The sequence below is a fragment of the Kitasatospora sp. GP30 genome, assembly GCF_029892145.1.
In the GTDB taxonomy this organism is placed as follows: Bacteria; Actinomycetota; Actinomycetes; order Streptomycetales; family Streptomycetaceae; genus Kitasatospora; species Kitasatospora acidiphila.
Genome location: NZ_JARZAH010000051.1, coordinates 1 through 52,927 on the forward strand (window position 1 = coordinate 1; position 52,927 = coordinate 52,927).

Here is a 52,927-nt window from a genome sequence, read left to right on the forward strand (position 1 = left end):
TCGACACCCGCCGCCTCGCCGACTGCTTCCCCGCCCTCGACTACTTCGAGAACTCCGGGCTCCCCTTCGTCGTCGCCCTCAACGGCTTCGACGGCTACCAACCGCACACCGCCGACGAAGTCCGAGAAGCACTGCAACTCGGACCCGACACCCCCATCGTCACCCTCGACGCCCGCCGCCGAGACAGCGCCAAGAGCGCCCTGATAACCCTGGTCGAACACGCACTGCTCGCCAGATTGCGGTAACGGAAAGCGGGGACCTCGGGATCGAGGTCCCCGCTGTGTATCGCATAACGGTTCGGTAGGCATTTCGGACGTTTTCTGCACCGAGCGTAGTGGTTCGAGTGCGCTCGGCTCATGAGTCCTGGCTGATTGGTCGGCCCTGTGGACGTATGTCCGAATTGTTCTCCGGCGGGCAGCCCACCGGGCCTGTTTTGTCCCCTCCCCTTGCACGTGCTGAAATTCCAGCTACCCCGAAGTCACCACAGGCAGTTCCACCCAGCAGCGGGCTGCGGCCCGGGGTAAGCCGCTGGATTGATCCATGGCCGCTGAGCGGCCGAGAGGTTGTTGTCGAGTGAGGCGTAAGCAGCCAGTCACCCCGCAGCGGCGCCCCGAGCCCCGCGATGACCGCAGCGCCCAGAGCAACGCCGGTTTCTCCGCCTTCACGGCGAAGTCCGAGCAGCAGGGCCTGCCCGGCGGGCCGAACGGCGCCCGTCCGACCCCCGGCCCGGCGACCGAGACCCTGGAGAACGGCGACGACCGCCAGGGCTCCGGCAGTCGGTACGAGTTCCTGGCCTTCCGCAACTGGCGAGTGCCGACCCGCCTGATCGCCATTCTGCTGATCCCGGTCGTCATCGGCCTGGTCTTCGGTGGCATGCGTGTCAACAGCTCCTTCAGCAGCTATCTACGCGCGGCACATGAGGAGAAGGCCGCCGAGCTCGCCCGCGCCGCCACCGATCTGGCCGACGCGCTGGAGAACGAGCGCGACCTGACCATGATCCCGCTCACCACCGGCTCGGACCCGCAGGGTCAGGTGGCCAAGTACCGCGGCATCACCGACCAGGACCTGCAGAAGTACACCGCCGCCTACAACGCCGTCGTCAAGGACAACGACGCCGAGCTGGCCCGGCGCAACTACTCGGCCCAGGTCGGCCTGGCCAACCTGCAGCACCTGCGGGACAACGCCTACAAGCCCGAGCTGTACGCCAGCGCCACCCAGGCCGCGTACTCGGCGATGATCGACCCGCTGCTCGCCTTCGACAACTCCGTCGGTACCGGTAGTGCCGCCGGTGTGGCCCGCGGCCGCGCGATCTACGCCATCTCGCTCGCCAAGGCCTCCGCCTCCAGCCAGCGCGACCTGATGCTGCAGGTGATGGTCGGTTCGGCCATCGACCGCAACACCCACGAAGAGAACTCCGACCTGATCCAGGACCTGCTGGTCTCGGCGAAGCTCGAGGGTGTCTCGATGACCGAGTTCACCAACGGCTCCAGCCCCGCCGACGCGGGCGCCTACGCCAACCAGCTGGTCGCCCAGGACGCGATCGACAAGAACGCGCCGCTGCGGATGCCCGACGGCGCCACCTTGCCGACCATGAGCGGCCTGATGGGCCTCGCCATGGGCTTCTCGGACGCCGCCCAGATCGGCCACCAGAACGGCGACGCCCAGGCCGCCGCCGAGCTCGCGGCCTCCCAGCAGGCCGGTCTGGTGCCGGCCAACTGGCTGCAGGCCACCGACAGCCACATCAAGCCGCTGCGCGGCACCGAGTCGGCGCTGCTCGACAGCGTGGTGCAGGACGCCACCAACACCAAGGACAACGCCCAGTCCGACGCCATCCTCAACTCGGCGATCGTGATCGGCGCGCTGGCCCTGGCCGGTCTGCTCACCGGCTTCATCGCCCGCTCGATGATCCTCGGCATGCGCGTCCTGAACACCTCCGCGCTGCAGATCGCCAACCACCGCCTGCCCGACCTGGTCGAGAAGCTCTCCAAGACCGACCCGGACCGGGTGGACACCAACGTCGAAGAGATCGCCCTCTGGGGCAAGGACGAAATCGGCGAGGTGGCCCGGGCCTTCGACCAGGTCCACCGGCAGGCGGTCGCACTCGCCGCCGAGCAGGCCCTGCTCCGAGGCAACCTGAACGCGATCTTCTCCAACCTGTCGCGCCGCAGCCAGAGCCTGATCCAGCGCCAGCTGGCACTGATCACCGACCTGGAGAACAACGAGGCCGACCCGGACCAGCTGGAGAACCTCTTCAAGCTGGACCACCTGGCCACCCGCATGCGCCGCAACGGTGAGAACCTGCTGGTTCTGGCCGGTGAGGAGCCGGGCCGCCGCTGGAACACCCCGGTGCCGCTGGTCGACGTGCTCCGCGCCGCCGCCTCCGAGGTGGAGCAGTACGAGCGCATCGAGCTCTCCGGCATCCCGGAGGCCGAGGTCGTCGGCGCCGCCGTGACCGACCTCGTCCACCTGCTCGCCGAGCTGCTGGAGAACGCCACCTCGTTCTCCAGCCCGCAGACCCGGGTCAGCGTCAACGCGGCCCGGCTGCCGGACGGCCGCGTGCTGGTCGAGATCCACGACAAGGGCATCGGCCTCAGCGCCGAGGACTTCGCCGAGATCAACGAGAAGCTGGCCGATCCGCCCACCGTCGACGCCTCGATCTCGCGCCGCATGGGCCTGTTCGTGGTCGGCCGGCTCTCCGACCGCCACAACATCCGGGTCCAGCTGCGTCCCTCCGGCGAGTCGGCCGGCACCACCTCGCTGGTCATGCTTCCGGCCGGCCTCACCCACATGCGGGCGATGCCGGAGCCGGAGGAGGAGTTCACGGTCTCCCGGATCTTCAACGACCAGGGCGCCGACCAGTGGGGGCAGGACGCGTTCCCGGCCCAGCCCACCGCGGCCGAGCTCGGCTTCGACGACAACCTGTCGGCCGGCGACAACTCCGGCGGCTTCAGCCCCGCGCTGGACTCGATGCAGCGCACGCTGCGCCTGGAGCAGCGCCGCAAGAACGTGCTGGAGTCCGGTCCCGGTTTCCAGGAGCCGGCCCAGCAGCCCGGCCGCACCGACGGCCCGGGTGAGTTCGCTCCCGGCGGCTACCCGCAGCAGGGTGGCCACCAGGACCGGTACGGCCAGCAACCGGAGTACGTGGACGCCGAGTTCGTCGAGAGCGAGCCGGAGTACCAGGGCTACCAGCAGCAGCCGCAGCCGCCGCAGCAGCCGTACCAGCAGGAGTGCTACTACGCGGAGCCGGGCTACGGTCAGGCCACCCGCCAGGACCAGTACGGCCAGCAGAACTACTACGGCGAGCAGCAGCAGCCACAGCCGCAGCAGTACGCCGAGTACCAGCAGTACCAGCAGGGTTACCAGGAGCCCGCGCGGTTCGACGGCTTCTCGCCCCGGACCGCCGAGCGGGCCGGCGGCCACCCGTACCCCGAGCAGGCCCCGGCGCTGCCGGCCGCGCCCCAGCCGCCGGCGACCCCGGTCGCTCCGGTTGCCCCGGCTGCCCCGGCTGCCCCGATCGCCAACCGGCAGCAGAACGTGCTCGGTTCCGGCCTGCCGCAGCGCCGCCCCGGCGAGCAGCTGGCCGCCGGTGGCGCCGGGCCGAGCGCCCGGGCGATCGGTGCCCCGAACCGCGGCGAGCAGCCGAACTGGTTCACCGGTGCCAAGGACACCTCCGGCATGGCGGGCGACGACTCGCGCAGCCACGTGGTGTCCGGGCTGGGTGCCTCCGGTCCCACCGGACCGACCACCGCTGCCTGGCAGGGCGCCAACGACGACAGCTGGCAGCGCGCCGAACAGCTGCGCGAGCCGGCCGCCGGTGGGGTGACCGGTGCCGGTCTGCCGCGCCGGGTGCCCAAGCAGAACCTGGTGCCCGGTAACGCCAAGCCCGCGAGCGTCGACGGACCGCAGGTCTCCCGCAGCCCCGAAGAGGTGCGCGGACGCCTGACCAACCTGCGTCGCGGTGTCGAGCAGGCTCGCATCGCGAGTGGTGACCCGAGCACCACTGGAAGCTTCCGGATCGACCCCCAAGACATGTCCCGGCCGGGCCGGACCGGGCTGGGACAGCCGAACAACAGCACCGATCTCTTCGGCGGCTCGAACCACCAGGAGCGTTGAGTTGACTCAGATGAGCCAGGCCGCACAGAACCTGAACTGGCTGATCACCAATTTCGTGGACAACACCCCCGGGGTGTCGCACACGGTGGTGGTCTCCGCTGACGGGCTCCTGCTCGCCATGTCCGAGGGCTTCCCCCGGGACCGCGCCGACCAGCTGGCCGCGGTCGCCTCCGGCCTCACCTCCCTCACCTCCGGCGCCAGCCGGATCTTCGAGGGCGGCGAGGTCAACCAGACCGTGGTCGAGATGGAGCGCGGCTTCCTCTTCCTGATGGCTGTCAGCGACGGGTCCTCGCTCGCCGTACTGGCCGCCCCCGACTCCGACATCGGCCTTGTCGGTTACGAGATGGCCCTGCTCGTCGACCGGGCCGGTGCCGTCCTCACTCCCGCCCTGCGCGCGGAACTCCAGGGCAGCCTCCTGCACTGAGGCGTCCGCCGCGTGCTGATGTTGTGTCAGACACCACCCCGGTGCTGGCATGCCGTCAGCTCCGTAGTACTTGTAGTATCCAGCCGCCCGGTCCGGGTCCGCTTCGGCGGACTCGGCTTCGGGCGTTGTACGGCCCCTCGCACCACCGGCCGCGCCACGCACGTCGCACCGCACCGCAGCATCCTGTGAGGAGAGGAACCGTGACACCGCCCGACGAAAGCCAAGGCCAGTACGGCGTGCCGTATCCGGGGACCGGCCATGACGCGTTCGGGGTACCCGGCGCCGCGCAGGGTCTCGGCTACGGCCAACCGCAGTACGGCGAGGAGTACGGCCAGCTCGGCAGTCAGGACCAGCTGTACCAGCAGCAGGCCCAGGCCCAGGGAATGCCGCAGGCCGTACCCCAGCCGACACCGGGTTACCGGCCCACCCCCGCCCCGGCACCGTCCTACGACGAGTCCGAGGACGAGGACGCCGGTCCGCTGATCCGGCCGTTCGCGATGACCGGGGGTCGCACCCGGCCGCGGTACGAACTGGCCCTGGAGGCGCTGGTCTCCGCCAATGTCGACGAGGATCGCCTGGCCACGCTGCTGCCCGAGCACCAGCGGATCTGCACCCTCTGCGCCACCGAGGTGAAGTCGGTGGCCGAGGTGTCCGCGCTGCTCTCGCTGCCGCTGGGGGTGGCCCGGATCCTCGTCGCCGACCTGGCCGAAGCCGGCCTGGTCGCCATCCACCAGCCCGCCGCCGGGGGCGAATCCGGCAACCAGCCCGACGTCACGCTGCTCGAAAGGGTCCTCAGTGGACTTCGCAAGCTCTAGCCCCGCCACCCGGGCCACCACCTCGGCGAAGATCGTCGTCGCGGGCGGCTTCGGCGTCGGCAAGACCACGCTGGTCGGCGCCGTCTCCGAAATCAACCCCCTGCGCACCGAAGCCGTCATGACCAGCGCCTCCGCCGGCATCGACGACCTCACCCACACCGGCGGCAAGACCACCACCACCGTCGCCATGGACTTCGGCCGCATCACCCTCGACGAAGACCTCATCCTCTACCTCTTCGGCACCCCCGGCCAGGACCGCTTCTGGTTCATGTGGGACGACCTCGTCCGCGGCGCCATCGGCGCCGTCGTCCTCGTCGACACCCGCCGCCTCGCCGACTGCTTCCCCGCCCTCGACTACTTCGAGAACTCCGGGCTCCCCTTCGTCGTCGCCCTCAACGGCTTCGACGGCCACCAGGCCCACACCCCCGACGAAGTCCGAGAAGCACTGCAACTAGGACCCGACACCCCCATCATCACCCTCGACGCCCGCCGCCGAGACAGCGCCAAGAGCGCCCTCATAACCCTGGTCGAACACGCACTGCTGGCTCGTCTGCGGTAGCCACTGGTTTGTGGCAGGGGCCCCGCGGGTGTGCGGGGCCCCTTTTTGACGGCTGGTCGGTTACTGAGTGCCCGTCAGTCCTCCGGGGTGACACCGGCCTTGAGCAGGCTGTAGGTGTAGGCGTCCTGCAGCGCCACCCAGGAGGCGGCGACCACGTTGTCGGCCACCCCGACGGTGGACCAGCTGCCGGTGCCGTCGGTGCTCTCGATCAGCACCCGGGTGCGCGAGCCGGTGCCGTGCTGGCCCTCCAGGATGCGGACCTTGTAGTCGGCCAGCTCCAAGTGGGCCAGTTGCGGGTAGATCCGCTCCAGCGCCGCGCGCAGCGCCTTGTCCAGGGCGTCCACCGGACCGTTGCCCTCACCGGTGGCGATCATCCGCTCGCCCTTGGCCCAGAGCTTCACGGTGGCCTCGTTGGCCCCCGCACCGTCCGGGGTCTGCTCGCTGATGGTCCGCCAGGACTCCAGCGTGAAGAACTCCGACGGGCGGCCGAACACCTCGTCGCGGAGCAGCAGTTCGAAGGATGCGTCGGCGGCCTCGTAGGTGTAGCCCTGCAGCTCCTGCTCCTTGACCCGGGCCACCACCCGGCCGGCCAGCGCGCGGTCGCTGGAGAGGTCGTAGCCGAGCTCCCGCCCCTTGAGCTCGATCGAGGCCCGGCCCGCCATGTCGGAGACCAGCATCCGCATGGTGTTGCCGACCAGCTCGGGGTCGATGTGCTGGTACAGGTCCGGGTCCACCTTGATCGCCGAGGCGTGCAGACCGGCCTTGTGCGCGAACGCCGAGAAGCCGACGTACGGCTGGTGGGTGGACGGCGTCAGGTTGACCACCTCGGCGATGGCGTGCGAGATCCGGGTCATCTCGGCCAGCTTGCCGGGCGGCAGCACCCGGCGGTCGTACTTGATCTCCAGGGCGCCGACCACCGGGAAGAGGTTGGCGTTACCCACCCGCTCGCCGTAGCCGTTGGCGGTGCACTGCACATGGGTGGCGCCGGCGTCCACCGCGGCCAGGGTGTTGGCCACCGCGCAGCCGGTGTCGTCCTGGGCGTGGATGCCGAGCCGGGCGCCGGTGGCGGCCAGCACGTCGGCCACGATCTCCCGCACCGAGCCGGGCAGCATCCCGCCGTTGGTGTCGCAGAGCACCACCACGTCGGCGCCGGCCTGGTGCGCGGCGCGGACCACGTCCAGGGCGTAGTCGCGGTTGGCCCGGTAGCCGTCGAAGAAGTGCTCGCAGTCGATGAAGACCCGGCGGCCCTGCGCCTTCAGGTGGCTGACGCTGTCCCGGACCATCTCCAGGTTCTCGGCCAGCGTGGTGCGCAGCGCCAACTCCACGTGCCGGTCGTGCGACTTGGCGACCAGGGTGACCACCGGGGCGCCGGAGTTCAGCAGCGCGGCCAGCTGCGGATCGTCCGCCGCGCTGCCGCCGGCCCGCCGGGTGGCGCCGAACGCGACCAGCTGGGCGTGCTTGAGGTCGAGCTCCGCCCGGGCGCGGGCGAAGAACTCGGTGTCCCGGGGATTGGCCCCCGGCCAGCCCCCCTCGATGTACCCGACCCCGAAGTCGTCCAGATACCGGGCGATGGTCAGCTTGTCCGCCACCGTGAGGTTGATCCCCTCGCGCTGCGCGCCGTCGCGCAGAGTGGTGTCGAACACGTGGAAGCTGTCGTCGGGGCGTGCACTGCCGTCGGTCATGGCTCTGGGTTCTCCGTTCGGGGAGAGAGTTGCTGCTGCCGGTATTCGAGTCCCCCGGCTCCACTGTCCGCCCTCCCGCGCGCCACCCGGAAACCGTTCCCCGCCTGCTGGGCGGGGGCGGGGTTCCGGGTCCTGCCCGGTCGGCGTGTGGTGGGCCGACCGGGCAAAACAAAAGACCCCTCGCGGGTGCGAGAGGTCTGCGCGCGGGTCTGAGGACACGGTGGTCGCCCCGCGGGTTCACCACGGAACGGTCACTGCGGACCGGCGCGCCTGCTGCTAATAATCAGCGAAAGCGAGGACACGCTTGCAGTCTTGCACAGGTTCACGGAGTGGGTCGGGATGTCTCGCGATCCGGGACGGGTGTCCGACGGAAGAGCGCACCCGTGTCGAGGGAGAAGGAGAAGGGGGCGGGGAGGCCGCACCCGGGCGCCCCGCTCTGGCGAGGCGCCCGGGTGCGGTGCGTCGTCAGGCCTTGACGATCGGGTGCCGCCAGCCGTGGGTGTCCTCGACCGTGCCGGCCTGGATGCCGAGCAGGCGCTCGCGCAGGCGCATGGTGACCGGGCCGGGCTCGCCGGTGCCGACGGTCCAGTCCGCACGGGTGGACTTGACCGAGCCGACCGGGGTAATCGCGGCGGCGGTGCCGCAGGCGAAGACCTCGGTGAGGGTGCCGTCGGCGTTGCCCTGCTTCCACTCGTCGGTGGAGATCTTGCGCTCCTCGGTGGCGTAGCCGAGGTCGGCGGCGACGCTGAGCAGCGAGTCGCGGGTGATGCCGGGCAGCAGCGCGCCGGAGAGCGCCGGGGTGACGACCTTCGCGTTCTCCCCCTCGCCGAAGACGAAGTAGAGGTTCATGCCCCCCATCTCCTCGATCCACTTGTGCTCGGCCGCGTCCAGCCAGACCACCTGGTCGCAGCCCTGGGCCGTGGCCTGCGCGAAGGCGACCAGCGAGGCGGCGTAGTTGCCGGCGCACTTGGCCGCGCCGGTGCCGCCGGGCGCGGCGCGCACGTACTCCTCGGAGAGCCAGACCGAGACCGGCTTGACGCCGCCCGGGAAGTAGGCGCCGGCCGGGGAGGCGATCACGATGAAGATGTACTCGTTGGCCGGACGGACGCCCAGGCCGACCTCGGTGGCGAACATGAACGGACGCAGGTAGAGGCTCTGCTCCGGCTGGTTCGGCACCCAGTCGCGGTCCTGCTGGACCAGCAGCTCGACGGCCTCCACGAACGCCTCGGCCGGCAGCTCCGGCATCGCCAGCCGGCGGGCCGAGGCCTGGAAGCGGGCCGCGTTGGCCTCCGGACGGAAGGTGGCGATCGAGCCGTCGGGCTGGCGGTAGGCCTTGAGGCCCTCGAAGATGGCCTGCCCGTAGTGCAGGGTCATGTTCGCCGGGTCGATCTCCATCGGCGCGTACGGGGTGAGCTGGGCTTCGTGCCAGCCGCGGCCCTCGGTCCAGCGGATGGTGACCATGTGGTCGGTGAAGATCCGGCCGAATCCGGGGTTCGCCAGCCGGGCCTCGCGCTCGGCCGCGGGCAGCGGGTGCGCGGAGGGCTTGAGCTCGAACGTGATGGGCGCCTGGGTGGGCGTGGTCATGGCTTCAGTCCTTCACCGTGGGGTTGGTCAGGGCCGAGCCGCCATGTGTGCGTGAACGCAGAACGGCACGACCCACTGTTGATAGTCGCATCTCAGGGGCCGTGCCGAACAGCTGTCGGGGTTGTGAGTGCCTCTCAGCCGGCCCGTCAGCCGGATACTCGGGCCGCGAGCGCGTCGCCGACCTGCGAGGTGCTGCGGGCGTCCGGGCCGCGCCCGGCCAGGTCGGCGGCGACCGCCGCCTCGACCCGGGCGGCCTCGGCGGCGTAGCCGAGGTGGTCGAGGAGCATGGCGACCGACAGCACGGTGGCGGTCGGGTCGGCCTTGCCCTGGCCCGCGATGTCCGGGGCGGAACCGTGCACGGGCTCGAACATCGACGGGTATGCGCCGGAGGGGTTGATGTTGCCGCTGGCCGCCAGGCCGATGCCACCGGTGACGGCGGCGGCCAGGTCGGTCAGGATGTCGCCGAACAGGTTGTCGGTGACGATCACGTCGAACCGCTCGGGCTGGGTGACGAAGAAGATCGTCGCGGCGTCGACGTGCAGGTAGTCGGTGCTGACCTCGGGGTACTCCGCGGCGACCTGCTGGAAGATCCGGGCCCACAGGTGGCCGGCGTGCACCAGCACGTTGTTCTTGTGCACCAGGGTCAGCTTCTTGCGCGGCCGGGCGGCGGCGCGGCGGAACGCGTCCCGGACCACCCGCTCGATGCCGAACGCGGTGTTGAGGCTGACCTCGGTGGCCACCTCCTGCGCGGTCCCGGTGCGCAGCGAGCCGCCGTTGCCCACGTACGGGCCCTCGGTGCCCTCGCGGACCACCACGAAGTCGATCTCGGGTCGTGTCAAAGACGCGCTATCCGGCTGGTGCCCCGCCAGCGGGGACTTCGCCCCCGGCAGCAGCTTGCCCGGCCGCAGGTTGACGTAGTGGTCGAAGGCGAACCGCAGCTTCAGCAGCAGCCCGCGCTCCAGCACCCCGGACGGCACCGACGGATCCCCGATCGCCCCGAGCAGGATCGCGTCGTGCTCCTTGAGCGACGCGAGCGTCTCGTCCGACAGGGTCTCCCCCGTCGCGTGGTAGCGCCGGGCCCCGAGGTCGTACTCGGCGGTCTCCAGCTTGACGCCGGAGGGAAGGACGGCGGTCAGCACCTTGAGACCTTCGGCCACCACCTCCTGGCCGATGCCGTCACCGGGGATCACTGCGAGACGAAGGGTGCGAGACATGTGGGAGACGCTACTCCGGCGTCCCAGGTGATGACATCTCTGGTCCACTATTCGGACGGATGGCTAGGGCGATGTCGAGCGGGAACGGGTGATCAACCTTGAGTCGGTCGTGGAAGATCCCGGTCGTGGCATAGCTGTTGGTGGCCGGGTCGAGCTCGTAGGTGTACACCACGGGACGACCCTCGTCGCTCTCCACGCGCCAGAAGTAGCGGATGCCGGCGGCAGCGTACTTGCGAGGCTTGATCACGCGGTCGCGTTCCTTGGACTCCGGGGAAACCACCTCGACCGCCAGCAGCACATCACCGGGGCTGAGCCACGTCTCTTCAGCAGCGGCGTCAGGTGGAAGCGGAGCCACCATCAGATCCGGTTCAGGCCGGTTCCGCTTCCCCAGGACCACCGAGAACTCGCGGCTGACGTCCCATCCGGGAGGGATCACCGCCATCAGCGCGTTCTCCAGCAACCGGACAGTCCAGTAGTGAAACCGCGACTGCGGACTCCTGAAAACCAGGTTCCCGTCGATCAGCTCCGTGTGCGGAGGCAGGTCTGGGAGCCGATCAAGATCCTCGGCCGTCCAGCCGCCGACCGGTGGCCGCAGCCACTCCGGGAACGGTTCGACGCTCATCATCACTCCCATGCGAGAGATTCTGGCGGTGCCCCCAAGGCTACCCGGCGGATCCGACCACGAAATCACCCGAACGTGTCCAGGATCGCCGTGGACGCTGGTCGCCAGGTGGGCCCGGTGACGCCGCCGGGCCCGTCCCGCCGGGTGACCTCAGTGGCCGGTGGAGCCGCCGTTGTCGCGGCGGTCCAGGGAGCGCTGCAGGGCGGCCGCGCAGGCGGCGCTGGTGTCGGGGGTGGCGAGGGCGAGGCCGCGCCGGCGGCGGCGGGCTGCCGCGGTGGCGCCGGCCGCGGCCGGGGCGTTGTCGCGGGCGTGCAGGTTGCTGGTGAGGGGCATACCGGGCTCCTGGGTTCACGGACGCCGCAGCGGCGTCGGAGGAGGAAAGAGGAGGGGTGGTACGCCTGGCGGGGATCGCCCGCCGCACTGCGTACGTGCACACACGGCCCGCGGCTCGCCGGACGAACGGTGGGTCCGGGAGCGGGTACACCGGGTGCCATTTCACGGTACGCCCGCGCCCGGCGGCTGTCTCTACATTTAGTTGGATTTCCTAGTATCTGAGACGACGGCACTCCGGACGCCGACCGCGAACGGGCCCGACTCCCCCCGAAGGACAAGGCCCGGACCGCGCAGCGCGGTCCGGGCCCCGGGGGCTGAGAAGGCGTCAGCCGAGATCCACCGAACGGGCGAACTTGGCGCCGATCTCGGCCGCGATCTCGGCGAGTACCTCCTGCGGGATCTGGGAGTCGACGGTGATCGAGGCCAGCACGTCATTGGTGGTGCCGTCACGGGAGACCTGCATGCCGGCGATGTTGATGCCGGCGTCGCCGAGGATCCGGCCCAGGGTGCCGACCACGCCGGGGCGGTCGTCGTACTTGAAGAAGGCCATGTGGTCGGTGAGCGCGATGTCGACCTCGAAGGCGTCCACGCCGACGATCTTCTGCTGCAGCTTGGGGCCGGAGAGGGTGCCGGAGATGGCGATCTCGGAGCCGTTGGCCAGGGTGCCGCGCACGGTGATCACGTTGCGGTGGTCGGCGCTCTCGCTGCTGGTGGTCAGCCGCACCTCGACGCCGCGCTCCTGGGCGAACAGCGGGGCGTTGACGTAGGACACGGTCTCGGCCACCACATCCTCGAACACGCCCTTGAGCGCCGAGAGTTCGAGCACCTTGACGTCGTGCTGGGTGATCTCGCCGCGCACCTCGACATCGAGCCGCACCGCCACCTCGCCGGCCAGCGCGGTGAAGATCCGGCCGAGCCGCTCGGCCAGCGGCAGCCCGGGCCGGACGTCCTCGGCGATCACGCCGCCCTGCACGTTGACCGCGTCCGGAACCAGCTCACCGGCCAGCGCCAGGCGGACCGACCTGGCGACCGAGATGCCGGCCTTCTCCTGCGCCTCGTCGGTGGAGGCGCCCAGGTGCGGGGTGGCCACCACGTTGTCGAAGGTGAAGAGCGGGGAGTCGGTGCACGGCTCCTTGGCGTAGACGTCCAGGCCGGCGCCTGCCACCCGGCCCTCCTTGAGGGCGCTGAGCAGGGCCGCCTCGTCGATGATGCCGCCGCGGGCCGCGTTGACGATCCGCACCGTCGGCTTGACCTTGTGCAGCGCCTCGTCGCCGATCAGGCCGATCGTCTCGGGGGTCTTGGGCAGGTGCACGGTGATGAAGTCGGCGACCTCCAGCAGCTCGTCGAGGGAGAGCAGCTTGACGCCCATCTGGGCGGCGCGGGCGGCCTGGATGTAGGGGTCGTAGGCGACGATCTTCATGCCGAAGGCCGACATCCGCTGGGCCACCAGCACGCCGATCCGGCCCAGCCCCACCACGCCGAGGGTCTTCTCGGCCAGCTCGACGCCGGTGTACTTGTTGCGCTTCCACTCGCCGGCCTTGAGCGCGGCGTTCGCGGGCGCGATGTTGCGGGCCACCGAGATCAGCAGGCCGCAGGCGAGTTCGGCGGCGGTGACGATGTTGGAGGTGGGCGCGTTGACGACCATCACGCCGGCCTTGGTGGCGGCGGAGACGTCCACGTTGTCCAGGCCGACGCCGGCCCGGGCGACGACCTTGAGCTTCTTGGCGGCGGCCAGCGCCTCGGCGTCGATCCGGGTGGCGGAACGGATCAGGATGGCGTCGACGTCCGCGATGGCGGTCAGCAGCTCGGTGCGGTCGGCTCCGTCGCAGTGCCGGATCTCGAAGTCCGGGCCCAGGGCGTCTACGGTCGCCGGCGACAGCTCTTCGGCGATCAGCACCACGGCGTTCTTGGAAGTGACAGTGCTCACGACAGTTCGTCCTTACTGTCCGGTTCTCCCCGCCGCGGGCATCGGCCGGCGCAGACACGTGGGAGGCGTGACCGGCTCGTTGCGGTCCGGCGGACATGGGGGTTTGGTGGCATGCCGCGTGGATAGACGCACGACGCTGTGGGCCTGACGCGCACTCGGAAGTGTATCGACGGACCGGGGGGTTTCCTGCTCCCGTGCGGCGAAATCACCCGCACGGGACCAGACGGCTTGTACAGCGGGGACGGGACCGCCCGGACGGTCCCGTCCCCATGCTGCCGGCTGCCGGCTCAGGCCTCCTTGACCCAGCTCATCAGCTTGCGCAGCTCGCGGCCGGTGGTCTCCAGCAGGTGGTCCGAGTCGGCCTTCTTGTACTCGTTGTACTTGGGCAGGCCGGCCTTGTACTCGGCGATCCAGGTGTTGGCGAAGGTGCCGTCCTGGATCTCGGCGAGGACCTGCTTCATCTCGGCCTTGGTGGCGTCGGTGATGATCCGCGGGCCGGTGACGTAGTCGCCCCACTCGGCGGTCTCGGAGACCGACCAGCGCATCTTCTCCAGGCCGCCCTCGTACATCAGGTCGACGATCAGCTTCAGCTCGTGCATGCACTCGAAGTAGGCGATCTCCGGCTGGTAGCCGGCCTCCACCAGAGTCTCGAAACCGGCCTTGACCAGGGCGGCGGTACCGCCGCAGAGCACGGCCTGCTCGCCGAACAGGTCGGTCTCGGTCTCCTCGGTGAAGGTGGTCTTGATGACGCCGGCCTTGGTGCCGCCGATGCCCTTGGCGTAGGACAGCGCCAGGTCGAAGGCCTTGCCGGTGGCGTCCTGCTCGACCGCGACGATGCACGGCACGCCGCGGCCCTCCTCGTACTGGCGGCGGACCAGGTGGCCCGGGCCCTTCGGGGCGACCATGCAGACGTCGACGTCGGCCGGGGGCTTGATGAAGCCGTAGCGGATGTTCAGGCCGTGGCCGAAGAACAGCGCGTCGCCGGCCTTCAGGTTGGGGGCGATGTCCGCCTGGTAGACGTCGGCCTGGACCGGGTCCGGCACCAGGATCATGATGACGTCGGCCTCGGCGGCCGCCTCGGCCGCAGTGGTCACCCGCAGGCCGGCCTCCTCGGCCGCCGCACGGGACTTGGACTCCGGCTTCAGGCCGACCCGGACGTCCACACCCGAGTCACGCAGCGACAGCGCGTGGGCGTGGCCCTGGCTGCCGTAGCCGATGACCGCGACCTTGCGGCCCTGGATGATGGACAGGTCGGCGTCGTCTTCGTAGAACAGCTCGGCCACGGTGGGCTTTCTCCTTGGGTGTATCGCGTCGGTGTCCAGCCACCGTACGCGTGGGTTAAGGGGTTTGAGGGGAGGCGCTACTACGCGCTGCGGTCCAGGGCGCGCAGCGACCGGTCGGTGATCGAACGGGCACCGCGCCCGATCGCCACCAGGCCGGACTGCACCAGCTCCTTGATGCCGAAGGGCTCCAGCATCCGCAGCATCGCCTCCAACTTGTCGGAGCTGCCGGTCGCTTCGATGGTCACGGCGTCCGGCGACACGTCCACGGTCTTGGCGCGGAAGAGCTGCACGATCTCGACGACCTGGGACCGGGTCTCGTTGTCCGCCCGGACCTTGACCAGGACCAGTTCCCGCTGGATCGCAGCGGACTGGTCGAGCTCGACGATCTTTATCACGTTGACCAGCTTGTTGAGCTGCTTGGTGACCTGCTCCAGGGGCAGGTCCTCGACGTTGACCACGATGGTCATCCGGGAGACGTCCGGATGCTCGGTCGCGCCGACGGCGAGGGAGTCGATGTTGAAGCCCCGACGGGAGAACAGCGCGGCCACCCGGGCCAGCGCGCCGGGCTTGTTCTCGACCAGGACGGAGAGGGTGTGCTTGGACATGGCTTCTGGGGTTCCCTTGGTCCGTTGGGGCGTCAGTCGAGGTCGTCGCCGAAGTCGGGGCGCACCCCGCGGGCGAACTGGATCTCGTCGTTGCTGGTGCCGGCGGCGACCATCGGCCAGACCATGGCGTCCTGGTGGACGATGAAGTCGATCACCACCGGGCGGTCCTTGATCTCCATCGCCTGCTTGATCACCGCGTCCAGCTCCTCGGGGCGCTCGCAGCGCAGGCCGACGCAGCCCATCGCCTCGGAGAGCAGCACGAAGTCGGGGATCCGGGTGCCCTGCGGCGGCGGGGCGACGCCGTCGTGGTCAGGACCGGCGTGCAGCACGGTGTTGGAGTACCGCTGGTTGTAGAAGAGGGTCTGCCACTGGCGGACCATGCCCAGCGAGCCGTTGTTGATGACCGCGACCTTGATCGGGATGTTGTTGAGCGCGCAGGTGACCAGCTCCTGGTTGGTCATCTGGAAGCACCCGTCGCCGTCGATCGCCCAGACCTCGGTGTCCGGTCGGCCCGCCTTGGCGCCCATCGCGGCCGGCACCGCGTAGCCCATGGTCCCGGCGCCGCCCGAGTTGAGCCAGGTGGCCGGCTTCTCGTAGCTGATGAACTGCGAGGCCCACATCTGGTGCTGGCCCACGCCGGCCGCGTAGATCGCGTCCGAGCCGACCAGCTGCCCGATCCGCTCGATCACCTGCTGCGGCGACAACTCCCCTGCCGGGGCCGGGTCGTAGCCCAGCGGGTAGGTCTTCTTCCACTCGTTGAGCTTGGCCCACCAGTCGCCGTAGTCGCCCTGGTGGCCGGCCTCGTGCTCGGCCTGGACGGCGACGATCAGGTCGGCCAGCACCTCGCGGGCGTCGCCGACGATCGGCACGTCGGCCGGGCGGTTCTTGCCGATCTCGGCCGGGTCGATGTCCGCGTGCACCACCTTGGCGCCCGGGGCGAAGGAGTCCAGCCGGCCGGTGACCCGGTCGTCGAAGCGGGCGCCGAGGGTGAACAGCAGGTCGGACTTCTGCAGCGCGGTGACCGCCGGGACGCTGCCGTGCATGCCGGGCATGCCCAGGTGCTGCGGGTGGCTGTCCGGGAACGCGCCCAGCGCCATCAGGGTGGTGACCACCGGCGCGCCGGTCAGCTCGGCCAGGATCCGCAGCTCCGCGGTGGCCTGCGCCTTGAGCACGCCGCCGCCCACGTAGAGGACCGGGCGCTTGGCGTTGACCAGCAGCCGGGCGGCCTCCCGGATCTGCTTGGCGTGCGGCTTGGTGACCGGGCGGTAGCCGGGCAGCGCCATCTCGACCGGCCAGCGGAAGGTGGTGGTGGCCTGCAGCGCGTCCTTGGCGATGTCGACCAGCACCGGGCCGGGGCGGCCGGTGGCGGCGATGTGGAAGGCCTCCGCGATCACCTGCGGGATCTCGGCGGGGTCGGTGACCAGGAAGTTGTGCTTGGTGATCGGCATGGTGATGCCGCAGATGTCGGCCTCCTGGAAGGCGTCGGTGCCGATCGACGCCGAGGAGACCTGGCCGGTGATCGCCACGATCGGCACCGAGTCCATGTAGGCGTCGGCGATCGGGGTGACCAGGTTGGTGGCGCCCGGGCCCGAGGTGGCCATGCAGACGCCGACCTTGCCGGTGGCCTGCGCATAACCGGTGGCCGCGTGGCCGGCGCCCTGCTCGTGGCGGACCAGGATGTGGCGGACCTTCGCCGAGTCCATCAGCGGGTCGTAGGCCGGCAGGATGGCGCCGCCCGGGATGCCGAAGATGGTGTCCGCGCCCACGGCTTCGAGGGAGCGGATGAGCGACTGCGCGCCGGTCATCGTCTCGACGACCGCGGGGGTGCCTTGGGAGGGGGCGGCCGGGTGGTCCCCGCGGCGGGGGGATGCCGTGTGCTCGGTCATCTGCCTGTCTTCCTTCGCCGGTTCGGCTGTCCGCTTCATCCCATTTTCGGATGGAACGAGCGGGAGGGGCAACGGTGTGTCACGCGGTGTTCATCGGTGCGACAGCAACAAAAAACCCCTCGTGCCCAAGGGCATGCGAGGGGTGGCGCGTCGGTCTGTGTCGAGTGGGGCGATCTGTGGCCCGCTCAGCCGACGCGCCCGCCAAGTACGAGAATTCGGGTGCGCATGGCACCGACCTTCCTCCCGACCGGCATCCAGTGTCAAGCAGGCGGGATGGCAGTCTCACCATGCGGACCAACGATGGACGGCCGGCCGTCCGCCGCCGAGAGGTAGGCATGCCGGGCCGAGACCGCTCCCACCGGTCTGGGCAGCGGATACAGCCTACGCACCAGGGCCCGCCGCAGCCGGAACTCGTCCAGCGGCTGGGCGAACGCCAGCCCCTGGCCCTGCCGGCAGCCCAGCTCCTGAAGCACCGTCACCTGACGCGGCTGGTCCACCCCCTCGGCGGCGGTGACCAGGCCGAGCTCCCGGCCCAGCCGCAGCGCATGGCCGGCCAGCGCCCGGCTGCGCGGCGACTCGGCCACCTCCTGCACCACCGAGCGGTCCAGCTTCACCCCGTCGAACGGCAGCTTGGCGAGCGAGCCCAGCGAGCCGCTGCCGGTGCCGAACCCGGCCAGCGCCGTGCCCACTCCGAGCCGGCGCAGCGCGGCCAGCCGGCGGCCCAGCTCGTCCGCCGTGCCGTCCGGGCAGAGCCGGGCCAGCTCGATCACCAGCCGCCCGCACGGCAGCCCGCTGTCCCGCAGCGCCCCGGCGATGGTCTCGTACACCCCGGGCGCGCAGAGCCGCTCGGCGCTCAGCCGCACCGCGACCGGCACCGCGCCGGAGCCCGGCCGGCTGCCCGGCCCGCCGTCGTCCGCCCCGCGCAGCGCGGCCTGGGCGATCGCCTGCTCCAGCAGCCAGCGGGCGAACCGGGTGGCCGCGTCGCCCTGCTCGGCGCCGCGCAGGAACTCCGCCGGGGTGAGCAGCAGGCCCTGCGCCGAGCGCCACCGGGCCAGCGCCTCCAGCCCGGTGACCGCGCCGGTGCGCAGGTCCACCACCGGCTGGTGGTAGAGCGCGAAGCCGCCCTCCCGGACCGCGGCCCGCAGCCGGGTGTCCAGCTCCTTGCGCCGGTCCAGGTCGGCCCGCATGCCGGGGCTGTAGAGCACCACCCGGCCCTTGCCCTCCGACTTGGCCCGGTACATCGCCAGGTCGGCGTCGCGCATCAGCTCGTCGGCCAGCACAGCCGGGTCGGCCGGCGCCGCGTCCGGCTCGGCCCACTGCGGCTCGAAGGCGATCCCGATGCTGGCGGCCACGCCCAGTTCGGCGCCGCCGATCCAGTACGGCTCGGAGAGCGCGTGCCGCAGCCGCTCGGCCAGCTCCTGGACCCGCAGCCGGCCCAGCTGCCCGGCGACCAGCACCGCGAACTCGTCGCCGCCGAACCGGGCGACCGTGTCGCCGACGCGCACGGTGGCCTGCAGCCGCCGGGCCGCCTGCACCAGCAGTTGGTCGCCGGCCTGGTGCCCGGCGGTGTCGTTGACCGCCTTGAAGCCGTCCAGGTCGATGAAGAGCACGGCCACCGCGGCATCCCGGTACGGGTGTTCGCGGGCACCCTCGCCGTGCGGATCGCCACCGCCCTGGCCGCCGCCGAGCGCGGCCCGCAGCCGCTCGGCGAAGAGCGCCCGGTTGGGCAGGTCGGTGAGCGGGTCGTGGAACGCGTTGTGCTGCAACTGGGCCTGCAGCCGCACCCGTTCGGTGACGTCCCGGCTGTTCAGGATCAGCCCGTCGCGGTACCGGTTGACGGTGGACTCGACGTGCAGCCACTCGCCGCCGCCGGCCCGGATCCGGCACTCCACCCGGGCGCTGGGCTCGCCCGGGCGGGCCGCGGCCGGCGCCGGCGGGTGGCCCTCCGGGCGCCTGGCCAGCAGCTGGCTGCGGGCCAGGAACCGGCGCACCTCGCCGACCACCCGCTCGGCGTCCTGCGGGTGCACCAGGTCCAGCAGCCGGCCGCCGATCAGCTCCTCGGGATCCCGGCTGTAGACGCCGAGCGCGGCCGGCGACACGTAGGAGAGCACCCCGTCAGCCCCGATGATCATGATGACGTCGCTGGAGCCCTGCACCAGGGAGCGGAAGTGCGCCTCCTTCTGGGCGAGTTCCTGAGCCAGCGACAGATTGTCCAGCAGCATGATGCCCTGGCGGACGATCAGCGCCAGGCCGACCGTGCAGGCGACCACGATCACCACCCGGTCCATCGGACGACCTCCGAGGGCGTTGTAGAGGATGCCGGCGCAGCAGACCGAGGCCGCGGCGTACGGGGTCAGCGCGCTGAAGGTGGAGGCCACCCGGCGGCGCGGCAGGCCGCCGCCCGCGGGATGCAGCCGGCGCGGGCTGGGGCGCCGCCAGCGGGACGTCCAGGGCGCGTAGGCCAGGATCAGGGAGCCGGTGAACCAGCCGGCGTCCAGGATCTCCCCCGAGTGGTAGCTGTCGCGCAGCGCCGGCGAGCTGTAGAGCGCGTCGCACACCACGGTGACCGCCAGCCCCAGCATCGCGTTGTGCACCGCGGCCCGGTTGCCCTCCCGGCAGCGGAACCGCATCCCGACCACCAGCGAGACCATCATGATGTCCAGCACCGGGTAGGCCAGGCCGAGCGCCAGCCGCAGCGGGTTGTCCACCTCGCCCTCAGCGGTGTGGCCCAGCGCCAGGCTCCAGCTGAGCGTGAACAGCGAGCCGGCCACCATCCAGCCGTCCAGCAGCAGGCAGAGCCAGGCGGCCGCGCCGCGCGGGCGCTGGGCCAGCACCAGCAGGCCCAGCACGGCCAGCGGCGCGAACGGCAGGAAGGCGTAGTCGGCGATCGAGTCCTGCGGCAGCGGGGTGCGCAGCACCACCTCGTACCAGCCCCAGGTGCCGTTGCCGACCGCCAGGGTGGCCGAGGAGAGGCCGAACAGCAGCCAGGCCCCGCGGGTCTGCCCGGGCACCGTGCAGCCGCGCATCAGGCAGGAGACGGCGGCCGCCAGCGCGGCGCCGGCCAGCCCGAAGTCGCCCATGAAGAGCGCCAGCGGATGCGAGCCCCAGCCGAAGGCGGCGCCCAGCGCATACCCGAGGCAGAGCACCCCGAGCAGCAGGGCCAGGCGACGGCCGACCAGTAGGGGCAGGCGGGTGGCGTCCGCCTGCGGCGCGGTCGACACACCGTCAGACCTGGGGCTCACCCGGCACCTCCCCCTCTGTTCCCAGCCGGGACCCTACACCACTCTGGTCACTCAATGACACATACACTCAACTTAGAGTAATGGTCCGAGAGTAGGGATATGCACCCGCTTCCACCAGATCGGCCCGGTTGGGAGTAGCGCACACGCGGGAGCACGCGCGGGGGGACACGTGCGTCCATGCGCCGCCTACGCGCCGGACCCGACCGGCTGCAACGGCTCGGCGGCCGGGAAGAGCCGCAGCCGGTGGGCCAGCGCCGCGGCCTCGCCCCGGCCGGAAACCTCCAGCTTGGCAAGGATGTTGGAGACGTGGACGCTGGCCGTCTTGGGCGAGATGAAAAGCTCCTCGGCGATCTGGCGATTGGTGCGGCCCTGCGTCAACAGGCGCAGCACATCGGTCTCCCGAGGCGTGAGATGGAACGCGGCAGCACCATCGGGCTCACTCTGCTCGGCGCGCGCCCCCATGGGCGCCCCCACGGGCGCTTGGGGCCTGGTGCGCGCCACCCCGACCCGGTCGATCAGGCGGTCGATCTCCCGGCCCAGCCAGGCATCGCCCAGCCGGTCAGCCAACTCGGCGGCCTCGCGCAGCAGTTCCCCGGCCTGCTCGCGCTGCCCGGCCGCCGCCAGGGCTCCGCCGGCCCCCAGCAGCGCGTGCACCAGCGGATAGGGCAGGCCGGTGGCCCGCAGCGGCTCGATCGCGGCGTGCCAGTGCGACGGGGTGTCGGTGCCGGCGGCCCGGGCCAACTCGGCCTCGGCCAGCCGCACCCAGCCGTGGTGCAGCGGAACCACCGGGCGCTGCGCGGCCAGCCGCTCGGCGATCCGGGCCAGCACCGCCGAGCGGTCCTGGTCCGCCGAGGGCAGCCCGCGCGAGTCGGCCTCCACCGCGGCGGCCCGGGCCAGCAGCGGCAGCAGCCGGCTGTCCTTCGGGTCGGACGGGTCGTCCAGGGCCTCCAGCAGCGCCGCCCTGGCCCGCAGCGGCCGCCCGGACCGGCCGGCCAGGTCCACCGCCAGCCGGGCGGCCGGCACCTCGTGCTGCGACTGGTCCTGCTCCACCGCGGCCGCGGCCCGCGCCAGATGCCGCTCCACAGCCGCCAGGTCGCCGCGCAGCAGCGCGAGTTCGCCGCGCAGCCGGTGCAGGAAGGAGGCGTGGGCCTCAGCCCGGCCGGCGCCCTCCCACTCGGCCAGCACCTCGGCCGCCTCGGCCTGCCGGCCGACCAGCAGCAGGCACTCGGCCAGGTTGCCGGCCAGGATCGCACCGGTGTTGCGCAGCAGCCCGAGGTCGCCGGCCACCGCCAGCCCCTCACGGGCCAGTTGGACCCCTTCCTCGGCCCGGCCCAGGTGGCCGAGCATGCTGGCCAGGTTGTTCAGCCCCCGGGTGAGCAGATCCGGCACGGCGAGCCGGCGGGCGCCCTCGATCGCCTCGCGCAGGGTGGCGATGCCCCGCTCCGGGTCGCCGAGTTCGGTGTAGAGCGAGCCGAGGGTCATCTGGGCGTGCAGCTCGACGCTGGTCGCGCCGACCTCACGGGCGATCGCCACGGCCCGCTCGGCCAGCACCACATCGGCCTCGGCCGGGCGGTACAGCATCGTCTGGCCGACCGCCAGCGAGAAGACGTCGGCCTGCACGGCCGACGGCTCACGGCCCTCCACCAGGCGCAGCGCATGCGTCAACTCCTCGGCGTAGCCGCGCCGGTTGAGATGGCCCAGCATCCGGGCCCGGTTCATCCGGAACCAGGCGGCGCGCAGCGGATCCCTGGCCTCGTCCACCAGTTTGAGGGCGCGCTTGGCCAGGCTCACCCCGCGCTCCCGGTCGCCGGCCCGCCGGGCCGCGACCACCGCCTCGGCCAACACGTCGACCAGCCGCAGCTGTTGGCAGTCGTCGTCGTTGACCGGGCCCGGGTCGCAGGAACAGGGCGGGTAGGTCTCGGCCCAGTCGTGCGGGCGCAGCGTGGTCGCCAGCACCTCCTCGTCGACCTCGTCCCAGATCTCCAGGGCCCGCTCCAGCATCCGCAGTTGCTCGGCGAAGGCGTTGCGGCGACGGGCGGCGCGGGCCGCGTCCAGCGCGCTGGGCAGGGCGCGGGCCGGATCGTGCGCGTGGTACCAGTAGTTGGCCAGCCGGGCCGGGCGCTCGGCGCCGTGCACCAGGGTGGGTTCAGCGGCCAGCGCGGCGGCGAACCGGCGGTTGATCCTGGTCCGCTCACCGGGCAGCAGGTCGTCGGAGACGGCCTCGCGGACCAGCGCGTGCCGGAACCGGTAGCCCTCGCCGTCCTTGTCCGGCTGCAGGATGTTGGCGCCGACGGCGGTGCGCAGCGCGTCCAGCAGCTCGTCCTCGCTGCCGTCGAGCACGGCGGCGAGCAGTTCGTGCTCGATCCGCGAGCCGCCCTCGGCCGCGGTCCTGACCACCCGCTGGGTGGCCTCCGGCAGCGCCTCGACCCGCACCAGCAGGATCTCCCGCAGCGAGTCGCTGAGACCCACCGAGCAGCCGCCGGTGTAGGAGCAGGCCAACTCCTCGACGAAGAACGGGTTCCCCTCGGAGCGGTGGTGGATCCGCTCCACCAGCTGCCGGTCCGGGGTCTCGGTGCCGAGGATGCCGGCCAGCTGGGCGGCCACCTCCTGGTGGCCGAACCGGTCCAGCTCCAGTCGCTGGACGGTGCGTTGCCGCTCCAGCTCGACCAGGAACGGGCGCAGCGGGTGGCGGCGGTGCAGGTCGTCGCTGCGGTAGGTGGCGCAGATCAGCACCCGGGAGCTGTGCAGGGTGGCGATCAGGTAGCCGAGCAGCTCCCGGGTGGAGCGGTCCGACCAGTGCAGGTCCTCGATGGCCAGCACCAGGGTGTGCTCGGCGCCGAGCCGATCGAAGAGCCGGCCGATGTGCTCGAACAGCCGGGCCCGCCCGTACTCGTCGTTGGGCTCGGTGTCGGTCTCGCCGAACTCCGGCAGCACCCGGGAGAGGTGGCCCTCCATGCCCTCGGCGGCGCGGGCCAGCTCCGGGCCGAGCCGGCGGTGCAGCCGGCGCAGCGCGGTGACCAGCGGTGCGTAGGGCAGGCCCTCGGCGCCGACCTCCAGGCAGTTGCCGAGCATGGTGACGGTGCCGGCCGCCTCCGCCTGGGCGAGGAACTCCTCCAGCAGCCGGGTCTTTCCGACCCCTGCCTCGCCCCCGACCAGCAGCGCCTGCGGCTGGCCCTCCCCCGCCCGACGCAACGCCGCGCCCAGCGCAGCCAGTTCGCTGCCGCGACCGACGAAGACCGGGCTGACCGACATCTGCTCCACGGCGCTGAGCATGCCATATACGGCTGACGCCGGACTATGGGATATCGCCGACGGTGAAACGGGAGCGGGGAGAGCACCCTGGGTGCTCTCCCCGCTCCTGCTGTCGGCCGTGTCGATCGGCTCCGCTGCTCCCCTCGTGCCAGCGGTGCCGGGGCCGTCGGTCAGCACTCGGCAGCCGCGGTGGCGCGGGTGGTCCGGCGCAGGCCGGCCAGGCGGCCGAGCCGCAGGCCCCGGTCGGTGCGGTTGGCGCGGTTGGCGCGGCGGGCCTCGGTCACCAGGCGCTCGTGGGCGGCGGCGGCCTGCAGCTCGGCGGTGCGCTGGCGGAAGAGTTCGAACTCCATGACGTGGTCCCCTGTGGTCTCGTCGTCTCTGTCTCTGTTGACACTTAGAGACTCCTCCCCCAGGGGGGTGCGCCACATCGGCAGCATGCCCGATCTTGCGGGGCCTCAGATCCTTAGGAACGTCCGAAAAACGGTGCGGCCACCCCTAAGGCCTTAGGGGTGGCCGCACCGAACGCCGGATGCCTTAGGCAGCGCCGAGCTTCTCCAGGATCAGGTCCTTGACCTTGGCCGCGTCCGCCTGGCCGCGGGTGGCCTTCATGACCGCGCCGACCAGCGCGCCGACCGCCTGCACCTTGCCGCCGCGGATCTTCTCCGCGACGTCCGGGTTCTCGGCGATCACCTGGTCGACGGCCGCGCCCAGCGCGGAGTCGTCGGAGACCACGGCCAGGCCGCGGCCCGCGACGACCTCGTCCGGCTCGCCCTCACCGGCCAGCACGCCCTCGATCACCTGGCGGGCCAGCTTGTCGTTGAGCTTGCCCTCGGCGACCAGCGCGCACACCCGGGCCACCTGGGCCGGGGTGATCGGCTGCTCGGCGAGCTCGGTGCCGGTCTCGTTGGCCCGGCGGGCCAGCTCGCCCAGCCACCACTTGCGGGCCTGGTCGGCGGGGGCGCCGGCCGCGATGGTCTCCAGGATCGGCTCCACCGCACCGGCGTTGAGCACCGCCTGCATGTCCTTGTCGGACAGGCCCCACTCGGCCTGCAGCCGGGCCCGGCGCACCCGGGGCAGCTCCGGCAGCCCGGCGCGCAGCTCCTCGACCCACTCCCGGGACGGCGCCACCGGCACCAGGTCGGGCTCCGGGAAGTAGCGGTAGTCCTCGGCGTTGTCCTTGATCCGGCCGCTGGTGGTGCTGCCGTCGTCCTCGTGGAAGTGCCGGGTCTCCTGGATGATCTTCTCGCCCTGGCCCAGCACGGTGGCGTGCCGGCGGACCTCGAAGCGGGCGGCCCGCTCGACACTGCGCAGCGAGTTGACGTTCTTGGTCTCCGAGCGGGTGCCGAAGGTCTCGGTGCCGTTCGGGCGCAGCGACAGGTTGACGTCGCAGCGCATCTGCCCCTTGTCCATCCGGGCCTCGGAGACGCCCAGCGCGCGGATCAGCTCACGCAGCTCGGCGACGTAGGCGCGGGCCACCTCGGGCGCCCGCTCGCCGGCGCCCTCGATCGGCTTGGTGACGATCTCGATCAGCGGAATGCCGGCACGGTTGTAGTCGAGCAGCGAGTGGGTGGCGCCGTGGATCCGGCCGGTGGCCCCGCCGACGTGGCTGGACTTGCCGGTGTCCTCCTCCATGTGGGCGCGCTCGATCTCCACCCGGAACGTCGAGCCGTCCTCCAGCTGCACGTCGAGGTAGCCGTTGAAGGCGATCGGCTCGTCGTACTGCGAGGTCTGGAAGTTCTTCGGCATGTCCGGGTAGAAGTAGTTCTTCCGGGCGAACCGGCACCACTCGGCGATCTCGCAGTTCAGCGCCAGCCCGATCCGGATCGCCGACTCCACGCCGACCGCGTTGACCACCGGCAGCGAGCCGGGCAGCCCCAGGCAGGTCGGGCAGACCTGGCTGTTCGGCTCGGCACCCAGCTCGGTCGAGCAGCCGCAGAACATCTTGGTCTTGGTGCCCAGCTCGACGTGGACCTCCAGGCCCATCACCGGGTCGTACGACGCGAGAGCGTCCTCGTAGGAGACCAGGTTCATGACGCTCACAGGAAGTGCAACTCCTTCAGTACGGTGGTGAGCTCCTCGCACCACGCGCGGTAGGCGGGTAGAGCCCTGAGACGAACCAGGTCGATCTCGTTGCTAAGTTTCTCAGAGAGGAATCTGGAGTCGTAACCAGGAAGAATACGGCTCAACAGGTCCTTGGGGTCGGCGACCTTCTCCACCTGGGCGGGTGAAGCGGGGATGAGGTCGGCCACCGCGCCGGGCACCGTCCTGAGCAGCGCGCCGTCTGCAAGCAACCACGCCTCCGTCTCCCGCACCGGCACGATACCGACCATCCGCCGGTCCTGGGGCAACACGGTCAGCGACGCCGCTTTGTCGATCTTGCCCCGTTCCCGGTGGTCGTTGTGCAGGAAGACGACATGGCAGTCGGCGGTCAGGTCATCGACCGCTGCGGCCACTTGCTCGGGCCCCTTGGTGGACCAGCAGTCCCCCCGGAGCACGAACTCCTGCACATCGAACGGCACCCTGGCCGTCGCGCCCAGTGCGAGCAGCTGGCGGACGATGACCCGCCCGAGGAACACCTCGTCGTCCGGCCCCTCGGCGATCAACCCGGGCACCAGGTAACGGGTCATCCGGAATCCGCCACGGCACTCTCCAGGTACCGCCGGGCTTCACGCATCGGCACGTAGGTCCCGGGTTCGCCGGAGTCGGCGAACCGACGGGCGCGGGTGTGGCGAACCGGTCGGGCCGCACCACCCACACGTGTCACGGCGTCAATAAAGACCGCGTCGCCCCGGTGATCCGGCAGCAGTGCGGACAGCAGGACTGGCGAGTGGGTGGTGAGCAGGACCTGCCGCCTCGTCGATATCCCGGTGGTGGCACGCAGCCGGCGCACCAGCTCGCGAAGTTGCCCGGGGTGAAGGCCGTTCTCCAGCTCCTCGATCATCAGCGTGCCGGGGCTCTGCGTGTCATGGGCCGCAGTCAGCACCGCGAGGACCCGCAGCGTGCCGTCAGAGGCCAGCCGGATCGGCACCTTCGCCGACGCTTCGTAGCTGAGGTCGAGATCCCAGACACCGCGATGCGGGTCCGGAGTCGGGACCAGGCCGGTGAGTCCGGGCAGGACAGCGGCAGCGTCGGCCAGCAGACTGAACGATGCCTGCTCTCCCGGTGAACCGGCTTCGGGATGCAGCATCCGGCCGACCACGGCGGACAGGTTGCCGCCCCAGGACTGGATGTTGTCCGTGGCATAGAGGTCCGCGGGCTTGCGCATCATCTCCGGCGTGGGCGCAAGAACATTCCAGCCCTGGAACTCACTGAAGAAGTCACCCACCCGGATGTTCTTCGACGCGGCGAGCTGGTCGAGAGATCCCGGCGCAAGCACCGTCCGACGGATCTCGCCCAGTTCCTGTTCGGTCAGCGCCCAGCCCTGTGGTTCTGCCGAGATCGAGGCCAACCGCACGACGGTCTCCGGCATACCGGGTGCCTCACGAAGCTCGGACTCGATAACAGCCTCCACATGCTGGAGGCCGTAGCCCTGGAGCGAGATGAGGAACCGTACGGCGATGCGCATCCGGCGAGCAGTCACGCCATCGGGTCCGGTGTGGAACTGATCGATCAGCTGACCGCGCCGCCCACCCCGAAGCCAACTTCGGCCGTCTCGGTCCGTGATCAGACCTTTTGCGAGATCGATCGCCTCGAACAGATTGGACTTCCCTGACCCGTTCGGCCCAGCGAGAACCGTGAACGGGGTGAGGTCAAGCGAGAACCCGAGGAACGACTTGAAGCCGTCGATCTCAATCCGCGTAATCATCGCATCGTCCTCCTTCCCGTCCGAGTCTGTGCGGGCCGAGTCGGCCAGTACGCCGGGTACTGGCCGACTCGATCACTCTTGACCTCAGTCCGCGAGGACGTCGTCGCTGCCGAGCCGGCGCAGCTCGCGGACCAGCAGGGCGGTGCCGGTGGCCAGGGCCAGGGCCCCCACCAGGGCATTGGCCAGCAGCAGGCGGTCCTGCTCGGAGCGGGCCTTCTTGACGTCCTTGATGATGCTCAGGGCGCCGAATGCGCTGGTGCCGATGGACAGCAGCAGGCCGGGCTTCGAATGCTTGAAGCCTTTGGCCTTCTCGATCTTGCTCACAGTGCCGGTGCCTCCTCCAGCAGGGTGTGCCCCCACTTGTCGTCGAGTGCGGCCTCCACGGCGCCGCCCACCCGGTACAGGCGGTCGTCCGCCATCGCGGGAGCGATGATCTGCAGGCCGACCGGGAGATTGTCCTCCGGCGCCAGCCCGCAGGGCAGCGACATGGCCGCGTTGCCCGCCAGGTTGGACGGGATGGTGCACAGGTCGGCCAGGTACATCGCCATCGGGTCGTCGGCGCGCTCGCCGATCGGGAAGGCGGTGGTCGGGGTGGTCGGCGAGACCAGCACGTCGACCCCGGCGAACGCGGCGTCGAAGTCGCGCGAGATCAGGGTGCGGACCTTCTGCGCCGAGCCGTAGTAGGCGTCGTAGTAGCCCGAGGAGAGGGCGTAGGTGCCCAGGATGATCCGGCGCTTGACCTCGGCGCCGAAGCCGGCCTCGCGGGTCAGCGCGGTGACCTCCTCGGCCGAGCGGGAGCCGTCGTCGCCGACCCGCAGGCCGTAGCGCATCGCGTCGAAGCGCGCCAGGTTGGAGGAGGCCTCGCTGGGGGCGATCAGGTAGTAGGCGGGCAGCGCCAGGGTGAAGGACGGGCAGGACACCTCGACAACCTCGGCGCCCAGCTCGCGCAGCAGCTCCACGGACTCGTTGAACCGCTGCATCACGCCGGCCTGGTAGCCCTCGCCGGCGAACTCCTTGACCACGCCGATCCGCATGCCGCGGATGTCGCGCATCTTGGCGGCCTCGACCACGGCCGGGACCGGCGCGTTGATCGAGGTGGAGTCCAGCGGGTCGTGGCCGGCGATCGCCTCGTGCAGCAGCGCCGCGTCCAGCACGGTGCGGGCGCACGGGCCGCCCTGGTCCAGCGAGGACGAGAAGGCGACCAGGCCGTAGCGGGAGACCGAGCCGTAGGTGGGCTTGACGCCGACCGTGCCGGTGACCGCGCCGGGCTGGCGGATCGAGCCGCCGGTGTCGGTGCCGATCGCCAGCGGGGCCTCGAAGGCGGCCAGCGCGGCCGCCGAGCCGCCGCCGGAGCCGCCGGGGATCCGGGACAGGTCCCAGGGGTTGCCGGTCGGGCCGTAGGCCGAGTTCTCGGTGGAGGAGCCCATCGCGAACTCGTCCATGTTGGTCTTGCCCAGGATCACCACGTCCGCGTCCTTCAGACGGGTCGTCAGGGTGGCGTCGTAGGGCGGGATCCAGCCTTCGAGGATCTTCGAGCCGCAGGTGGTCGGCACGCCCTTGGTGGTGAAGACGTCCTTGAGGGCCAGCGGCACACCGGCCAGCGGGCCGAGCTCGGTGCCGGCGGCGCGCTTGGCGTCCACCGCGCGGGCGGCGGCCAGCGCGCCCTCGGTGTCGACGTGCAGGAAGGCGTTGACCTTCTTGTCGACGGCGTCGATCCGGTCCAGGTGGGCCTGGGTCACCTCGACGGCGCTGACCCGGCCGGCCTTGATCGCCGCGGCGGTGTCCGCCGCTGTGAGCTTGATGAGGTCGGTCATGGCTGGTCAGTCCTCCCCGAGGATCTGCGGGACCCGGAAGCGCTGCTCCTCGGCGGCGGGGGCGCCGGAGAGCGCCTGCTCGGGGCTGAGCGACGGCCGCACCTCGTCGGCGCGCAGCACATTGGTCAGCGGCAGCGGGTGGGAGGTCGGCGGGACGTCCTGTCCGGCGACCTCGGAAACGCGGGCGACCGCGCCGATGATCACGTCCAGCTGCTCGGCGAGGTGGTCCAGCTCCTCGGCCTGCAACTCCAGACGCGACAGCCGGGCGAGGTGGGCGACCTCCTCGCGCGTGATGCCAGGCATGCAGCGATCCTCAGGGTGAGTTCGGGCGAGGACGGCAACGGCATCACCGCACGCGATCACCGCACGCGGGAGCGACCCGTCCTCCTTGTCTTTACCGACCATCCTAGGGGGCACGGCGCGTGACCGTTGTTACTGAGGGGTTGCCGGCGTCCGGCCGGGGCTACTGAGGGGCCGTCGGAGCCTGGCTCGGCGGGGCCAGCGGCTGGCGCGGCACCCCCGGGCGGGACAGCTCGGCCATCCCGGTCCAGCGCCGCAGCCCGGGCACCCGCTCGGCCGGCGGCGGGCCGGTGCGGTGCACCTTGAGCCAGGCGGTGGCCTGGTCGGCGGGCAGCGCGGCGGAGACCAGCCAGCCCTGGACGGCGTCCACCCCGAGGCTGTGCAGCCGCTCCCAGGTGGCGTCGTCCTCCACGCCCTCGGCCACCACGGTCAGCCCCAGCGAGTGGGCCAGCTCCACCGAGCAGCGCACCACCGCGGCGTCGTGGTGGTCGGCGACCATCCGGGAGACGAAGGACCGGTCGATCTTCAGCTCGCCCACCGGCAGGCTGCGCAGCCGCACCAGCGAGGAGTGGCCGGTGCCGAAGTCGTCCAGCGACATCCCGACGCCCTGCCGGCGCAGCTGGGCCAGGGTGTCGGCGGCCAGCCGGGAGTCGTCGAGCAGCAGCCGCTCGGTGATCTCCAGCTGGAGCGCGTGGGCCGGCACCTGGTGGCGGCCCAGATGCTCGGCCACCCGCTGTGCGAAGCCGGGGCTGAGCACGTCCCGCGGCGAGACGTTGACGGCGACCTGCACCTGGAGGTCATGGGCCCGCCAGGCGGCCAGCTGGCCGATCGCGGCCTCCAGCACGTAGTCGGTCAGCCGGGGCATCAGGCCGCTGGACTCGGCCAGGCCCACGAACTCGTCCGGCGAGACCCGGCCGCGCCCGGGCCGCTCCCAGCGCAGCAGCGCCTCCAGACCCACCACCCGGCCGTCGAAGGCCACCTTGGGCTGGTAGTGCAGCTGCACCTCGCCGGTCTCCAGGGCCCGGCGCAGATCGCCGAGCAGGCCGATCCGGTACGGGGTGTCGACGTCCTGGGACTTGTCGTACCGGGCGACGCCGGTGCGGGAGCGCTGGGCGTGGCCCATCGCCACGTCGGCCCGGCGCAGCAACGATTCTGCGTCGTCGGCGTGCTGCGGGTACACGCAGACGCCGGCGCTGGCCTCCAGCACCAGCAGCAGGCCGTCCAGCCGGATCGGGGCGGCCAGCTCGGCGATCAGCGCCTTGGCGAGGCGCTCCAGCAGGTCGGGGCGGCCGACGCCGGGCAGCAGCACCGCGAACTCGTCGCCGCCCATCCGGGCCACCACCGCGCGGCGGCCGTTCTCGGCCAGCGGCTCCAGGCCGGCCAGTAGCTCGCCGGTCTCCCGGCGGCGCTCGGCGGCCAGGGACGAGGCGGGCGGCGACGAGGCGGGCGGCGCCGTCAGCGGGGCCTGGCGTGGGGCGGGGATGGGCGAGGCCGCGGAGATGGTGGTGGCGGCGAAGGACGCGGGCTGCGGTGCCAAGCCGCCGACGGACCGCGGCGCCACCAGGGCGGCGGCGGCGCCGGCACAGGAGGAGGTGGGCGCGGCCGGCCGGCCGTCCGCGGCCCCGCCGCGCAGCACCCGGTGCAGCCGACGCCCGATGTGCACCAGTAGCCGGTCCCCGGCGGCGTGACCGAGCGTGTCGTTGAGCGATCGGAACCGATCGAGGTCGAGCAGGATCAGCCCGACCGAGTAGTCACCCTGGTCCTGGTGCTCGGCGATCGCCTCCTGGGCGGCGAGCAGCAGGGCATGCCGGTTGGGCAGGCCGGTGAGCGGATCGGTGAGCTGGTCCCGGGCCCGATCCCGGGCGATCCGCCAGGCGGCCACCAGCACGGCCAGCGGCACCGCGAACAACGGCAGCAGTTCGGGCTCGTGCCGGCAGACCAGCACGGCCAGGGGAATGAGCGGTGCGGCACCGGCCAGCAGCACGCCGAGCAGCAGGACGGCGCCTGCCACCCCCTGCGGCGGACGCGTCGGCGCACCGCCGGTCGTACGATCCATACGCCCTGTCCTCCGTCAGGCCCGCCCCCGGCCAGGCCGCATCGCGGCTGGAGCCGATCCGAAGAACGGTCGGCCTGGCACTTTCTGATCGAGTGCCAGTCGGTCTCAGCCTGGAAGCGCCCCTGTCGGCGCCGGCCACCCGCTGATCTCGCTGGCCGGTGCCCCCCACTCCTGCTGACACACTGTTGCGCTCCAGGGTAAGTCCGCCCCCATCGGGAGGGCGGACTTTCGGTCATCCGCGAGCACGTCAGCACGGAACCGGCGCCGCACAGTGACACGATGCCCTCTTTACGCGCCCAGCACCCAGGTGACGGGGCATCAGCACGATAACAAGAGGGACACGTCAGCCCTGGTCAGCCCCCTCGGTGGTTACCTCGACCGGCTCCTCCTCGCCGGTCGGCAGTCCGAGGTGCGCCCGCGCCGCGGCCGGCCCGGACTCCAGCAGCACCGCGAATCCGGCGTCATCCAGCACCGGCAGGCCGAGTTGGACCGCCTTGTCGTACTTCGACCCAGGGTTGTCGCCGACGACCACGAAGTCGGTCTTCTTCGACACCGACCCGGTCACCTTCGCGCCCCGGACCACCAGGGCCTCCTTGGCGCCGTCCCGGGTGTGCCCGGCCAGCGTGCCGGTGACCACCACGGTGAGCCCCTCCAGCGGGCGCTCGCCCTCCTCCTCGGGGGCCTCCTCGACGAACCGCACCCCCGCCTCACGCCACTTGCGCAGGATCTCCCGGTGCCAATCCTCCTGGTACCACTCGACGATGGCCTTGGCGATGATCGGCCCGACCCCCTCGACCGCGGCCAGCTCGTCCTCGCTCGCCGCGAAGATCCGGTCCAGGTCGCGGAACTCACGGGCGACCGCCTGGGCGGCCACCGGGCCGACATGACGGATCGACAGGCCGTTGAGGTAGCGCCAGAGCTGGCGCTCCTTGGCGCCGGCCAGGTTGTCCAGCAGCACCGTGGTGTTCTTCTTGGGCTGGCCCTTGAGGTTGGCGAAGAAGGCGACCTCGCGCTCCTCCCCCGTGGCGTCGTCCAGCTTGGGCATGCCGGTCTTCGGGTCGCGCACCAGCACCCGGATCGGCAGCAGCTGCTCCACGGTCAGACCGAAGATGTCCCCCTCGTTCTTGACAGGAGCGTCAGCAGGCTCCAGCGGCTGGGTGAGCGCGGTGGCCGCCACATAGCCCAGCCCCTCGATGTCCAGCGACTCGCGTCCGCCCAGGTAGGCGATCCGCTCGCGGATCTGGGCCGGGCAGAACTCCGCGTTGGGGCAGCGCAGATCGATGTCGCCCTCGGACATCGGGCGCAGCTCGCTGCCGCACTCGTGGCAGTGCGAGGGCATCACGAACTCCTGCTCGGTGCCGTCCCGCAAGTCCTCCACCGGGCCGAGGATCTCCGGGATCACGTCACCGGCCTTGCGCAGTACGACGGTGTCACCGAGCAGCACGCCCTTGGCCTTCACCACCTGCTGGTTGTGCAGGGTGGCGTACTGCACCATCGAGCCTGCCACCTTCACCGGCTCGGCCAGCACGGCGTACGGGGTGGCCCGGCCGGTGCGGCCGATGCCGACCTTGATCGAGGCCAGCTTGGCGGTGACCTCCTCCGGCGGGTACTTCCAGGCGATCGCCCAGCGCGGCGACTTGGAGGTGGAGCCGAGCCGGCCCTGCAGCGCGATCTCGTCCACCTTGACCACCACGCCGTCGATCTCGTGCTCGACGGAGTGGCGCTGCTCGCCGTACTGCTTGATGAACGCCCGCACCTCGTCCAGCGTGCCGACCACCTTGTTGTGCTTGGCGGTGGGCAACCCCCAGTCGCGCAGCAGCTGGTAGGCGTGCGACTGGCAGTCGATGACGAAGCCCTCGCGGGCACCGATGCCGTGCACCACCATGTGCAGCGGGCGGGAGGCGGTGACCAGCGGGTCCTTCTGGCGCAGCGAACCGGCGGCGGCGTTGCGGGGGTTGGCGAACAGCTTGAGCAGCGCCTGCGGGCGCTTGCCCTCCTTGGCCCGCTCCTCGTTCTCCGCCTTGCGGCGCTCGTTCTCGGCGGCGAACGAGGCGTTCAGCTCCTCGAAGGCCTCGGTGGGCAGGTAGACCTCGCCGCGGATCTCCACCAGGGCGGGCAGGTCGTCGCCCTTGAGCTGGTGCGGGATCTCCTTGATGGTGCGGATGTTGGCGGTGATGTCCTCGCCGACCCGGCCGGTGCCGCGGGTGGCGGCCAGGGTGAGCCGCCCGTGCTCGTAGGTGAGGTTGACGGCCAGGCCGTCCACCTTGAGCTCGCACAGGTAGTGGTAGTCGATGCCGTCCAGCTCGCGGGCCACCCGGTCCGCCCAGGCGGCCAGCTCCCCGTCGTCCATCGCGTTGTCCAGGCTGAGCAGCCGCTCGCGGTGCTCGACCTTGGTGAAGCCCTCGGCCGCGCCGCCGCCCACCTTCTGGGTCGGCGAATCCGGCGTGACCAGCGCCGGATGCTCGGCCTCCAGCGCCTCCAGCTCCCGCATCAGCGCGTCGAACTCGGCGTCGCTGACGATCGGAGCGTCCTGCTCGTAGTAGCGGACCCGGTGCTCCTCGATCTCGGTCGCCAGCTCCGCGTGCCGCCTGCGCACCTGCGCCGGGACGTCCTCCCAGCCCTCGACCGCCGCCACCTTGAGCCTCCTGTTCGCTACTCCGGGTTGTCCACCAGGCTCTGGGCGCCCCTCACGCTGAGTGACAACGCCTTGCGGGCGTAGGCCGGGCTCGCGCCGGCCAGGCCGCAGGTCGGTGTCACCAGCACGCGGCGGCCCAGCAGTTCCGGATCGAGCCCGAGCCTGCGCCACAACGTCCTGACACCCGTGACACTACCGGCCGGGTCGGACATATCTTCGTCGGTGGACGGCACCACACCGGCCAGGATCACCGTGCCCGCCTCGACCGCCTCGCCGATCACATCGTCCTCACGCTCCGTCAGCAGACCGAAGTCCAGTGACACGCCCGCGACCCCGGCCCGGCGCAGCAGCGGGATCGGCACCCCGGGGGCACAGGAATGGACGATGACCGGAGCATCGACGCTTCGGATCAGCTCCCGCAGCACCTCCTCGGCCAGTTGCCGGTCCACCGAGCGCAGCCGCTGGAAGCCGCTGGCCGTCTTCACCCGGCCGGCCAGCACGGCGGGCAGCGTGGGCTCGTCCAGCTGCAGCACCAACTGCGCACCGGGAACCCGCTTGCGGACGTCCGCGAGGTGGCGGCGCAGCCCCTCGGCCAGCGAGCCGGCGATGTCCCGGCAGGCGCCGGGGTCGGCGAGCGCCTTCTCGCCGTACTTGAGCTCGATGCTCGCGGCCAGCGTCCACGGCCCGACCGCCTGGAGCTTGAGCGCCCCCTGGTACCCCTGGGTGAACTCCTCCAGCGCGTCCAGGTCCTCGCCCAGCCACGAGTGCGCCCTTCGGGTGTCCCGGCCCGGTCGGTCGGCGAACCGCCAACCGCTCGGCTGCACCTCGGCGAACAGCTCCACCAGCAGGCCGGCCGAGCGCCCGATCATGTCGGCCCCGGGCCCGCGGGCCGGCAGCTCGGGCAGGAACGGAAGCTGTTCGAGCGCGCCGGTCGAGGTCTTCGCGGCCTCCCGGGCATCGGTACCCGGCATCGAGCCGATACCGGTGGCGGCGCCGAGCAGGTCGGGGAACGGGTACTCACTGGTCACGCCCGGAAGCCTACGGGAGCGCGGGACTTCCCAGCGGTCCGGCCAGCCGCAGCCGCTCCCGCCAGCCCAGGCGCGGCGGTTCGGGCTCCAGGGGCTGGGTGGCCGCATCGGTGCGGCAGCTCGCGCAGCGGTCCTCGCCCGCGATGACGCGGAACGGCCGCTCGCAGTCCGTGCAGACGGCCAGGTTCACCGGCAGATCGTCCAGCTCGTGGGCGGGCATCTTCTCCTGCAGCCGGTTGCGCATCAGCCCGGCGGCGCTCTTCACCGATACCGGTAGCCCCGAGGTCAGCGCGTGCCGCAGACCCGCCACGCTGACGCCCCTGGCCAGCCACTCGGCGGCTAGCGGGGCCAGGCGGGCCACGCCCCGGGAGCCGAGCACCAGGCGGGCGTCGACCAGGTGCAGCGACCGCAGCACCCGCTCCGCCAGCTCCAGGCGGCCGTCAGGATCCACTGGGGGCTCTGGGGGCTCTGGGGGCTCTGAGGGCTGCGGGACCGGGAGGGGGGAAGTCGTGTTGTCCCGCAGTGTTTCTCCCGTAGGGAGGGCGATGCCGGATGACGGGCTGACGGCCCGTTCGTCCTTCGGTTTTCCGGCACCCGGTCCGCCGCCGCCATCCCGCCGCACGGCGAAGAGCTCCTCCGCCTCCCCCGGCCGCAACGGCACGCTGGACACCAGCGACTCCGAGCGCAACTGCCCTGTCGCACTGCGGCACTTGCTGGTGTGCAGCAGCCCGGCCCTGGTGAGCTGCCGCCGCGCCCGGTCGGCGGTGATCCGGCCACCCGTCAACCCGGCGGCCAGCTCCGTCACCGTCGTCCTCTGGGCAGCCTCGTCGGAGAGCGCCAGTGCGCGAACCAGCAGCCGGAAGGCGGAATCTGACAGGTCGTCATCCCAGATGTGCGCGTTGGCGATCTGCGTGAAGGCGCGCGTGGGCGCGATAACATGCCTGAGCATCCCCGGTGGCTTCTTCCACTCGGCGGGTGAAGAGCCCGGCCGAGTGCTCGAACACCCGCCCGGGCTCGCCCCTTTCCGTTCAGGGGCGACCCGTTCCACCGCGCACGCTACACCGCCACGAGCACCGAAAACCACACTCCGCGATCGCGCAACCACCATACGCAACCGCACCGCGCGCCCCTGTGCGCCCCCTTATGCCGATGCCTCCCTCGGGGCGTACCGCAGCAGCACCACGTCCCCCACGGCCCGCGCCTCCAGCAGCCGCATCCGCCAGCTGCTGCCACCGGGGAACTCCGCCGGATACACAAAGCGCGGCGCTCCCGCCTCCCCCACCAGCAGCGGCGCGACGGCCAGATGGACCTCGTCGGCCAGCCCCTGTGAGAGGAACTGAGTGTGGATCTGGCCGCCACCCTCGACCATCAGCCGCTCCACACCCCGGCCGGCGAGGTCAGCGAGCATCACCCCGAAGTCCACGGTCTCGCCCGTGCTGACCACATCCGCCAGCCCGTCGAGGCGATCACGCAGCTTCAGTGCTCCGGCGTCCGTCGTGTAGACGACCTTCTTGTCCCCGAAGTGCCAGAACTTGAGATCCCGGTCCAGATCGCCGCTACCAGTGACGGTGACCTTCAACGGGTACTCGGCTTTGCCCGCCGCCACCCGATCGGCCCGCCGCTTCTCGCTGTTGACCAGCAGCCTCGGATTGTCACTGCGCAGGGTGTTGCCACCGATGAGGATGGCGTCCGACTCGGCCCGCACCTGGTCAACCCGATCGAAGTCGTCCGCGTTCGAGAGCAGCAGGCGCTGCGGCGAGGTGTCGTCGATGTAGCCGTCAATCGAACTGGCAACGCTCAGCAGGACGAAGGGACGCTCGGCCATCATGGCTCCGATCTTCGCAGATGCGGTTGCGAACCGCGCTATGACGCACAAACGAGGATTCCACCGCGACAACTGATCCTGAAACAGCCCTCATTGGCGATGGCCTCTGCAACAATCTCCTGCGCCCGCACCACGGTTTCCTGGAACGGCACCCCGCCCTGCTCGGCCCAGGCATCGTACGAGGCGAGATGGGCCACCACCGGGGCCGGGTCGGTGACTTCGATGATGCCCGGCAGTTCTCGAACCCGGACGTCGCTGAACTCCGCAGCCAAGAAGGCAGGGGCCTTCTCCAACGAGAAGCGAGAGCTGAGCGACACCCGTGCCGGTCCCTCGGGAACACCGAGCACGTCGCCCGCCGCCCTTGCCCACAGCTGGTCCAACTCGCGCTTGTCAGCGTCGCTGTTGGTCGAGGCGACGAGCAGGCCGCCGGGCCGGAGGACCCGTGCCAGTTCCTTCACCGTGGCCGCGATGTCCCGCACGTGGTACAGCATGTGGAGCGCGAGCATCGCGTCGGCGATGCCGTCAGTGAAGGGCAGAGCCTGGGCGTCAGCCACCAGAACCGGCTTCGCGACATCGGCGAGGATCCCAGCCGAGATGTCCACTCCGACGACCCGTAGATCCGGGCGCTCCTGGTGCAGGCGACTGACGAACTTGCCGTTGCCGCAACCGATGTCGAGAACGGTGCCGTTGACCTCGGCCAGTTCTTCCGTGACGAGTCCCGGCAGATCGTACTGCGGATGCTGCCATCGGTAGATCGACTGACGGGCCGCCAGGTGGCGTCCGTCGGCGTACGCCTTGCCCGCGAGGGTCGTCCTGTCGGCAACTGCTGCGTCCTGCGGGGCGGTATTGCTCGTCACGTGACTGGCTCCGAGGGGTTGGTGAGCGCGGGCCGGGAACAGGCTTCCCGGACATTCTCGCGGAGGCTCCGGGCGATTGGGGAGCCTCCGTAGACGGGCTCGGAGAGACGACTGCTCAGTGCGCTGAGGCGGGTGGAGATGCTGGCCGTTCGTCGGTCGGGTGCGGCGTCGAGCACGACGGCTAGCTCCTTCCCAGCACCAGCAATGTCGCCAAGGTCGAGGCGAGCGCCGGCAAGGTCAAGGCGGGCGGCCAGCAGGTCGCCAGAGGACTGATCCTGCTGCGGCGCAGACTCGTACATGGAGATAGCCATGGTTGACGCGTCGATCGCCCGATTCACGTGCGAGCGGCTGCCCAGGGCAAGGAGTGTGGTACCCGCATACGCCCATTGCTTGGCCTCCGGAAAAGCGAACACACCGGGAAGGTCCACATCGGGAAGTACCGTAGTTCGAGCTAAAGTTGCGGCCTCCACCGCCCGCAAGGCCTGCGCCGTATCGCCGAGGGCAGCGGCGGCGCGAGCTTCGAGGCTGAGAAGGCGGGCGGCAACGGTCCCGCCGTCGGCAAACGGCTGCCCAGCTCTGGCCAACTCGGCAGCCCGGCGGTAGTCCTGCTGCCAGTATGCGATCAGCGACTGGACAGATCTGGTCCAGGCCCGAAGCCCGTTGTGACCGGCGGATTCTGCACACCGCCAGGCCGTTCGTGAGTGAGTGGCCGCAGCCGTGTACTGGCCGAGATCGAGGGCAACGTGAGTGGCCAGCCCGCACAGGCGTCCCGCTTGGAGGTAGAGCTGGGCTGCCTGGTAAGGGTGTTGGCGTCCTCGGACCAATTCAAACACGGCTCGCTTGAGAGCTCCGATCTCGTGGAAGAGCTCGGCCACGGGTCTGCTGACGTAGTCAGCCGCGAGTCGGGCAACATCCGCGTCAATCTGCTCCAGCAGGGCCTCATCCACGTTGGTCGCACTCGCGATAGCGAGAAAGTGGGCTGACTCTGCCGAGTCGGCTGCTACTGCGGCAACGATCGAACGGGCGCCGTCTTCCGGTGGCCAGTCAGGCTCCGGGAGCCGGCTTCCGCCCTGACTGCTGTGGGTACACGGGACTCTGTCCTGTGGTACTGGTGGTCGTACAGCAAGCAGCTCGCTCAACTGATCGGCCGAGACCTTCAGGGCGCGGGCGAGCTTTGGCCTCATCCATGGCTGCGGGGTCGCTCTGCCACTCTCCCAGCGTCCCACGGTTGTGCGGTCCACCCGGAGGACTTCAGCCAGCGATTCCTGCGTGTGGCCGACTGCCTCCCTGCGCTGGATGAACTGGTGTCTCCTGGGTGCCATCGCGTGTCCTCCCATGATGCGCCAGTCAGGCCGGAGCCGAAACGCCAGGTCATGCCACAGCATGCAGCACCGATGCCTCATCGGTGCATCAATTCTGCTCTGGTCCAGCGGGCTTGGAGGCAGTTCTGTAGACCCTGCCGGGTGAATTCCGGCAGGGGTTGGCCAACTGTCGACCCATCCCGGTGAAAGGTCCGCACTAATGTCCGTCGCCACACGCCACATCCCCACACCGGCACCCTTCGGCCTTCGTGTACAGCCCAGCGCCGAGGCCGTGCCCGAAGCCCGGCGGCTGGTGATACAGGCTGTCCGACGGTGGGAGCTGCCACTGACGGAGGAGGCGCTGCGCGACGTCGAACTCTTGGCCAGCGAGGTCATCACCAACGCCGTGGTTCACACCGCGCAGACCTGCCAGGTGTCCGTCCGCTGGACGGGCATGCGGCTCCGTGTAGAGGTCGCCGATACCAGTGCGGAGCTGCCAGAGGCAGTCGGCTCGGAGGCTGAGGCGACGTCCGGGCGCGGGCTCTTCCTGGTGGACGCGTTGGCCACGGCCTGGGGCATGGAATCCCTTGAGACCGGCGGTAAGCGGACCTGGTTCGAGGTGTCTTCCAGCGCCGTGGCGAGCGATTCTCGGCCCGCCGCCTTGGCTCGGGCGGCGCAACCTCCGGAGCCTGGTGAACCGTTGCCGTCGCTCACCACCGCCTAGGAACCTCCCCGCTGGCGCCACCCGAAGTCTTCCCGCCGGAAACCCCGGTGGGAGTTCCCAAATAGAAGGGAAGAAGCACATGGTGCAGGACACCCCGGCGGCCCCGGCCGCTGACGGTGGTCTCCTGGTCGCTGCCAGGAAGATCACCGCTGCTCGGACCCGTGCCGAGCAGCCGTCCGACAACACGGGCGGCCGTTCCGACCAGAACGACACCTGAGTCGGACGCCCACGATGCTTGATGCTGCCTCGTGGGCGGCGCGTCTGGGCGGGGAGTCCTTCCTCGCCCAGACGCTCCACCGCTCCTACGCCGTCTTCCCGGGCAGGGCCGCCGATGTCGCCGGCCTGCTGTCCTGGGACGACCTGAACACCATCCTCGCCACCCACCGACTGGAGCCCCCGCGGCTTCGCCTGTCTCTGGACGGCGAGACGGTGCCCCACACCCGGTACACGGTGCCGATGACCAACCGGCGAGCCGTGACCTGGCACCGCCTTCACCCGGCCGACCTCCACGCCCAGTTGACCAAGGGCGCCTCGCTCGTCTTGGACTCGATCGACACGATCCACCCACCGATCGGGGCCGCTGCCGACGCCCTGGAACGGTTCGTCGGCACGCAAGTGCAGGTCAACGCCTACGCCTCGTGGACCGAGCGCGAGGGCTTCGGGACGCACTGGGACGACCACGACGTGGTGGTCGTCCAGATGTACGGGGCGAAGCGATGGAAGCTGTTCGGGGCCACCCGGACCGCTCCGACCTTCCGCGACGTGGAAGCCCCGGAGGAGCCACAGGGTGAACCGCTCGCCGACCTGGTACTGAACGCTGGTGACGTGCTCTACGTGCCGCGCGGCTGGTGGCATGCGGTCAGCGCGGACCAGGGAACCGAGTCCTTGCACCTGACCTTCGGCCTGGTCACCCACACCGGGGCCGATCTGCTCAACTGGGTCGTGGATGAGATGCGTTCGCGACTCGCGCTGCGGCTGGACGTGCCACGCTTCGGCTCACCGCCCGAACAGGCCGCGTTCGTCGCCGAGTTGTGTGAGGTGATGGCGGTCGAGCTGGCGGATCCGGATCTGGTCAGCCGTTGGGCTCAGTCGGTGGACACCACCCACTTCGGCCGTGCGGTGCCCTCGCTGCCTTACGTCAACGGCCTTCCGAATCGTCCGGAGGTGTCGGTGCGCCTGACCGCTCCTCGGGCACGACTGACGGAGAACGAAGCCGAAGGCACTGTGACGCTTGCGGCGGCGGGGACCGAATGGGACTTCGCCGATCAGGCCGGCCCGCTGTTGCGGGTGCTGCTGAGAGGGCAACCGGTCACGCTGGCCTCGCTGGCCGCGACGGCCGACCTGGAGGTCAAGGACGTGGCCTCGCTGGTGTCCGTCCTGATCGAGGGCCAAGCGGCTGCTGTGGTGGGGACGGCGCTGTGACAGCCGTTCTCGCGTTGGGAACCTACCGGGTGCGCGCCGTCGAGCAGGCGGCGCGCACCGCCCTCGCCTCCGGAGCGGCGTGGGTGGACACAGCCCCCAACTACGCGCACGGTCGGGCGCACCAGGACTTGGCACCCGTTCTGGCTGAGCACCCGACAGGCGGGGTCAGCACCAAGACGGGGTTCCACACGGTCGCACAGGGTCGTTCCGCTGTCGCGGCCGGGGTGATTAGCCAGGAACAGGCGGCCATCGGGCACTGCCTCGACCCCGCGTTCGTCCGCTGGCAGACCGCGCAGTCCCTGAGGGTGCTGGGCCGCGCGAGCGTGGTGTTCGTGCACAACCCCGAGCGAGCCGCACCGGACCGCGACCGGAGCCGACTGCATGGTTCACTACGGGCGGCGTTCGCCGTGCTGGAGGAGCTCGCCCAGGCCGGGAGGATCGGCGGGTACGGCGTCGCCACCTGGTCGGGTCTGGAGTCGGGCGCGTTCACGGTGCCGGATCTCGCACGGCTCGCTCGGGAGGCTGCCGGCTCAGACTCGCACAACTTCAGCGGGCTGCAACTGCCGGTGAGCCTGGTGATGGCCGACCAGATCGCGCAGGGGCTGCAGGGTGGTGGACCGCTCGTGGACGCGCGGCGCTTCGGGGTTACCACCTTCGGTTCCGCGCCACTGCACGGCGGTGAGCTGCCCGGGCTGATGACACCCGAACTGGTGGAGTTGATCCGCCCCGGCCTGTCGGCCCCGGCCGCTGCGCTGTTGGTGGCGGCTTCGTGCCCCGCGCTGGACGTGGTGCTGTTGTCGGCCAGCAGCCAGCAGCACTGGAACGATGCTGCCCAGGCACTGGCCGAACCGCTGGACGTTGACCGACTCGGAAGGGTGATCGATGTACTCGCCACCGGATGAAGCAATCAGGTTGCGGATGGAGGCCGCGCACCGGGACGCGGCCTACCGATTGGGGGTGCACTGTGACGGCGCCCCGGTCTGGGGAGTCCAGGGACTCACGCTCAGCCGGCGGGCCGGAAGCAGGTGGTTGCGCGTTTTCTCGACCAAACGAACCGCTGGTGCTCGGCCGAGCGGTGAAGGCATCGCGGGTGCGGAGGCGCTGGTGCCTGACGACGTACCGCGCCCTCGGCTGCACGGCTCGCTCGACTGGGTCACGGACGGGTTCGGCTACGGCGCCGACCTCCTCGACTTCGTGACGCACCCGGTCATCTCGCCGCACCGCCCCGATCTGGACCACGATCCCCGATTGCCTGACGAGTGGTGGAACAGCCTGCGTCGTGCCCTCACCCAGCTCGGGCAGGCTCAGGGTGTGCGGACGACGGTGCGAGACAGCTGGTTCGAGAAAGCGTTCCCCCAGTTCCTCGGTGTCCCGGCCCCGGAGAAAGTCGAGAGGGTCACCGGCCACGGTGACCTGCACTGGGGCAACCTGACCGCGCCGCTGGTGATTCTCGACTGGGAGCGCTGGGGCCTGCTCCCCCTGGGCTACGACCTCGGCATACTGCACGTGAACAGCCTCCTCGTCCCCGAGGTGGCCGGTCGCATCCGCACGGAGTTCGCCGACGTGCTGGGCTCCCCCGCCGGCCGGATCGGCGAACGCGCCGCCCTCGCCGAGATGCTGCAAGCCGTCGCACGCGGCTACTACCCCGAGCTCGCCCCGCTCCTCGCCGCCCGAGCCGCCGAACTCACCGGCGTCCAACCTCCCGTTCCCGCGAGTTCGGAGATCCCGGCCTGACGGGCGCCGCTCGCTGGCAGAACCCGGCAGCTTCCAACCGCGTTTGCGGGACGTTTGGGACACCTCACCGATACGGTTCGTCCCGTCCCCTACGGGCCCAAGAGGTGAACTATGAATCACGCTCTCCGCCGTGCGATGGCCAGTGCCAAGATGACCGAAGCGCAGCTCGCAGAGGCATGCGGCGTTGACGGCAAGACGGTCAGCCGATGGATCGCCTGGAACGCTCAACGGCCCTGATGTTCACGACTGAGGAACACACACCGGCCCGTCTCCTCGCAGCCCGGCTATCAGCCCATCTGGACACCATCACCTCAGTCCTCCCCAGCGCGGGTGCCCATCAGCGGGCGCTCACAATCACTGCAGGCGAGACGGCGGCGCTGGCAGGCTGGATCCACTGGGACCTCGGCGACTACGCGACAGCCCGCCAGTACTACTCGACGGCCGCTTTTGCCGGGAAGAACGCCGGACACGGTGCAGTCAACGCGCTGACGCTCGGCTATGCGTCGTACGGAGTGGACCCAGCCAAGGCCAGGGAGATGTTGTCGGCGGCACAGGACCAGGTCCGAGGCCCTGGGTATGCGACGGCGCGAGCGTGGCTGTGCGCACGAGAGGCCGAGGAAGCGGCGAAGCAAGGCGACCGCGAAGGAGCTATCCGAGCACTGGAACGGGCTACCACCGCATTCGACTACGCCAATCCGGACGGCGAGCAGGCATGGGTGAGCTTCTTCCGCCGTGCACGGCTCGGCTCCATGACCGTTGCCACCTACGCGACGCTGGACCATCCCGCGCTCGGAGCTGCCGCCGACGAGACGCTGACCGCGCTGGGGAGCGATGACACGAAGGTCCGGGTCGCCATCCTTGGCGACATGGCGACCGGCTATCTAATGACGGGCGACGTCGAACAGGCGGTGGAGATCGGCCGACGGGCTCTGGCGGCCACCGTCGAGACCGAGACGACCATGGGCAAGGTCCGACTTCTCTCCCTCGCCAAGCAATTGCCGGAGCAGAACAGCGTGGCCCGTGGCTTCAGTGACGAGATCCGAGCCACGCTGGGTGCTGTCAGTTGACGGTCTCGGAGTTCACCCAGTCCAGGTACGCCGTGCTACCGGTGACCACGGGGACACCGATGATCTCCGGGGTGTCGTAGCTGTGCTGCTCGCCGATAAAGGCGGCCAGGCGGTCGGCCAGGTCCGCGCGGGTCTTGAAGTCGATGCGCCACTCCGGCTCGGCCTGCACGTCACCGTCCCACCAGTAGACCGAGTTGATCGGGTAGACCTGCGCGCAGGCGGCGAGACGTTCACGGACCATAGCCGCAGCGAGCGCACGGGCCTTGTCCTCGGCGTCATGAGTGGTGGTCACCACGATGAAGTCTCGATTCGTCATGAGTCGAGCGTAGAGGGAGGTAGGGCGCTGGGGGATCCGTTGTCCTGAACTTGGTCGTCCGAGCGACGGCACACGCTCCTTCACTGACCGGCCGTCCCATCGAACAGGAAGCAGAGCGCCACGCAGCACCGTTTCCGATCCGTCCTCCTCACCCCGAACGACACCATGCTGCTGATCAAGCGCATCCGCCCTGGTATCGACCCGTACCGGGGGTGATCGTCGGCCGCAAGATTGAACCGACCGACGCCAGCCCCATGGACGCCCTTCGGCGCGAGGTCCGAGAGGAGGGAGTACCGGCAGTTCGTGCGTCAGGGCGCATGAAGCTCCTTCGCCACCTGCTCGGCCACCGCACGAGCACCGGCAAGGCGCGGATCCCCGGGGCGAGCGTACGGCCCGAGGAGCTTCGCCGCGACGAACAACGTCATCAGCTTGCCGTCCCGGCTCGCGAAGTCCGCCCTCCGTTCGACGCGGACGCGATCGGACAAGGTCGGAACGGCAAGCGACGCCGCCCACAAGGTCGCCGCGTCAAGGCCGCGCGGGGCCATGCCCCAGTCCTCCCAATCGAAGACGCAGAACTGCGGCGCCGTCACGTTCGCCCAGTTCAGATCCGCGTGCGCTGGGCACCACTCACTCACCGTGGCGTCGACGTCCGGGAACACCTGACGGATCGTCTGCGTCACCAGTGCTTGGGTGATCGTCTCCGTGTCCGGCGTGGCGATCCGGTTCGTCTGCTGTCCCGCGAGGGCATCGAGCGAAGCATTCAGCTCCGCCCACCACCCGGAGGGCAGATCCGGAGCCTCGGCCACAACTGCGGACCCGACCGGTGCGGATGGCAGAAGCTCGGTCTCATCAGCTCGCCACATGACCGGCTCGGCCTCGTCCCGCCAAGCGATGCCGACCAGCCACTCGGGCTTCGAAATCCCCTGCAGTGCCTCTGCGGAAGGCGTGCCGTCCCCGCCCTGAACGCCGATCCGGTCCAGCCCTCGCCGCTCGATGCGTACCCACGTGCCGCGCTCCGTACGAGCTCCCACCGACCGCCGCTTGCGGACCACGGTGGTCCGGTCGAGCCGCGTCCCCAGGGCCGCCTCGACCCGCTGCAGAACCTCGTCCACCGATGCTCGGCGTAGATCCGTCATGGGAAAACGGTATCGACGACCAGCAGAGTTGGGAGCCACTTCGACGAGCCGCCGACCACTCGGCTACACCTCGGCTGTCGTTCGGAGACCGCCTCACCGAGCTGCCGGTGGCGGCCCTTTGGGAGCACGGGACGCGGCAGGGCCAGTTCTGGCCGGCCGCCTACGGGAGTGCCGGGCCTCCCAGCAGCCCCGCCAGCCGCGCCCGGTAGAGCACGGCCACGGTGAAGCCGTCGGTGATCCGGCCGTCGGCCACCAGTTGCTCGGCCTCGGCGAACGAGAACCGCACCGCCCGCCGGATGCCCTCGGCGCGCTCCACCTCGCCGTGGCCGGTCAACCGGGCCGCGTAGAGCACCACATGGCCGGCCACCAGGCCGGTGTCGGGGTGCAGCCGGCCCAGTGGCAGCAGTTCGTCGGCCCGGGCGCCGAGTTCCTCGGCCAGTTCGCGGCGGGCGTTCTGCTCGTCGTCGGCACCCGGTTCGCCGTAGCCGCGCGGGGCCTCCAGGTGCCAGGAGCGGGTGGCGTGCCGGTAGTGCTCCAGCAGCAGCACGCCGTCGGGCAGCACCGGCAGCACCACCACGCCCGGTGCCCCGGCGGTGCCCAGCATCCTCAGGTGCAGGCCGAGGCCGCCGCCGGGGAAGCGCACCGGGTCGCGCAGCAGGGTGACGTACGGGTCGGCGTACACCACCCCGGACTGCGCGGCGGCCACCGGTGCCGTGCCGCCGCGGTCGTGCACCGCCTGCTCGGCCGCGGCGGCCTCGGCCGGCGTGGTGAGGATCTGGATGCCGTCGGGGTCGTTGCGGAACAGCTCGGGCCGGTCGGTGCGGAGCTGGGCGTAGCGGTCCATGGAAGTCCTTTCCTGCCTGCCGTCCATGGTGCCCGCTGCACCCGCTCCGCATCCGGGAGTTGACCTCGAGTTGCCCCGGGTCAGCCGACTCGCTCCGGCTCGGCCAGTTCGGCGGCCTCGGCCCGGCCGCCCACCGCCCCGACCTCGGTGAACCCGGCCAGGCGCAGATCCGCGATCAGCGTCTCCCACTGCCGCAGCCCGCTGCCCGGGAACCGCCCCTCGATCACCCGCAGGCTGCTGTCCAGCCGGGCCTGCTCGGCGCGGCCCACCTGCCGGTTGACCAGCAGCCGGACCACCACCGGCGCGGCCCGGTTGGCGAACGCCCGGGTGACCTCGCCGAGGATCTCGAACGCCGGATTGGCGCCCAGCAGCACCCGGACCCCGGCGTTGGCCACCTCGACCAGCAGCTCCACCGTCGGCATCCAGCGCGCCATCCGGGCCGCCACCCGCCGCTTGGACACCAGCGAACTGGCCTCCCGGAGCATCTCCACATACGCGGCCACCACGGCCGGCGCACCGTGCTCGGGGTCGGCGAACCGGGCCGGCTCGGCCACCAGGGGGTCGGTGAGCAGCCCCTGGAGCCGGGCCAGATAGCGGCGCCACTGCGGGGTGCCGCGCAGCGCCAGCACGTCCGTCAGCGTGAGTTCGGCGAACGATTCGACGAACAGGCCTTCCTGGACCACCTCGAAGGCGGTGCGGCGGACGATCTCCACCAACTGCTCGGGAGCCAGGTCCCGTCCGGGCGTCTGCCGCTTCAGGTGCCACTCCTGCAGCGCGGAGCGGGGCGGCGAGCCCTGCGGGGTGAGGGCGTAGGCGCCGAGGCGGTCGGCCAGGTTGACGTTGTAGGCGAGGTCGATCAGCTGCTTGATCTCGGCGCCGAACTTCCTGGTCGGGTCGTAGCCGCGGTCCGCCGGGTTGGCGCCGTCGGTCACCACGAAGTGCCGGTAGATGTCGTCGCGCAGCACCAGGCCGGTCTCCCGGATCCGGGTGTTGCAGAAGTCCGCCACGTCCAACAGCCGCTCGCGCAGCCGTTCCTGGCGCTCCGCCGGCACTTCGAGGACGCGGGCCAGGGCTGGCACGTCGATCAGGTTGAGGTCGTGCGCGTAGCGGGAGAACTCCCGGCCGAGCGCCTGCGCGTCCTCCGCGTTGGCGGCGTCGTCCCAGTCCATCCGCAGGCAGCTCAGCCGGGTCTCCTGGCAGACCCGGCTCCAGCCCTGCCAGCCGGCGCCGTCCACCCCGAACCACGGCTCCTGCACCGGGGAGGACTCGTTCCAGAGGAAGGGGATCAGGACGCCGTCGGCCAGCAACCGCTTGAACGCCTCGCGCTGCGGGGAGTCGTTCAGGTAGTCACGCGCCACGGCCGGGTTGTTGTAGAGGTAGGCCCGGTTGACCACCGTCTGCTCGCCGTTGACCAGGGCCCGCACGTACTCGGCCCGGACCCGCTCGTCCTGCCTGCGCAGCGCGGCCCTGGCGGAGAGCCGCCCGTCCCACAGGCCGCGCAGTTCCGGGGTGGCGAGCCACTGGTTGTCGAGGGCCTGGGCTATGACCGGCACCTGCTTCAGGCCGTCCGGCCCGATCGGTTCGAAGTCGACGTTCGCCTCGCTGGACATACGAGCGACTCTATCGGGGCACAGTGACGGTTCGTCAGGCTTTTCAGGCGGAGTTCACCTTCTGCTGGAAGGTGCCGCTGTCGATCACCTGGTCCGCCGGCGGGGCCTGGACGTCCACCGGCTTGTTGAAGTCGCTGAGGTCCACGATGCCGCCGTCCGAGCCGTTGTTCACCACCCTGAGCAGGTACGGCTGCTCGTCGGCCGCGGGGTACAGGATGCTGGGCCCGCTGTCATCGGTCACGTTGACGGTCAACGCACGGGCGCCGTCGACGAAGGCGTAGTCGCCCTTGTGGGCGCTGCTCTTCGTGGAGTCCTCGTTGAGCGCCTCGTCAAGGCCCGCGAGCACGCCGCACACATCGGCCATCCCCTGGAGGTCCGGGTCGTCCTGGGCGCCGGTCAGCCAGCGGCCCTTGAACAGCTCGGCGACGGCGTCCCCGGCCTGCGGGTTGCCCTTCTGGGCCGCCATGTTCTTCCAGTACGTCGCATCCGGCTTGATCCAGGTGCCGGCGCTGTTGTGGATCAGTTCGATCGAGCCGGTGTCACCAGTGGTCACGGTGCCCGTGCAGTTCTTGTTCTTGTCGGCGGAGACGTCGAGGGTCATCTTCTGACCGTCTGACATGGCGTAACCGGCCACGTGCACGGTGCTGACCGCACCCATCGTGGCCCTGATCTGATCGACGACCTGGTCAGCCGACATGCTGCTCAGGTCCGGGACGGACGGGGACGCGCCGGCCGCGGCGGAGGTGCTCGCCGGGGCGGCCACCGAAGCCGGGGCGGCCGCCTTGCCGGAGGAGCCCCGCGAGCCCCCGCAGGCGGTGGCCCCGGCGGCCAGAACGGCACAGAGCACGGCGGAGGAGCGGGTGAGCCGGCTGGAGTACATGGCGATCCTCTGACCTCTGGCTGAACGGCTTGCGCGGACTTCCACAACGGGGGACGGCCCGTCGGCCTGCTCCGCCGACGGACCGTCCTGCCTACCTGCCTACCTGCTCACCGCTACACGGACGTCAGCTTCTTCTGGAACACGGTGTAGTCGATCGTCTGGTCCGCCGGCGGGGCCTCGACGGTGATCGGCTTGTTGAAGTCGCTGAAGTCCATGGTGCCGCCGTCCGCGCTCTTGTCCTCGATGCGCAGCGCGTAGGGCTGGCCCTGGGTGGCGACGTAGATGGTGCTGGGGCCGCTGTCGTCGGTCGCGTTGATGGGCAGGGCGGGGGTGCCGTTGACGGTGGTGGGGGCACCCTTGGTGGCGCCGGTCGACTTGGAGGTGTCGTCGGCGAAGTGCGGGAGCAGGCCGCACATGGCGGCGATCTGCTGCATCTTCTGGTCGCCGGGAGGGGCGGTCACCCAACGGCCGTTGAGGAGCTTGGCGATGGCGGGCCCCTGCTGTGCGTGACCCTCCTGGGCGGCCATGTCCTGCCAGAACGCCGCGTCCGGCTTGATCCAGGTGTTGGTGCTGTTGTGGATCAGCTCCACGTTGCCGCTCGAGCCGATGCCCATCGTGCCCGTGCAGTTCTGCTGCTTGTCCATCTGCAGCTTGAACGAGATCTTCTGGCCGTCCGAGTTCGTGGTTCCGGCCATCCGCGCCGACGTCAGGGAGACCATCGCCGTCTTGGCCTGGTCGGAGATCTGGTCGGCCGACATGGTGCTGAGGTCCGGGCCGGACGGAGAAGCGGCCGCGGAGGCCGAGGCGGGAGCGGGCGCGGGCGCGGCCGAGTTGGTGGCGCCCTTCGACCCGCACGCGGTGGCCCCGACGGCGAGAGCGGCACAGAGCACAGCGGAGCGGACGAGCCGATTGGAAAGCATGACGATCCTTCAACGCGACAAGAACGGGTCCGACCAGACGGTCCGACAAGAAGGATCACAGTATGCACATGGCCGCCCGGCCCAGTTGCACGAGGCCGGTCAAAGGACCGCCGCCGGGCTGCGCTCATGTGGTGCCGCTGGGGTTACATCAAGTGGACCTCGACGCTGAAGCCCTTGGCCAGGACCGAGTTGAGGTGCCCGGCATGGGCGCCCAAGTACTGGCGGGCGTCGCTCGACTCGGCGCTCAGCTCGAGCAGCACGTGGTCCTGAGCGCCCTCGGTGCTCTGCCCGCAGACGCAGCAGCGGAGTCGCTGGGTGGAGTCGGGTCCACCCACCACGCCGTCAGTCACTCCCAGTCACCCCTCTCGATCCTGCCGTGAGAGCGAAGGGCCACCCGCGACGGGCGCGACGGGCCCTCCACTCCCACCACGGCCGACTCCCCCGTCAGACCGGCGACGCCGAATCCCACGGCAGCCGGGTGGTACCGCCGACTACCGCCCCGGGCGCACCGTGATGTCGGTGATCTCCGCGTCGCGCGGCAGGTCGACGGCGGTCAGGATCGCCGTGGCCACCGACTCCGGGGCGATCCAGCGGTCGGCGTCGTACTCCTTGCCCTCCTGCTGGTGCACCTTGGCCTGCATCGGGGTGGCGGTGCGGCCCGGGTAGACCGAGGTGACCCGGACGCCGTTGCCGTGCTCCTCGTGGCGCAGCGAGTCGGCCAGCGCCCGCAGCCCGTGCTTGCTCGCGGCGTAGGAGCCCCACTCGGCGTGGGCGTTGTGCCCGGCGCCGGAGTTGACGAAGACCACGTGGCCGCGGGCCTGCCGCAGTTGGGGCAGCAGCAGCCGGGTCAGCTCGGCCGGGGCGACCAGGTTGATGGCCAGCGTCTCCTGCCAGACCTTGACCGGGGTGTCGCCGATCAGGCCGAGCTCCACCATGCCGGCGATGTGCAGCAGCGAGTCCAGCTCCAGCGGCAGTTGCTGGTGGCCGAACGCCCAGGACAGCTTGGCCGGGTCGGCCAGGTCGCCGACCAGGGTGCGGGCTCCCGGGAAGCGCTCGCGCAGCTCGGTGGCGCGCTTGGCGTCACGGGCGAGCAGCCAGACCTCGTCGCCGCGCTCGATCAGGCGCTGGGCGGTGACGGCCCCGATGCCGGAGCCGGCGCCGGTGAGCAGATGAGTGGGCATGACGGCCTTTCAGGTTCTTCGGGTTCTTCAGGTTCTTCGCGGTCTTCGGGTTCTCAGGAGGGTGAGCCGAGGAGGGCGAAGACCTCGGCGGGGGTCTGGACGAAGGTGATCAGCTCGTCGAGCGGGCGCGGCAGGAAGCCCTCGGTGTCCATCCGCTCCAACTGCACGCGCAGACCGGTCCAGAAGCCCTCGGTGTCCAGCACCACTATCGGCTTGCCGTGCAGGTTGTGCTTCTTGAGCTCCAGCACCTCGGTGATCTCGTCCAGCGTGCCGAGGCCGCCCACCAGCACCACCACGGCGTCCGCCCGAGCCAGCAACTCGGCCTTGCGCTCGGCCAGATCGCGGGTCATCACCAGCTCGTCCGCACCCGGGTAGCCCTTGTGCGCGAGCAGCTCGACCATGACGCCGACCAGCTTGCCGCCGGCCGCCTTGACCTCGTCGGCCAGCAGGCCCATCAGGCCGGCGTTGGAGCCGCCCCAGACCAGGGTGTGGCCGCCGGCGCCGAGCAGCCGGGCGAACTCGGCGGCGGGGGCGGTGTAGCGCTCATCGAGCGAGTACGCGGAGCAGAAGACGGTGATGTTCATGGTGCGAACAGGCTTATCAGATACCCGCTTCTCCGGTCGCCTCAGATCTTCGCGGTGTCCCGCCGCTCGGTCGCCGAGATGGTGGCCGAGCCGACCACCCGGGTGCCGTCGTACAGCACCACCGCCTGCCCCGGCGCGATACCCCGCACCGGCCGGTCCAGCCGCACCAGCAGCTCGCCACCGGCCGCCCCGGCGGTCACCGGAACCTCCTCACCGTGCGCGCGCAACTGCGCGGTGTAGCGGCCCTCCCCGACCGGAGCGGCGCCGCACCAGCGCGGCCGGATCGCGGTCAGCCCCAGCACGTCCAGGCCCTCGGCCGGACCGACCGTGACGGTGTTGGTCACCGGGGAGATGTCCAGCACGTAGCGCGGCTTGCCGTCGGCGGCCGGGCGGCCGATCCGCAGGCCCTTGCGCTGGCCGATGGTGAAGCCGTACGCCCCGTCGTGCTCGCCGAGCTTGGTGCCGTCGGCGTCCACGATGTCGCCCGCGGCCGTGCCCAGGTGCTGGGCCAGGAACTTCTGGGTGTCGCCGTCGGCGATGAAGCAGATGTCGTGGCTGTCCGGCTTCTTCGCCACCGCCAGGCCGCGCCGCTCGGCCTCGACCCGGATCTCCTCCTTGGTGGTGTCGCCGAGCGGGAAGAGCGAGTGGGCCAGCTGCTCGGCGTCCAGCACGCCCAGCACGTACGACTGGTCCTTGGCCGCGTCCACCGCGCGGTGCAGCTCGCGGCCGCCGCCGGGCAGGTCGACGATCCGCGCGTAGTGGCCGGTGCAGACCGCGTCGAAGCCCAGCGCCACCGCCTTGTCCAGCAGCGCCGCGAACTTGATCTTCTCGTTGCAGCGCAGGCACGGGTTGGGCGTGCGGCCGGCCGCGTACTCCGCGACGAAGTCGTCGATCACGTCCTCGCGGAACCGCTCGGCCAGGTCCCAGACGTAGAACGGGATGCCGATCACATCGGCGGCCCGGCGGGCGTCCCGGGAGTCCTCCAGGGTGCAGCAGCCGCGGGCGCCGGTCCGGAACGACTGCGGGTTGGACGACAGTGCCAGGTGCACGCCGGTGACCTCGTGCCCGGCTTCGGCCGCGCGGGCGGCGGCGACGGCGGAGTCGACCCCGCCGGACATCGCGGCGAGCACGCGCAGACGGGAACCGGTGGACGGGTCGCTCGGGGCACCTGGGAAGTCAGTCATAGTGCTCCCAAGCGTACGCAATGGGCTGTGGGCCTATGCCGGCCGTCTCAGCGCCGACCGGCGTTGCGGGCCCGCTGCCCTGCTGGCGCCGACCGGCAGTTCGGGCCCGCTGGTCCGCTAGCGCCAACCGGCGTTACAGGCCCGCTGCCCTGCTGGCGCCGAC

Annotated in this window: 45 protein-coding genes and 2 pseudogenes; 12 read left to right on the forward strand and 35 right to left on the reverse strand. The window is 70.8% G+C overall.

Going from position 1 to position 52,927, the window contains the following annotated elements; genetic code table 11:
- From P3T35_RS36805 to P3T35_RS36825, 5 genes and pseudogenes are all read left to right on the forward strand, one after another.
- Positions 1-245: pseudogene (locus tag P3T35_RS36805) on the forward strand (ATP-binding protein); the annotation flags it as partial.
- 328 nt (positions 246-573) lie between these two features.
- Positions 574-4,113 carry a nitrate- and nitrite sensing domain-containing protein gene (locus P3T35_RS36810; protein ID WP_280709346.1) on the forward strand — a complete coding sequence of 1,180 codons (3,540 nt, stop codon included), beginning with the start codon at positions 574-576 and terminating at the stop codon, positions 4,111-4,113.
- A gap of 10 nt (positions 4,114-4,123) precedes the next feature.
- Positions 4,124-4,537, forward strand: coding sequence for a roadblock/LC7 domain-containing protein (locus P3T35_RS36815; RefSeq protein WP_101382322.1), 414 nt, complete (start codon positions 4,124-4,126; stop codon positions 4,535-4,537).
- A gap of 200 nt (positions 4,538-4,737) precedes the next feature.
- Entirely contained in the window at positions 4,738-5,352 is a 615-nt protein-coding gene (locus P3T35_RS36820) for a DUF742 domain-containing protein (RefSeq protein WP_280709347.1), read from the forward strand.
- Positions 5,333-5,911, forward strand: a complete 579-nt coding sequence (locus P3T35_RS36825; protein WP_101382321.1) for an ATP/GTP-binding protein — start codon at positions 5,333-5,335, stop codon at positions 5,909-5,911. The genes P3T35_RS36820 and P3T35_RS36825 overlap by 20 nt, the downstream gene beginning before the upstream one ends.
- Positions 5,912-5,985: 74 nt before the next feature.
- Here P3T35_RS36825 and cimA read toward each other — a convergent pair whose 3' ends face one another.
- The 25 genes and pseudogenes from cimA to P3T35_RS36950 form a co-directional block, all read right to left on the reverse strand.
- Complete coding sequence (gene cimA, locus P3T35_RS36830) at positions 5,986-7,593, reverse strand: citramalate synthase (RefSeq protein WP_101382320.1); 1,608 nt, start codon at positions 7,591-7,593, stop codon at positions 5,986-5,988.
- A 465-nt stretch (positions 7,594-8,058) separates the two neighbouring features.
- Positions 8,059-9,177: a branched-chain amino acid aminotransferase gene (locus P3T35_RS36835; RefSeq protein ID WP_101382319.1), complete on the reverse strand. Its 1,119-nt coding sequence runs from the start codon at positions 9,175-9,177 to the stop codon at positions 8,059-8,061.
- Positions 9,178-9,323: 146 nt separating this feature from the next.
- Positions 9,324-10,391 (reverse strand): 3-isopropylmalate dehydrogenase, encoded by a 1,068-nt coding sequence (locus P3T35_RS36840; RefSeq protein ID WP_101382318.1) that lies wholly within the window; start codon positions 10,389-10,391, stop codon positions 9,324-9,326.
- 10 nt (positions 10,392-10,401) lie between these two features.
- Complete coding sequence (locus P3T35_RS36845; RefSeq protein WP_101382317.1) at positions 10,402-11,025, reverse strand: Uma2 family endonuclease; 624 nt, start codon at positions 11,023-11,025, stop codon at positions 10,402-10,404.
- Between the two features lie 138 nt (positions 11,026-11,163).
- On the reverse strand, positions 11,164-11,346 hold the full coding sequence (locus P3T35_RS36850) for a hypothetical protein (RefSeq protein ID WP_101382316.1): 183 nt from the start codon (positions 11,344-11,346) through the stop codon (positions 11,164-11,166).
- Between the two features lie 325 nt (positions 11,347-11,671).
- Positions 11,672-13,273 carry a phosphoglycerate dehydrogenase gene (serA, locus tag P3T35_RS36855; RefSeq protein WP_280709348.1) on the reverse strand — a complete coding sequence of 534 codons (1,602 nt, stop codon included), beginning with the start codon at positions 13,271-13,273 and terminating at the stop codon, positions 11,672-11,674.
- A gap of 287 nt (positions 13,274-13,560) precedes the next feature.
- Positions 13,561-14,556 (reverse strand): ketol-acid reductoisomerase, encoded by a 996-nt coding sequence (gene ilvC, locus P3T35_RS36860; protein WP_101382315.1) that lies wholly within the window; start codon positions 14,554-14,556, stop codon positions 13,561-13,563.
- An 80-nt stretch (positions 14,557-14,636) separates the two neighbouring features.
- The gene (ilvN, locus tag P3T35_RS36865; protein ID WP_101382314.1) at positions 14,637-15,161 is read right to left on the reverse strand and encodes an acetolactate synthase small subunit; all 525 of its coding nucleotides are present in this window, start codon (positions 15,159-15,161) and stop codon (positions 14,637-14,639) included.
- Between the two features lie 32 nt (positions 15,162-15,193).
- Positions 15,194-17,047 carry an acetolactate synthase large subunit gene (locus P3T35_RS36870; protein ID WP_101382313.1) on the reverse strand — a complete coding sequence of 618 codons (1,854 nt, stop codon included), beginning with the start codon at positions 17,045-17,047 and terminating at the stop codon, positions 15,194-15,196.
- Positions 17,048-17,307: 260 nt separating this feature from the next.
- Positions 17,308-20,289, reverse strand: a complete 2,982-nt coding sequence (locus tag P3T35_RS36875; RefSeq protein ID WP_348533453.1) for an EAL domain-containing protein — start codon at positions 20,287-20,289, stop codon at positions 17,308-17,310.
- Positions 20,290-20,475: 186 nt separating this feature from the next.
- Positions 20,476-23,541 (reverse strand): helix-turn-helix transcriptional regulator, encoded by a 3,066-nt coding sequence (locus tag P3T35_RS36880; protein WP_280709367.1) that lies wholly within the window; start codon positions 23,539-23,541, stop codon positions 20,476-20,478.
- Positions 23,542-23,711: 170 nt separating this feature from the next.
- Complete coding sequence (locus tag P3T35_RS36885; RefSeq protein ID WP_101382311.1) at positions 23,712-23,891, reverse strand: hypothetical protein; 180 nt, start codon at positions 23,889-23,891, stop codon at positions 23,712-23,714.
- 184 nt (positions 23,892-24,075) lie between these two features.
- A complete protein-coding gene (gene gatB, locus P3T35_RS36890; RefSeq protein WP_180356894.1) occupies positions 24,076-25,572 on the reverse strand; it encodes an Asp-tRNA(Asn)/Glu-tRNA(Gln) amidotransferase subunit GatB in 1,497 nt (498 codons plus the stop codon).
- Between the two features lie 5 nt (positions 25,573-25,577).
- Complete coding sequence (locus P3T35_RS36895) at positions 25,578-26,168, reverse strand: DUF4276 family protein (RefSeq protein WP_101382309.1); 591 nt, start codon at positions 26,166-26,168, stop codon at positions 25,578-25,580.
- Positions 26,165-27,346 carry an ATP-binding protein gene (locus P3T35_RS36900; protein ID WP_101382308.1) on the reverse strand — a complete coding sequence of 394 codons (1,182 nt, stop codon included), beginning with the start codon at positions 27,344-27,346 and terminating at the stop codon, positions 26,165-26,167. Before P3T35_RS36900 ends, P3T35_RS36895 begins: the two co-directional genes overlap by 4 nt.
- A gap of 84 nt (positions 27,347-27,430) precedes the next feature.
- Complete coding sequence (locus P3T35_RS36905; protein WP_101382307.1) at positions 27,431-27,670, reverse strand: hypothetical protein; 240 nt, start codon at positions 27,668-27,670, stop codon at positions 27,431-27,433.
- A complete protein-coding gene (gatA, locus tag P3T35_RS36910) occupies positions 27,667-29,160 on the reverse strand; it encodes an Asp-tRNA(Asn)/Glu-tRNA(Gln) amidotransferase subunit GatA (protein ID WP_101382306.1) in 1,494 nt (497 codons plus the stop codon). Before gatA ends, P3T35_RS36905 begins: the two co-directional genes overlap by 4 nt.
- 6 nt (positions 29,161-29,166) lie before the next feature.
- The gene (gene gatC, locus P3T35_RS36915; protein ID WP_101382305.1) at positions 29,167-29,463 is read right to left on the reverse strand and encodes an Asp-tRNA(Asn)/Glu-tRNA(Gln) amidotransferase subunit GatC; all 297 of its coding nucleotides are present in this window, start codon (positions 29,461-29,463) and stop codon (positions 29,167-29,169) included.
- A gap of 160 nt (positions 29,464-29,623) precedes the next feature.
- Positions 29,624-31,384, reverse strand: a pseudogene (locus P3T35_RS36920) (bifunctional diguanylate cyclase/phosphodiesterase); the annotation flags it as partial.
- Between the two features lie 475 nt (positions 31,385-31,859).
- Positions 31,860-34,151 (reverse strand): NAD-dependent DNA ligase LigA, encoded by a 2,292-nt coding sequence (gene ligA, locus P3T35_RS36925; RefSeq protein ID WP_101382304.1) that lies wholly within the window; start codon positions 34,149-34,151, stop codon positions 31,860-31,862.
- Positions 34,152-34,168: 17 nt separating this feature from the next.
- Positions 34,169-35,122 (reverse strand): methionine synthase, encoded by a 954-nt coding sequence (locus P3T35_RS36930; protein ID WP_280709370.1) that lies wholly within the window; start codon positions 35,120-35,122, stop codon positions 34,169-34,171.
- A 67-nt stretch (positions 35,123-35,189) separates the two neighbouring features.
- Positions 35,190-36,128, reverse strand: a complete 939-nt coding sequence (locus P3T35_RS36935; protein ID WP_101382302.1) for a hypothetical protein — start codon at positions 36,126-36,128, stop codon at positions 35,190-35,192.
- Between the two features lie 192 nt (positions 36,129-36,320).
- Positions 36,321-37,004, reverse strand: a complete 684-nt coding sequence (locus P3T35_RS36940; protein ID WP_101385278.1) for a dihydrofolate reductase family protein — start codon at positions 37,002-37,004, stop codon at positions 36,321-36,323.
- 38 nt (positions 37,005-37,042) lie between these two features.
- Positions 37,043-37,861, reverse strand: coding sequence for a class I SAM-dependent methyltransferase (locus tag P3T35_RS36945; RefSeq protein WP_101382301.1), 819 nt, complete (start codon positions 37,859-37,861; stop codon positions 37,043-37,045).
- Entirely contained in the window at positions 37,858-38,808 is a 951-nt protein-coding gene (locus tag P3T35_RS36950) for an XRE family transcriptional regulator (RefSeq protein WP_280709352.1), read from the reverse strand. The genes P3T35_RS36945 and P3T35_RS36950 overlap by 4 nt, the downstream gene beginning before the upstream one ends.
- Positions 38,809-39,382: 574 nt before the next feature.
- Between P3T35_RS36950 and P3T35_RS36955 the strand changes: the two genes are divergently transcribed.
- The 6 genes from P3T35_RS36955 (at position 39,383) to P3T35_RS36980 (ending at position 44,109) form a co-directional block, all read left to right on the forward strand.
- Positions 39,383-39,886, forward strand: a complete 504-nt coding sequence (locus tag P3T35_RS36955; protein WP_101382300.1) for an ATP-binding protein — start codon at positions 39,383-39,385, stop codon at positions 39,884-39,886.
- A gap of 79 nt (positions 39,887-39,965) precedes the next feature.
- Positions 39,966-40,103 carry a hypothetical protein gene (locus tag P3T35_RS36960; protein ID WP_180356588.1) on the forward strand — a complete coding sequence of 46 codons (138 nt, stop codon included), beginning with the start codon at positions 39,966-39,968 and terminating at the stop codon, positions 40,101-40,103.
- A 14-nt stretch (positions 40,104-40,117) separates the two neighbouring features.
- Positions 40,118-41,308: a cupin domain-containing protein gene (locus tag P3T35_RS36965; RefSeq protein ID WP_101382299.1), complete on the forward strand. Its 1,191-nt coding sequence runs from the start codon at positions 40,118-40,120 to the stop codon at positions 41,306-41,308.
- Positions 41,305-42,210 (forward strand): aldo/keto reductase, encoded by a 906-nt coding sequence (locus tag P3T35_RS36970; RefSeq protein WP_101382298.1) that lies wholly within the window; start codon positions 41,305-41,307, stop codon positions 42,208-42,210. The genes P3T35_RS36965 and P3T35_RS36970 overlap by 4 nt, the downstream gene beginning before the upstream one ends.
- Before the next feature lie 202 nt (positions 42,211-42,412).
- Positions 42,413-43,042, forward strand: coding sequence for a phosphotransferase (locus tag P3T35_RS36975; protein WP_280709357.1), 630 nt, complete (start codon positions 42,413-42,415; stop codon positions 43,040-43,042).
- A 206-nt stretch (positions 43,043-43,248) separates the two neighbouring features.
- Complete coding sequence (locus tag P3T35_RS36980) at positions 43,249-44,109, forward strand: hypothetical protein (RefSeq protein ID WP_143676905.1); 861 nt, start codon at positions 43,249-43,251, stop codon at positions 44,107-44,109.
- Here the strand turns inward: P3T35_RS36980 and cutA are convergent.
- From cutA to P3T35_RS37005, 5 genes are all read right to left on the reverse strand, one after another.
- The gene (gene cutA, locus P3T35_RS36985; RefSeq protein WP_101382295.1) at positions 44,102-44,425 is read right to left on the reverse strand and encodes a divalent-cation tolerance protein CutA; all 324 of its coding nucleotides are present in this window, start codon (positions 44,423-44,425) and stop codon (positions 44,102-44,104) included. The two genes, P3T35_RS36980 and cutA, sit on opposite strands and share 8 nt — an antisense overlap.
- A 308-nt stretch (positions 44,426-44,733) precedes the next feature.
- On the reverse strand, positions 44,734-45,561 hold the full coding sequence (locus P3T35_RS36990; protein WP_180356587.1) for a phosphotransferase: 828 nt from the start codon (positions 45,559-45,561) through the stop codon (positions 44,734-44,736).
- Positions 45,562-45,721: 160 nt separating this feature from the next.
- On the reverse strand, positions 45,722-46,405 hold the full coding sequence (locus P3T35_RS36995) for an NUDIX hydrolase (protein ID WP_101382294.1): 684 nt from the start codon (positions 46,403-46,405) through the stop codon (positions 45,722-45,724).
- 80 nt (positions 46,406-46,485) lie between these two features.
- Positions 46,486-48,015, reverse strand: coding sequence for a hypothetical protein (locus P3T35_RS37000; RefSeq protein ID WP_101382293.1), 1,530 nt, complete (start codon positions 48,013-48,015; stop codon positions 46,486-46,488).
- A 43-nt stretch (positions 48,016-48,058) separates the two neighbouring features.
- On the reverse strand, positions 48,059-48,712 hold the full coding sequence (locus tag P3T35_RS37005; protein ID WP_101382292.1) for a hypothetical protein: 654 nt from the start codon (positions 48,710-48,712) through the stop codon (positions 48,059-48,061).
- Here P3T35_RS37005 and P3T35_RS37010 point away from each other — a divergent pair.
- Positions 48,711-48,908 (forward strand): hypothetical protein, encoded by a 198-nt coding sequence (locus tag P3T35_RS37010; protein WP_101382291.1) that lies wholly within the window; start codon positions 48,711-48,713, stop codon positions 48,906-48,908. The genes P3T35_RS37005 and P3T35_RS37010 overlap by 2 nt on opposite strands.
- 100 nt (positions 48,909-49,008) lie before the next feature.
- On the opposite strand, the gene P3T35_RS37015 is transcribed toward P3T35_RS37010, so the two are convergent.
- From P3T35_RS37015 to mnmA, 5 genes are all read right to left on the reverse strand, one after another.
- A complete protein-coding gene (locus P3T35_RS37015; RefSeq protein WP_143676904.1) occupies positions 49,009-49,815 on the reverse strand; it encodes a hypothetical protein in 807 nt (268 codons plus the stop codon).
- 143 nt (positions 49,816-49,958) lie between these two features.
- Positions 49,959-50,165, reverse strand: coding sequence for a hypothetical protein (locus P3T35_RS37020; protein WP_218976707.1), 207 nt, complete (start codon positions 50,163-50,165; stop codon positions 49,959-49,961).
- Positions 50,166-50,306: 141 nt separating this feature from the next.
- A complete protein-coding gene (locus tag P3T35_RS37025) occupies positions 50,307-50,996 on the reverse strand; it encodes an SDR family oxidoreductase (RefSeq protein WP_101382289.1) in 690 nt (229 codons plus the stop codon).
- Between the two features lie 53 nt (positions 50,997-51,049).
- On the reverse strand, positions 51,050-51,580 hold the full coding sequence (locus P3T35_RS37030; protein WP_101382288.1) for a TIGR00730 family Rossman fold protein: 531 nt from the start codon (positions 51,578-51,580) through the stop codon (positions 51,050-51,052).
- A 41-nt stretch (positions 51,581-51,621) separates the two neighbouring features.
- Positions 51,622-52,764, reverse strand: a complete 1,143-nt coding sequence (mnmA, locus tag P3T35_RS37035; RefSeq protein ID WP_101382287.1) for a tRNA 2-thiouridine(34) synthase MnmA — start codon at positions 52,762-52,764, stop codon at positions 51,622-51,624.
- Positions 52,765-52,927: the final 163 nt, after the last annotated feature.

Coding starts and splice junctions, on each gene's coding strand:
- P3T35_RS37000 (WP_101382293.1), bottom strand. CDS start 48,015: ATGTCCAGCGAGGCGAACGTCGACTTCGAACCGATCGGGCCGGACGGC.
- P3T35_RS36900 (WP_101382308.1), bottom strand. CDS start 27,346: ATGATTACGCGGATTGAGATCGACGGCTTCAAGTCGTTCCTCGGGTTC.
- P3T35_RS36870 (WP_101382313.1), bottom strand. CDS start 17,047: ATGACCGAGCACACGGCATCCCCCCGCCGCGGGGACCACCCGGCCGCC.
- P3T35_RS36840 (WP_101382318.1), bottom strand. CDS start 10,391: ATGTCTCGCACCCTTCGTCTCGCAGTGATCCCCGGTGACGGCATCGGC.
- mnmA (WP_101382287.1), bottom strand. CDS start 52,764: ATGACTGACTTCCCAGGTGCCCCGAGCGACCCGTCCACCGGTTCCCGT.
- ilvN (WP_101382314.1), bottom strand. CDS start 15,161: ATGTCCAAGCACACCCTCTCCGTCCTGGTCGAGAACAAGCCCGGCGCG.
- P3T35_RS37005 (WP_101382292.1), bottom strand. CDS start 48,712: ATGTCGGCTGACCAGGTCGTCGATCAGATCAGGGCCACGATGGGTGCG.
- P3T35_RS36815 (WP_101382322.1), top strand. CDS start 4,124: ATGAGCCAGGCCGCACAGAACCTGAACTGGCTGATCACCAATTTCGTG.
- P3T35_RS36935 (WP_101382302.1), bottom strand. CDS start 36,128: ATGCTCAGGCATGTTATCGCGCCCACGCGCGCCTTCACGCAGATCGCC.
- cimA (WP_101382320.1), bottom strand. CDS start 7,593: ATGACCGACGGCAGTGCACGCCCCGACGACAGCTTCCACGTGTTCGAC.
- P3T35_RS36980 (WP_143676905.1), top strand. CDS start 43,249: ATGGATCGCCTGGAACGCTCAACGGCCCTGATGTTCACGACTGAGGAA.
- P3T35_RS36940 (WP_101385278.1), bottom strand. CDS start 37,004: ATGGCCGAGCGTCCCTTCGTCCTGCTGAGCGTTGCCAGTTCGATTGAC.
- P3T35_RS37030 (WP_101382288.1), bottom strand. CDS start 51,580: ATGAACATCACCGTCTTCTGCTCCGCGTACTCGCTCGATGAGCGCTAC.
- P3T35_RS36845 (WP_101382317.1), bottom strand. CDS start 11,025: ATGGGAGTGATGATGAGCGTCGAACCGTTCCCGGAGTGGCTGCGGCCA.
- P3T35_RS36930 (WP_280709370.1), bottom strand. CDS start 35,122: ATGCCGGGTACCGATGCCCGGGAGGCCGCGAAGACCTCGACCGGCGCG.
- gatB (WP_180356894.1), bottom strand. CDS start 25,572: ATGAACCTGGTCTCCTACGAGGACGCTCTCGCGTCGTACGACCCGGTG.
- P3T35_RS36995 (WP_101382294.1), bottom strand. CDS start 46,405: ATGGACCGCTACGCCCAGCTCCGCACCGACCGGCCCGAGCTGTTCCGC.
- P3T35_RS36965 (WP_101382299.1), top strand. CDS start 40,118: ATGCTTGATGCTGCCTCGTGGGCGGCGCGTCTGGGCGGGGAGTCCTTC.
- P3T35_RS37010 (WP_101382291.1), top strand. CDS start 48,711: ATGCTGCTCAGGTCCGGGACGGACGGGGACGCGCCGGCCGCGGCGGAG.
- P3T35_RS36895 (WP_101382309.1), bottom strand. CDS start 26,168: ATGACCCGTTACCTGGTGCCCGGGTTGATCGCCGAGGGGCCGGACGAC.
- P3T35_RS36885 (WP_101382311.1), bottom strand. CDS start 23,891: ATGGAGTTCGAACTCTTCCGCCAGCGCACCGCCGAGCTGCAGGCCGCC.
- gatC (WP_101382305.1), bottom strand. CDS start 29,463: ATGCCTGGCATCACGCGCGAGGAGGTCGCCCACCTCGCCCGGCTGTCG.
- gatA (WP_101382306.1), bottom strand. CDS start 29,160: ATGACCGACCTCATCAAGCTCACAGCGGCGGACACCGCCGCGGCGATC.
- cutA (WP_101382295.1), bottom strand. CDS start 44,425: ATGACGAATCGAGACTTCATCGTGGTGACCACCACTCATGACGCCGAG.
- P3T35_RS36990 (WP_180356587.1), bottom strand. CDS start 45,561: ATGACGGATCTACGCCGAGCATCGGTGGACGAGGTTCTGCAGCGGGTC.
- P3T35_RS36835 (WP_101382319.1), bottom strand. CDS start 9,177: ATGACCACGCCCACCCAGGCGCCCATCACGTTCGAGCTCAAGCCCTCC.
- P3T35_RS37025 (WP_101382289.1), bottom strand. CDS start 50,996: ATGCCCACTCATCTGCTCACCGGCGCCGGCTCCGGCATCGGGGCCGTC.
- P3T35_RS37015 (WP_143676904.1), bottom strand. CDS start 49,815: ATGCTTTCCAATCGGCTCGTCCGCTCCGCTGTGCTCTGTGCCGCTCTC.
- P3T35_RS36880 (WP_280709367.1), bottom strand. CDS start 23,541: ATGTCGGTCAGCCCGGTCTTCGTCGGTCGCGGCAGCGAACTGGCTGCG.
- P3T35_RS36850 (WP_101382316.1), bottom strand. CDS start 11,346: ATGCCCCTCACCAGCAACCTGCACGCCCGCGACAACGCCCCGGCCGCG.
- P3T35_RS36960 (WP_180356588.1), top strand. CDS start 39,966: ATGGTGCAGGACACCCCGGCGGCCCCGGCCGCTGACGGTGGTCTCCTG.
- P3T35_RS36955 (WP_101382300.1), top strand. CDS start 39,383: ATGTCCGTCGCCACACGCCACATCCCCACACCGGCACCCTTCGGCCTT.